39 protein-coding genes and 1 pseudogene (1 of these 40 running past the window's edge) are annotated in these 57,671 nt (G+C 42.1%); 22 read left to right on the top strand and 18 right to left on the bottom strand.

What is annotated here, in order from left to right:
• Positions 1-430, top strand: the final stretch of a protein-coding gene (locus tag ACE1AT_RS17990) for a tetratricopeptide repeat protein (protein WP_374870725.1). Its footprint begins 1,214 nt before the window's first position; only the last 430 of its 1,644 coding nucleotides appear in the window; its start codon lies off the left edge, out of view; the stop codon is at positions 428-430.
• A 39-nt stretch (positions 431-469) separates the two neighbouring features.
• Here the strand turns inward: ACE1AT_RS17990 and ACE1AT_RS17985 are convergent, their stop codons facing one another.
• Entirely contained in the window at positions 470-1,180 is a 711-nt protein-coding gene (locus tag ACE1AT_RS17985; protein ID WP_374870723.1) for a rhomboid family intramembrane serine protease, read from the bottom strand.
• 139 nt (positions 1,181-1,319) lie between these two features.
• On the opposite strand from ACE1AT_RS17985, the gene ACE1AT_RS17980 reads away from it, so the two are divergent.
• Positions 1,320-3,416, top strand: a complete 2,097-nt coding sequence (locus ACE1AT_RS17980) for a tetratricopeptide repeat protein (protein ID WP_374870721.1) — start codon at positions 1,320-1,322, stop codon at positions 3,414-3,416.
• 126 nt (positions 3,417-3,542) lie between these two features.
• Here ACE1AT_RS17980 and ACE1AT_RS17975 read toward each other — a convergent pair whose 3' ends face one another.
• Both ACE1AT_RS17975 and ACE1AT_RS17970 read right to left on the bottom strand, forming a co-directional pair.
• On the bottom strand, positions 3,543-3,866 hold the full coding sequence (locus ACE1AT_RS17975; protein WP_016859488.1) for a hypothetical protein: 324 nt from the start codon (positions 3,864-3,866) through the stop codon (positions 3,543-3,545).
• A gap of 568 nt (positions 3,867-4,434) precedes the next feature.
• On the bottom strand, positions 4,435-4,944 hold the full coding sequence (locus ACE1AT_RS17970; RefSeq protein WP_374870743.1) for a pentapeptide repeat-containing protein: 510 nt from the start codon (positions 4,942-4,944) through the stop codon (positions 4,435-4,437).
• A gap of 15 nt (positions 4,945-4,959) precedes the next feature.
• On the opposite strand from ACE1AT_RS17970, the gene ACE1AT_RS17965 reads away from it, so the two are divergent.
• Complete coding sequence (locus ACE1AT_RS17965; RefSeq protein ID WP_374870719.1) at positions 4,960-5,562, top strand: YraN family protein; 603 nt, start codon at positions 4,960-4,962, stop codon at positions 5,560-5,562.
• 190 nt (positions 5,563-5,752) lie between these two features.
• Here ACE1AT_RS17965 and ACE1AT_RS17960 read toward each other — a convergent pair whose 3' ends face one another.
• Positions 5,753-6,142, bottom strand: coding sequence for a hypothetical protein (locus ACE1AT_RS17960; protein WP_026086718.1), 390 nt, complete (start codon positions 6,140-6,142; stop codon positions 5,753-5,755).
• Positions 6,143-6,384: 242 nt separating this feature from the next.
• Here ACE1AT_RS17960 and queA point away from each other — a divergent pair, with 242 nt between their 5' ends.
• The 3 genes from queA to ACE1AT_RS17945 all read left to right on the top strand — a co-directional run bounded on the left by queA (position 6,385) and on the right by ACE1AT_RS17945 (position 9,061).
• Positions 6,385-7,557 (top strand): tRNA preQ1(34) S-adenosylmethionine ribosyltransferase-isomerase QueA, encoded by a 1,173-nt coding sequence (gene queA / locus ACE1AT_RS17955; RefSeq protein ID WP_374870717.1) that lies wholly within the window; start codon positions 6,385-6,387, stop codon positions 7,555-7,557.
• 16 nt (positions 7,558-7,573) lie between these two features.
• Positions 7,574-7,828, top strand: a complete 255-nt coding sequence (locus ACE1AT_RS17950; RefSeq protein ID WP_374870715.1) for a hypothetical protein — start codon at positions 7,574-7,576, stop codon at positions 7,826-7,828.
• Positions 7,829-8,011: 183 nt separating this feature from the next.
• The gene (locus tag ACE1AT_RS17945; protein ID WP_374870713.1) at positions 8,012-9,061 is read left to right on the top strand and encodes an HlyD family secretion protein; all 1,050 of its coding nucleotides are present in this window, start codon (positions 8,012-8,014) and stop codon (positions 9,059-9,061) included.
• 158 nt (positions 9,062-9,219) lie between these two features.
• On the opposite strand, the gene ACE1AT_RS17940 is transcribed toward ACE1AT_RS17945, so the two are convergent.
• Both ACE1AT_RS17940 and ACE1AT_RS17935 read right to left on the bottom strand, forming a co-directional pair.
• The gene (locus tag ACE1AT_RS17940) at positions 9,220-11,376 is read right to left on the bottom strand and encodes a polyribonucleotide nucleotidyltransferase (RefSeq protein ID WP_374870711.1); all 2,157 of its coding nucleotides are present in this window, start codon (positions 11,374-11,376) and stop codon (positions 9,220-9,222) included.
• A 230-nt stretch (positions 11,377-11,606) separates the two neighbouring features.
• Positions 11,607-11,944, bottom strand: a pseudogene (locus ACE1AT_RS17935) (GNAT family N-acetyltransferase); the annotation flags it as partial.
• A 155-nt stretch (positions 11,945-12,099) separates the two neighbouring features.
• Between ACE1AT_RS17935 and ACE1AT_RS17930 the strand changes: the two are divergent.
• Positions 12,100-15,354 (top strand): DEAD/DEAH box helicase, encoded by a 3,255-nt coding sequence (locus tag ACE1AT_RS17930; protein ID WP_374870709.1) that lies wholly within the window; start codon positions 12,100-12,102, stop codon positions 15,352-15,354.
• A gap of 181 nt (positions 15,355-15,535) precedes the next feature.
• Positions 15,536-16,372, top strand: a complete 837-nt coding sequence (locus tag ACE1AT_RS17925) for an SWIM zinc finger family protein (protein ID WP_374870707.1) — start codon at positions 15,536-15,538, stop codon at positions 16,370-16,372.
• A gap of 216 nt (positions 16,373-16,588) precedes the next feature.
• Here the strand turns inward: ACE1AT_RS17925 and ACE1AT_RS17920 are convergent, their stop codons facing one another.
• Complete coding sequence (locus ACE1AT_RS17920; RefSeq protein WP_374870705.1) at positions 16,589-17,179, bottom strand: glyoxalase-like domain protein; 591 nt, start codon at positions 17,177-17,179, stop codon at positions 16,589-16,591.
• Between the two features lie 202 nt (positions 17,180-17,381).
• Between ACE1AT_RS17920 and ACE1AT_RS17915 the strand changes: the two genes are divergently transcribed.
• Together ACE1AT_RS17915 and ACE1AT_RS17910 are read left to right on the top strand one after the other, a co-directional pair.
• Positions 17,382-18,020, top strand: a complete 639-nt coding sequence (locus ACE1AT_RS17915) for a sigma-70 family RNA polymerase sigma factor (protein WP_374870703.1) — start codon at positions 17,382-17,384, stop codon at positions 18,018-18,020.
• Between the two features lie 87 nt (positions 18,021-18,107).
• Entirely contained in the window at positions 18,108-19,160 is a 1,053-nt protein-coding gene (locus ACE1AT_RS17910) for a tetratricopeptide repeat protein (RefSeq protein ID WP_374870701.1), read from the top strand.
• 157 nt (positions 19,161-19,317) lie between these two features.
• Here ACE1AT_RS17910 and ACE1AT_RS17905 read toward each other — a convergent pair whose 3' ends face one another.
• Positions 19,318-20,337: a diguanylate cyclase domain-containing protein gene (locus ACE1AT_RS17905; protein ID WP_374870699.1), complete on the bottom strand. Its 1,020-nt coding sequence runs from the start codon at positions 20,335-20,337 to the stop codon at positions 19,318-19,320.
• Between the two features lie 655 nt (positions 20,338-20,992).
• Here ACE1AT_RS17905 and ACE1AT_RS17900 point away from each other — a divergent pair.
• Positions 20,993-21,253 carry a chlororespiratory reduction protein 7 gene (locus ACE1AT_RS17900; RefSeq protein WP_374870697.1) on the top strand — a complete coding sequence of 87 codons (261 nt, stop codon included), beginning with the start codon at positions 20,993-20,995 and terminating at the stop codon, positions 21,251-21,253.
• Positions 21,254-21,336: 83 nt separating this feature from the next.
• On the opposite strand, the gene ACE1AT_RS17895 is transcribed toward ACE1AT_RS17900, so the two are convergent.
• Positions 21,337-21,885, bottom strand: a complete 549-nt coding sequence (locus tag ACE1AT_RS17895) for a DUF2854 domain-containing protein (protein ID WP_374870695.1) — start codon at positions 21,883-21,885, stop codon at positions 21,337-21,339.
• A gap of 145 nt (positions 21,886-22,030) precedes the next feature.
• Here ACE1AT_RS17895 and ACE1AT_RS17890 point away from each other — a divergent pair, with 145 nt between their 5' ends.
• Positions 22,031-22,210, top strand: coding sequence for a hypothetical protein (locus ACE1AT_RS17890; protein ID WP_374870693.1), 180 nt, complete (start codon positions 22,031-22,033; stop codon positions 22,208-22,210).
• Positions 22,211-22,458: 248 nt separating this feature from the next.
• Here the strand turns inward: ACE1AT_RS17890 and ACE1AT_RS17885 are convergent, their stop codons facing one another.
• Together ACE1AT_RS17885 and ppk1 are read right to left on the bottom strand one after the other, a co-directional pair.
• Entirely contained in the window at positions 22,459-22,875 is a 417-nt protein-coding gene (locus ACE1AT_RS17885; RefSeq protein WP_374870691.1) for a response regulator transcription factor, read from the bottom strand.
• Positions 22,876-23,034: 159 nt separating this feature from the next.
• Positions 23,035-25,251, bottom strand: coding sequence for a polyphosphate kinase 1 (ppk1, locus tag ACE1AT_RS17880; protein WP_374870689.1), 2,217 nt, complete (start codon positions 25,249-25,251; stop codon positions 23,035-23,037).
• A gap of 980 nt (positions 25,252-26,231) precedes the next feature.
• Here ppk1 and ACE1AT_RS17875 point away from each other — a divergent pair.
• The 3 genes from ACE1AT_RS17875 (at position 26,232) to ACE1AT_RS17865 (ending at position 31,551) form a co-directional block, all read left to right on the top strand.
• Complete coding sequence (locus tag ACE1AT_RS17875) at positions 26,232-28,505, top strand: family 2 encapsulin nanocompartment cargo protein terpene cyclase (RefSeq protein ID WP_374870687.1); 2,274 nt, start codon at positions 26,232-26,234, stop codon at positions 28,503-28,505.
• A 107-nt stretch (positions 28,506-28,612) separates the two neighbouring features.
• Positions 28,613-30,022, top strand: a complete 1,410-nt coding sequence (locus tag ACE1AT_RS17870) for a family 2B encapsulin nanocompartment shell protein (RefSeq protein ID WP_374870685.1) — start codon at positions 28,613-28,615, stop codon at positions 30,020-30,022.
• Positions 30,023-30,144: 122 nt separating this feature from the next.
• Complete coding sequence (locus ACE1AT_RS17865) at positions 30,145-31,551, top strand: family 2B encapsulin nanocompartment shell protein (RefSeq protein ID WP_374870683.1); 1,407 nt, start codon at positions 30,145-30,147, stop codon at positions 31,549-31,551.
• Positions 31,552-31,577: 26 nt separating this feature from the next.
• Here the strand turns inward: ACE1AT_RS17865 and ACE1AT_RS17860 are convergent, their stop codons facing one another.
• From ACE1AT_RS17860 to rpsT, 7 genes are all read right to left on the bottom strand, one after another.
• Positions 31,578-32,003, bottom strand: a complete 426-nt coding sequence (locus tag ACE1AT_RS17860) for a universal stress protein (protein ID WP_374870681.1) — start codon at positions 32,001-32,003, stop codon at positions 31,578-31,580.
• 195 nt (positions 32,004-32,198) lie between these two features.
• Positions 32,199-33,500 carry a histidinol dehydrogenase gene (gene hisD, locus ACE1AT_RS17855; RefSeq protein ID WP_374870679.1) on the bottom strand — a complete coding sequence of 434 codons (1,302 nt, stop codon included), beginning with the start codon at positions 33,498-33,500 and terminating at the stop codon, positions 32,199-32,201.
• A gap of 1,041 nt (positions 33,501-34,541) precedes the next feature.
• Positions 34,542-38,588 (bottom strand): DNA-directed RNA polymerase subunit beta'', encoded by a 4,047-nt coding sequence (locus tag ACE1AT_RS17850; RefSeq protein ID WP_374870677.1) that lies wholly within the window; start codon positions 38,586-38,588, stop codon positions 34,542-34,544.
• A gap of 150 nt (positions 38,589-38,738) precedes the next feature.
• Positions 38,739-40,616, bottom strand: coding sequence for a DNA-directed RNA polymerase subunit gamma (locus ACE1AT_RS17845; RefSeq protein WP_374870675.1), 1,878 nt, complete (start codon positions 40,614-40,616; stop codon positions 38,739-38,741).
• Between the two features lie 199 nt (positions 40,617-40,815).
• Entirely contained in the window at positions 40,816-44,139 is a 3,324-nt protein-coding gene (gene rpoB, locus ACE1AT_RS17840; RefSeq protein ID WP_374870673.1) for a DNA-directed RNA polymerase subunit beta, read from the bottom strand.
• 652 nt (positions 44,140-44,791) lie between these two features.
• The gene (locus ACE1AT_RS17835) at positions 44,792-45,577 is read right to left on the bottom strand and encodes a TatD family hydrolase (RefSeq protein ID WP_374870671.1); all 786 of its coding nucleotides are present in this window, start codon (positions 45,575-45,577) and stop codon (positions 44,792-44,794) included.
• A gap of 86 nt (positions 45,578-45,663) precedes the next feature.
• A complete protein-coding gene (gene rpsT / locus ACE1AT_RS17830) occupies positions 45,664-45,969 on the bottom strand; it encodes a 30S ribosomal protein S20 (protein ID WP_374870669.1) in 306 nt (101 codons plus the stop codon).
• A 286-nt stretch (positions 45,970-46,255) separates the two neighbouring features.
• On the opposite strand from rpsT, the gene ACE1AT_RS17825 reads away from it, so the two are divergent.
• From ACE1AT_RS17825 to ACE1AT_RS17795, 7 genes are all read left to right on the top strand, one after another.
• Positions 46,256-46,588: a hypothetical protein gene (locus tag ACE1AT_RS17825; RefSeq protein WP_374870667.1), complete on the top strand. Its 333-nt coding sequence runs from the start codon at positions 46,256-46,258 to the stop codon at positions 46,586-46,588.
• A 108-nt stretch (positions 46,589-46,696) separates the two neighbouring features.
• Positions 46,697-47,239 carry a GIY-YIG nuclease family protein gene (locus ACE1AT_RS17820; RefSeq protein ID WP_374870665.1) on the top strand — a complete coding sequence of 181 codons (543 nt, stop codon included), beginning with the start codon at positions 46,697-46,699 and terminating at the stop codon, positions 47,237-47,239.
• Between the two features lie 193 nt (positions 47,240-47,432).
• Positions 47,433-47,864, top strand: a complete 432-nt coding sequence (locus tag ACE1AT_RS17815; RefSeq protein WP_374870663.1) for a GFA family protein — start codon at positions 47,433-47,435, stop codon at positions 47,862-47,864.
• Positions 47,865-47,999: 135 nt separating this feature from the next.
• A complete protein-coding gene (locus ACE1AT_RS17810) occupies positions 48,000-50,441 on the top strand; it encodes a GH116 family glycosyl hydrolase (RefSeq protein WP_374870662.1) in 2,442 nt (813 codons plus the stop codon).
• A gap of 952 nt (positions 50,442-51,393) precedes the next feature.
• A complete protein-coding gene (locus ACE1AT_RS17805; protein ID WP_374870660.1) occupies positions 51,394-54,636 on the top strand; it encodes a cysteine peptidase family C39 domain-containing protein in 3,243 nt (1,080 codons plus the stop codon).
• Positions 54,637-55,607: 971 nt separating this feature from the next.
• Complete coding sequence (locus tag ACE1AT_RS17800; RefSeq protein ID WP_374870658.1) at positions 55,608-56,489, top strand: HlyD family secretion protein; 882 nt, start codon at positions 55,608-55,610, stop codon at positions 56,487-56,489.
• A 69-nt stretch (positions 56,490-56,558) separates the two neighbouring features.
• Positions 56,559-57,029, top strand: a complete 471-nt coding sequence (locus tag ACE1AT_RS17795) for a HetP family heterocyst commitment protein (protein WP_374870656.1) — start codon at positions 56,559-56,561, stop codon at positions 57,027-57,029.
• The last annotated feature ends 642 nt before the right edge of the window (positions 57,030-57,671 follow it).

Genomic DNA, 57,671 nt, shown 5'->3' with positions numbered 1-57,671 from the left:
TGAAGATTTTGTCCAAGAAAGTGAGCTTGATAGTGATGATTTTATTGCTTATAAAAAGCGTGGAAACTTTCGCTTAGAATTGGGAGACTATGAAGGAGCAATCACAGATTATACCCAAGCAATCAAAATAAATGCTCATGATGCTGATGCTTATTATAATCGTGGTAATGCTCGTTATGATGTCCAAGATTACGAAGGAGCGATCGCAGACTATACAGAAACGCTCAAAATTAATATTAATGATGCCGATGCCTATTATAATCGTGGCAATGCTCGTTATGATTTAGGAGATAAACAAGGAGCGATCGCAGATTTTCAAAAAGCTACATCTATATATTACAAAGAAGGTAATCTCGCAAAACATAAAAAAGTTCAAGAAAGAATTTTAGATTTAGAAATAGAAGAATCTTTGGATGATTTAAAATTTTAGTTCTTAATAATTAGTGGTTGGTAGTTGTTGATTCATAACTTATTTTAAGTGTAATCTTTTCATGGTAGTTATACCAATGATGAATCCTGCTATCTGCGCCCAATAATTAATACTATTAAGCGGGTTGACTCCGCCAGGAATATTTAAACTACCAATTCCATAAAATAATTGTTGTACAAACCACCAAATTGTATAAAAAACAGCTGGAATTTGCATAGGTATAAAGATAACTAAAAGAGGCATCACAGTATCAATTTTAACTTTGGGAAACTTGAAGATATATGCTCCCAAAACAGATGCGATCGCACCATTTGCACCTATCAATGGTACAGCCAAGTTAGGATTAGCAAGAATTTGGATTATTCCTGTCAGAACGCCACACATCAGATAAAATACCAAAAATCGTCCATGACCGAGAATATTTTCTAAATTTCTGCCAAAAACCCATAAAAATAGTAGATTACCCAAAATTTGGCTAAAACTACCGTGAATAAACATTGCAGTTAGCAAAGAAGCAGAACGTGACAACACAAATATTCCAGCAGCAGAATTACCAGCAAAGAAACTAGCGATCGCACCATGCATTTGTGCTGGAATTAAACCCCAATTACTCACAAAAATACCTAACTGTCCACTAATTTCTAGCTTAAATTCCCATAAAAACAAAGCAAGATTCATACCAATTAACCAATAAATTATTATCGGTTTTTTACGCGAACTAATGAAAAGGTTATCGCTAATAGGAATCATTGAAACTAATGGGTAATGGGTAATTGGTAATGGGTAATGAGTAATTGTTATTAGCCATCAACCACTAACTACTAACCACAGTCAGAAAACTGTGGCAAGATCAAAATCAGGTCGTAGCGTATTCAACTGGGTAAACCAAATGCTGGGAAACATACTTGTTGGAAGATACCAAATTATCAGTCATTTGGGAGGAGGAGGCTTTGGTGAAACTTTCGTCGCTTATGATACTCAATTACCTGGCAATCCTAAATGTGTTGTCAAGAAACTTAAACCCCAAGTTACAGATCCAGCAAGTCTGCAAACTGCTAGACGTCTATTTGATACAGAAGCCCAGGTTTTGCATAAATTAGGTACACACAATCAGATACCCCAACTTTTGGCGTACTTTGAAGAAAACGAAGAATTTTATCTGGTACAAGAATTTATTGAAGGTCATGATCTGAGCCAAGAAATCATACCAGGAAAGCGCCTCAGTCAATCTCAAGTTATTTCTCTCTTGCAAGAGATATTACAAATTTTAGATTTTGTCCATCAACAAAAAGTTATCCATCGTGACGTCAACCCCCATAATTTACTAAGAAGAAAACTAGATGGCAAGTTATTTTTAATTGATTTTGGAGCCGTCAAACAAATTACGACTCAGGTAATTAATCCTAGTAACAAAACTACATTTACTGTTGCGATTGGTACTCCTGGCTATATTCCTGGGGAACAAGCCCAAGGTAGCCCAAAATATAGTAGCGATATATATGCTGTTGGTATTCTTGGGATTCAAGCACTCACTGGTTTATCTCCTGAAGAACTGGAAAAAGACGCAGAAACTAATGAAATTATTTGGCAAAATCATACTGAAGTCAGCCAGGATTTTGCTCAGTTTTTAGATAAAATGGTGCGTTATGATTTTCGTCAACGCTACTCGTCAGCAACTTTAGCTTTACAATCTTTAAAAGATTTGCATAATCCCAACTGGCAAACAGTAGCATTAAATATTCCTGATCACAATCAACCATCAATTACAAATAATAAACCCAAAAAAAAGATTATCAAAAAAGTATTAGCTGGGATGATAATTTTAGGAGTGGGAACAGCAGCATCTCTATATATTCTGAATAGTATTAATTCTGTAAACGCCACCGAATTATATAAAAAAGCTAATACACTTTATGAATTACAACGTTATCAAGATGCTTTGTCAGTATATGAAAAAGCAGTAAAAATCCGACCAGAATATGCTGAAGCTTGGAATGGACAAGCTAGTACGCTGAGTAAGTTAAAAGAATACAAAGCAGCCCTCACAGCCTATGACAAAGCAATTCAAATTGAACCGGATTATTTAGAAGCTTGGATAGGTAGAGGTTTTGTATTAAAAGATTTGCGCCGATATCAAGAAGCGATCGCCTCTTTTGATAAAGCCTTACAACTAGAAAATAACTCTCCCCTAGTTTGGAATGCAAAAGGAGAATCTTTAAGCAGTTTAAAGCGATACGATGAAGCAATATCGGCTTACGAACAAGCAATTAATTTGCAAAAAGATGATTATGAAGCTTGGTACAATAAAGCCCAGACACTACAAAATTTAAAACGCTACGAAGAAGCAATAAGAGCATACGATAAAACTCTTGAAATTAAACCAAGTTATACAGAAGCTTGGTATAATCGCGGCAATTCTCTTGTGAATCTGCAACGTTCTCAAGATGCATTGACAGCCTATGATCAAGCTGTGCAAACTAATCCAAATTATTACCAGGCGTGGTTAGCAAGAGGTAATATTCTGATGAATTTACAACGCTATCCAAAAGCAGTGGAATCATTTAATAGATTTATTGAATTAAATCCTAATAATTTCCAAGCATGGTATAGTAAGGGTTGGTCGCTACATCAAATGCAAAAATATAACGAAGCTGTAGCAGCTTACGAGCAAGCAGCAAAATTGAAACGAAACGATGATCAACTTTGGTATAACCGGGGCAATTCGCTATATCTTTTACAGAAATATGAAGAAGCGATAGCCTCATATGATCGCGCCGCCCGTTACAACCCACAACACTACGAAACTTGGTTTTCTAGAGGAAATGCTTTGTTCAATTTACAACGTTATCAAGAAGCGATCGCTTCTTACAATCAAGCTATAAAAATTAAACCAGACTATCAGCAAGCCATCCAAGCACGAGACAAAGCCCAAAGTCAGTTGTCAGTTATTAAACCAAATATAATTATTAGTAAACCACTGCTGTAATTCCAGAGTCATAACTATAAATGCTATTTATAATAACAAAGGTGCTGCGATCGCAGCACCTCTTCTAACCATAAAATCACAAATAAATCTTTTCTTTTCCCCTTACGCCTTAACTTTTCTCTTGCTTTAATAAGCATCCTCAACCTCAAGTTGAGCCACCGTTACCGCATTAAAAGCGAAAGCAGCAACTAATGGTATCGGACATCTCAACCAATAGGTGACAAAAGCTGCAATCATAGTTGCAATTACTGCTGTGAGCGACCAAAAACGTTCTTCACAGGTTAATCCTTTTTCGGCTTTAATGACTCTGAGAACTTGCATAGGAATTGGTTCTGGCATTACTGCGCCAGGAGGAAAAGCCCAGTAACTATTACAACGCTCAATAAATAAATCTGTCCAGCCATTATCCTTGCACCATTCTTCAATCCATGCATCAGAGTAATGTTTCATATTCCGACTACCAATTCGCTTCAAGAAGTTCAACATAGTAATTAGAAAACCAATAAATATAATTTTTTTAGTTAATCTTAATAATTGATCAATCTCTTTTCAGTTAATTAACTGCGGCAATTGTTAAAACTTGTTAAGATCAAAATCTACCTCTAAGCAATTTCAAACTAGTCTTTTCTTACATAAACAGACTAACAGTACTTTCATTCTTCTTGCATCGTTTGAAAATAAACTTTACCTGGAAATTACTAACTAAATAATTTGCAACAATTCAGTGAGCATATACTTCTTAAGTTAGAGAGGTAAAAGGTAAAGGAGAAATACTAATCTGGATTCATTGGATTGATGATGAAAGCTTAAAATAATCAAGGCTTAGGCAATTGGTATATGATTTTTAGTTCGTAGTGAGGACTTTAGTCCTCAAAAATAAACAAAAAAATATAGCAAATAATACTGCTAACAGTTTAAAGTTAATGCCTGAAGCTGCCTATCTGACAAGAATTCTTTTTGTGTCTTAGTGTCTTGGTGGTTAGACCACTAAGATACTAAGACAGTAAGTTATCAACAATTAAGGACAAGTCAAAGTATCGCGGGTATTCCGCCCTGTAACTGAATTAGTGCCTTTAGCTACTTCACATAATTTCTTAAGCATGTCCTCACGGATGTAAGTATCAGTAAAATCTGCACCATCAATTATTGCTCCATTAAACATAGTGCCAGTTGTAAATGCGCCTTCTAGGACTGCATTCGTCAAATTGGCTTTAGTCATTCGTGCTGATTCTAAATCGGTATAACTGAGGTCAGAGCCAGTGAAATCTACCGAGGTTAAATTTGCCGAAAAGAATCTGACACCACGCAAATTGGAATTACTGAAGTTGCTATTGCGAAGATTGGCATGATCGAAGCTGGAATCTGTTAAATCCTGCTTGGAAAAATCAGCCGCCTCTAAGGTTCGGTTGTTGTAGTTAATTGCTACAGCACTTTCAGGGAAAGCTAGAGCAACTGTGATAGCCATCACAGCCAAAAACAACACACTTAGTATGCTTATTGTAATGCGATCGCTCAACTTAGAACTCATTGTAACTTTTAACCAATGACGAACCATTCTCCTTCCTATTATCTCGATATCGGCAACGCAGGAGAAGACCTAGTAGCACATTGCTTACAATCTCAAGGTTGGGTAATTCTTGATCGTCGCTGGCGTTGTCGTTGGGGAGAAATTGATATTATTGCTCAGTATGTCGAAGAGGACGCGGGGACATCGGGATATGGGGGACACGGGGGATACGGGGACAAGGGAGAAATTGTTAATAATATCTCCGCGTCACCGCGTCCTCCATTCTCCGGGTCTTCTTCCTCCGCGTCTTCTGTAACCTCGTCTCCGACACTGGCGTTTGTCGAAGTAAAAACCCGCAGTCCCAGAAATTGGGATGCGGGGGGAAGAAGTGCGATCGCCTCATCAAAGAAAGTCAAGCTTTGGCGTACAGCACAGATGTTTTTAGTAGCACACCCTGATCAAGAAAATTACCCTTGTCGATTTGACGTTGCCATTGTTAGTTATCGTCAAATATCAACAAAATTTAGTAAAGATAAATTTCAAGAAAAAAACCTAATTAGCTCGTATATAGCAGGGTATAAATTAACATTACAAGAATACATTCCTGCGGCTTTTGATATTGCCGATGATTTTAGATAGTGGGTATTGCGAGTTATTTGTTGTTCTTAACAACAAATAATCAACAATTACTAATTACCAATTACCCCCATACATCTTTGTCTTTTGCTCTAATTATATTTCAAGGCTGACCTATAATTTTTCAAGCTGATAATTGATAACTGATAACTGTAGCCTGCGGCAAGCCGCTTGCGCGTCTACACTGATTTGGTTACGCCAAAGTTTCTGGACAATAACCTAATCCCCTAACAAATTGTTGTCTAAATGCCTCAATTTCCTCTTTTTCTGGGCTACCATGAGAAACAATAGCAACTTGATAACGACGCATAACATCAACAGGACACTGACCTGCCTCTAAACTCCAAAGTGCCATTTGTACTCGCATTGGTGGCTCGTAGCTAATTCCTAATTCATTCAAAAAAGCTCGAATGTCACCGTCTTCTTGGGGCGATACCTGTTTTCTCAGTTTGACTCTAACCACCCAACCATCAATTTGATGAATTACGGTGATGAAGGAAACAGGTATTTGGGGTTTAGCGTGCAAGTATTGAACAACCCTCAGAGTGAGACTGGCATTTGCCAGATAATACAAGTATTCCATCTTGGTGCTTGGGATCAAAGCCAATCCTACATTTCTATTATCGGTAGAGCGACTCACAACCTGCTAGGGTAAAAGCCCCCGTTTTTAGATAGGGAGGTTTACCCAATTTTCATATAGTTGCTTCAGTGGTACTTAACACTATCCATCTTAAAGTCGAAGATTCTATTTTGTCGGCAATACTTTAGAGTTCTTTTAGAACACACTATTTTCAACCAGCTTGTTTAAGAAAGTCTAAAATCTCAATGCAGGAACAACTCGCAAAAACAAATTCTCATTTAATATCTAAACAAACACCAGAAAATTCTGAGCTAGATATCTCATTAGCTGGGTACGATTATGAATTACCAACCGAACTAATTGCTCAAAACCCAGCAGTTCCCAGAGATAGTTCTAGACTCCTAGTGGTAAATTCTCAGAATGTAGGTACAGAAACCGCACCCCAACACTACATCTTTCGAGATTTACCAGAAATCCTACGTCCGGGGGATTTACTAGTGATGAATAATACACGAGTTCTTCCAGCCCGGTTATATGGTCACAAATTAACAGGAGCAGAGGTAGAAGTACTGCTGCTAGAGGAAAGACAGCATAACTGTTGGTTAGCCTTAGTCAAACCGGGAAAACGTTTTAAACGCGGTTCGCAAATTGTTTTCACAGCGAAGGTCAATACTGATGGCGACCACCCCACCACCCCACCTCTCTATCACTCACTAACTGCGACTGTCCTAGCAACCGACACCGCGACTGGAGGGCGTCTGCTACAATTTGAACTGCCAGAAGAAGTTTCTTTGCTGCAATTGCTGGATGCATTTGGTGAAATACCTCTACCGCCATACATCACAACAACCGAAGCCCAAAGCGAACAGTATCAAACTGTATATGCTCAAAATCCAGGGGCGGTTGCTGCTCCCACAGCAGGACTGCACTTTACTCCAGAATTATTACAAAAGTTACGCGAACAAAATATTAATCAAGCTTTTGTAACATTGCATGTAGGTGTAGGAACATTTCGTCCAGTAGAAGTGGAGAACGTCACTACCCATACAATGCATGAAGAATGGATAGAAGTACCTCAAAATACTGTAGAACAAATTCGTGCTACTAAAGCCGCTGGTGGTCGCATTATTGCAGTGGGTACAACGGTAGTCCGTGCTTTGGAAGGAGCTGCAACTAAAGGTGAACTGCAACCATTTTGTGGTAAGACTAATTTGTTTATCTATCCTGGTTATCAATGGCGGGTAGTGGAAGGTATGATTACTAACTTTCATTTACCACGTTCGAGTTTGTTGATGTTGGTGAGTGCTTTAATTGGTAGGCAAAGATTATTAAATATTTATCAAGAAGCCATAGCATCTCGATATCGTTTTTATTCGTTTGGTGATGCGATGTTGATTTTGCCAGAAGCAACAATATAGTAATTTTTCTTGTGGGATGAACTATCTGGATCGTCCCACAAATATATATCATGATGAAAAATTGCGATCGCTCAAGTTTGTAGTCAGGACTTTAGTCCTTGGATTTAAAATTCTTTATCATCCAAAACCCTTAGTGTTAGAGCCAGAAAGATTAAATTGTGTAGGTTGGGGAACCCGTCCACTACACTGGCTCCCCAACCTACAATTATCCTTAACACTAACCGTATTGCTTTATAATCAAGCTGTCTCAAGATATACTCAATACACTTAATTGAAGTTAATATTAAGTGGTTAATTAAGCAAAATATAAATAAATATTCAAAGTAAAAAAATAAGGCTAAAGCATATAATATGATTAATATTACTCCTAGCACTTAGTGTATTAAAACACTTGTATATTTGTTGTCAATTGTTAATAAGAAATCTTGAAGTATTACTGAAAAGAGGGTGCCAGATGGAACGCGTAGATTCTTTACAACAACACGCACAACAAGTTACAGGAGTGGAGGAGCAAAAAACTCCAGTTGTAGAGCAAGAGGTTACAGGTATCACTCCTGGTGCATCAAATAGTAATACCAAAACAAGAGTACCTCTATCTCAAAGTCGTCTGCTGCCGATTGTGGTAGTAGGAGTAATTTTAGGTGCAGGAGCTATAGCATCAGGAATTTACGCTTACCGCCAATGGCAGTATAGCCAAAGTTTTCCCCAAACCGATAACGCCTATATTACCGCAGACATTTATCCTGTGACTGCTCGTGTCTCAGGGATAGTCAACCAAATTCCAGTCAACGAGAATCAAGTAGTAACTCCAGGAACACTGTTAGTAAAACTTGATCCTCAAGATTATCAAGTATCACTTGCCCAGGCGAAAGCATCTTTAGAGTTAGCTAAACAGCAAGCAGCTTTAGCACAGAAAAAAATTAGAAATGTCCCAGTTCCAGCTTCAGCATCGCAGCTATTACCAACAGACAGCAATATTCAAGCCAGACAGAATTTGCTCCAAGCACAAGCGACTCAACAAAGAGATATCAGCGAACAACAGTATAAAACTGCATTAGCTGCGATCGCTCAAAAACAGGCAGAAGTCAAAAAAGCTGAACTACAATTATCCTATACCAATATTAATGCCATTGTTCCTGGAAAAATAGGTAACAAAAATATCCAAATCGGACAACGAGTAGAACCCGGTCAAACTCTTTTCACTGTCGTACAACCAGACCCTTGGATTATTGGTAATTTTCCCGAAAACCAGTTAGAAAAGATACAAGCAGGACAAAGGGTAGACATCAAAATAGCTGCTTTTCCGAGTCGTAACTTTGCAGGTAAAGTAGATAGCATTGCTCTAATTCCACCAAACAATAACACAGGAAATTCTGTTAATACCAATACCAATGATATACGCAGAATTCCTGTCAAGATTATGTTTGAGTCGGCGAGTATTAAAGGTTATGAATCGCGCATTACTCCCGGAATGTCCGCAGTTGTAAAAGTAATTCCTAAGTAAGCTGACCGCAGCTTATTCAATAAGTCTACTTTTAGTAGACTTAGACTATTAGCCCGCTAGTAAACTGCGGGCTTACTTCTTGAGTTTGCGATCGCTTCTGCAATTATTTTTCTAGTCCTTTGATAGAGCGCTCAAGCGCTCACTACCAAACCTCCTATTTATTTGTTCGATGTTGCTTGGTCACGTGCTGCTGCTGCTTGCTCAGGATGAATACCTAAACGGGTAAGATTGATTCTACCCTTATTGTCAATTTCACGTACTTTGACAATTACTTCATCACCAACTGCAACTTCATCTTCAACCTTACCAACACGGTAGTCAGCAAGTTGAGAAATGTGGATCATACCTTCTTTACCTGGTAAGAACTCCACAAACGCGCCAATAGGTATAATGCGAGTCACTCTGCCTACGTAAACATCACCCTCGTTCAGCTTCCGCGTCATGCCTTGAATGATGCTCTTAGCTCTCCTGGCCTTGTTTTCATCCACCGCCGAGATGGTTACGGTACCATCATCTTCAATGTCAATTTTAGCACCAGTTTCTTCGGTGATGCCTTTGATGGTCTTACCTCCAGGCCCAATCACCAGACCAATCATGTCTTGATCAATCTTGATCGTCAACAGACGTGGAGCATAGGGCGACATCTCTGTGCGTGGCTGGTCAATAGTCTGGAGCATTTTCTCCAGAATATGCAAGCGTGCGCCTCTTGCTTGATTGACAGCTTGGGAAATAATATTCAAGGACAAACCGCTAATTTTCATATCCATTTGCAAGGCTGTAATCCCTGCATCTGTACCGGCGACCTTGAAGTCCATGTCACCCAAAAAGTCTTCGATCCCTTGAATGTCTGTCAGGACTCGTACTTCATCACCTTCTTTAATCAAACCCATGGCTGCACCACTCACAGGTTTGATAATTGGTACGCCTGCATCCATTAAAGCCAGAGTGGAACCACACACCGAACCCATTGAGGTAGAACCATTGGAAGAAAGCACTTCCGATACTACGCGAATTACGTAGGGGAATTCCTCTTTAGGTGGTAGCACTGGTAAAATAGACCTTTCCGCTAACGCTCCGTGACCTATTTCTCGACGTCCCGGCGCCCGCATGGGTTTGGTTTCCCCAACGGAGAACGGCGGGAAGTTGTAATGGTGCATGTAACGCTTTGCTTGGTCTTGTTGCAAATCGTCGTTTAAGTTTTGAGCATCTCCTGGTGTACCAAGCGTACAAGCTGATAAGACTTGAGTTAGCCCCCGATTGAATAAACCACAACCGTGGACTCGCTTCGGTAATAAACCAGTTGCACAGGAAACCGGACGAACTTCATCCAGCTTGCGACCATCGACCCGGACATTATCTTCGATGATCTGGCGGCGCATCAGTTTTTTGGTGATGTCCTTGAAAGTATTGTCCAGGGCTTTGGTATTAGTGGTTGCAGCCACTCGAATTGGATCTTCTTCTGGTAGTTCCGCGATCGCAGTTGCGATGGATTCTTTGACCGCATCTAAAGCAGTATCCCGCTCAGTTTTACCGAAATCAAATTGTGAGAGGATTTTTTTAATTTCGTCGGTAGCGCGATCGCTAATAAAGTTACTCAGTGATTGATCAGGTTCTGGTGGTGCTTCATACACTATTTCCAAACCCAATTCTGCAATTAAATCACGCTGCGCTTGAATTAAATCTTGCACAGCTTCGTAACCAAATTCAATCGCTTCGAGAATATCACGTTCGGGTAGCTGATTAGCTCCCGCTTCCACCATGATTACACCATCCGGCGAACCTGCCACTATTAAATCCAAGTCACCAGCTTCGATTTCTGCATAAGTGGGATTAATGATAAAATCATCACCCACCAAACCGACGCGCACGGCTGCCATAGGTCCATTAAAGGGAATTTTTGCCAACAGGGTAGCAATAGAAGCACCAGTAACAGCTAGCACATCTGGTGGTACTAGCTCATCCATAGAAAGAGTCAGCGCAACAACTTGCAGATCATCCCGTAACCAAGAGGGGAACAAAGGACGTAAAGGGCGGTCAATAAGACGGCTGGTGAGAATTGCTCTCTCTGGTGGACGACCTTCACGTCGCAACATTCCTCCAGGGATTCTACCTGCTGCGTATAATCTTTCTTCGTAATCTACGGTGAGGGGCAGGAAATCAACGCCTTCTCTGGCTGCTGATCGCGTAGCTGTAACTAGAACTGCCGTATCCCCAGATTGTATCAACACCGATCCACCAGCCTGGGGTGCTAGTAAACCCACCTTCAGTCGAATATCCCTTCCATCGAAGGATATTGACTTCTCAAATTCTCCCATTCAGTTTTTTTTCCTTACTATGCTCGCTATTCTCTCTCTGTGGCAATCCTAACATTTATGATCTAATACTGGCTTGAGCTGTATATAGAATTCATGATTAACAATTTCGTTACAAAAGGGATCGGGGAAAGGGGATCGGGGATTGGAATCGGAAATTTGTGACAGCGTAGAGACTATATGACAAACTCTTCCATGTCCCCCTTCCTTATATCTATTCCCGATCCCTTATCCCCGATCCCCGATCCCCGCTTGTCAGGTTGTACAATAAAACCAGCGTTGCAAATATGGCTACATCGACCTGGAAAGTTTGGTTTGAGATAAAATGCTCCCCATCTTTCTTTGGGTTGCTGTGTAGCATATTCAGCTGTTCTCCTAATTACAAAAGCATCCTGATTTAACCAATAAGCTGCAAATTCTGATGGTGAGAGGGGTTGTTTTTGGGGATAGGTTTTCCTTCTAAAATCACAACATTAAGTAATTTTCTGAGATTCTCTTGTTCTTCTGGATGCATATAATCTAATTCTACTTTGATGCCATTTTTTAAACTTTTATAAAGAGGTAGCTGCATTTTTCATAAACTTGATTAATATTGTTTTTATTTTCTTAATTATATTTAATAATTGTTCATCCTACGTATTATATTTTAAAAATTTAGGAATTCACAAAAGTAGAAAATAAGCAGATTCAAGGCTTTGATGTTGGGAAAATTTGAGTAGTTGGCAAATGGCAATATTACACGGTAGTTGGTTAATACAAAATCAAGGTAACTGTTTATTTATTTGGGGGGAGACTTGGCGATCGCTAGGAACAAATATTGATCCAAAGACATTAACAGAAGTACCACTATTACCTTATGCGATCGCACCAAGCGAATTCAGCGAGTGGCTAAGTTCTCGTAACATTAAAATTCCGAATTCAACATCGCAATCTGTAGAGAAAGAAGCGACCGCGTCAGATCAAACAGGGCGGCGTCCAGCGAAAACAACTACTACACGAACTTTGCCAACCTCCTCGCAAACAATTATTGCTTTTCCCACTGATTTTGTAGAAAGTAAAACCGAGGGAATAACAGCGATTTATCCAGTACATTCAGCAATATTAAGTTCAGAAAAATCCTCTCACCAATACCTCCAACCTTGGCGAGTAGAGGGTTTTTGTCTCAATCCTACAGAAGCAGTCAAGTTTTTGGCTTCTTTACCTTTGAGTGTTGCCAAAGTTGAGGATGATTTTGTAGGAGGAGATTTACGCTTTTGGTCACAGATAGCCCGTTGGAGTTTGGATTTAATCTCCCGATGTAAATTTTTGCCTACTCTTGAACGCCAAATCGATGGTTCTTTCATTGCCAAGTGGCAAGCACTTTTAGATAGTGCCTTGGATGGAACCCGCCTAGAAAAATTTTCGCAACTCATGCCATTAGCATGTCGGACATATCAAGAGAAAGGAGAAATAGACAATAACTCTCAATCCTCACTAAGTGTAAATTTCCCTGTGGAACCACAAGAATTATTACTGGAATTTCTCAACAGTACGATTGATGCCCAAATCAGAGAAATGTTTGGTTGCCAAACTGTGCTTGAAGCAAGAGTAATGGTATCCATACCATCAGCTATACGCCAGTGGTTGCAGTCTCTAACAGGTACGCTAGGTACTGTCAACGCTGAACCGATGGGTTTGGAACGACTAGAAGCGGCGCTAAAAGCTTGGACGATGCCGCTACAATACCAGCTGGCAGGAAAAAATCTGTTTCGTACTGCTTTTGTTCTGCATTCGCCAGAGTCAGACGAAACAGATTGGACTTTGGCGTATTTTTTGCAAGCACCAGATGATCCAGAATTTTTAGTGGATGCAGAAACAATATGGCAGCATTCAGTTGAAAACTTTGTTTATCGTGGTCGTACTATTAAACAACCACAAGAAACATTTTTACGCGGATTGGGATTAGCATCGCGCTTGTATCCAATTATCACACCCAGTATGGATACCATTTATCCCCAATCTTGCCGCCTTAACCCCATCCAAGCCTACGAATTTATCAAGTCGGTGAAGGCACGGCTTGAGGATAATGGTTTAGGTGTAGTTTTACCTGCAAGTTTGGCAAATCGGGAAGGATGGGCGAACCGTCTGGGTTTGAAAATTTCTGCCCAAACACCAGATCAAAAACAGAGACGCTTGGGTTTACAAAGTTTACTAAATTTCCAGTGGCAATTGGCAATTGGGGGACAAACTCTTTCCAAAAAAGAATTTGACAGATTGGTGGCGTTGAATAGTCCCTTAGTTGAAATTAACGGCGAGTGGGTAGAATTGCGCCCCCAAGATATCAAAATAGCTCAAGCTTTTTTTGCATCTCGCAAAGACCAAATGACCCTTTCCTTGGAAGATGCTTTGCGTCTGAGTACGGGAGATACCCAGACAATTGAAAAATTACCAGTGGTTAGCTTTGAAGCATCAGGTGCATTGCAAGAGTTGGTTACTACCCTGACAAATAACAAAGCAGTCGAACCCTTACCTACACCCGCCGATTTTCAAGGAGAGTTACGCCCCTATCAACAGCGTGGCGTCGCTTGGTTGACATTTCTCGAACGCTGGGGTTTGGGTGCTTGTCTAGCGGATGATATGGGATTGGGTAAGACGATCCAATTTATCGCTTTTTTACTACATTTAAAAGAACAAGATGCATTAGAAAAACCAACACTTTTAATTTGTCCAACTTCAGTCTTAGGAAACTGGGAAAGAGAAGTTAAAAAATTCGCCTCGACGCTGAAAGTTTGGCAATATCACGGTGATAAACGCCCTAAAGGTAAAGCATTTGCAGAAATAGCAAACAAGCATGATTTGGTAATTACCAGTTATGCGCTAATTCACCGAGATATCAAGTCATTACAAGCTGTTTCTTGGCAGGGAATTGTTTTAGATGAAGCCCAAAATATTAAAAATGCAGAGGCAAAACAATCTCAAGCAGTACGCCAATTAGAAGCAACTTATAAGATTGCTTTAACGGGGACACCTGTAGAAAATAGGCTGCAAGAACTCTGGTCGATTTTGGATTTTCTCAATCCAGGATATTTAGGAAATAAGCAGTTCTTCCAACGACGCTTTGCTATGCCAATTGAAAAATATGGAGATACTTCTTCATTGAATCAATTGCGCTCATTAGTGCAACCGTTTATTTTGCGTCGTTTAAAAAGTGACCGTGAAATTATTCAAGACTTGCCAGAAAAGCAGGAAATAAATGTATTTTGTGGTCTGAGTCTGGAACAAGCAGAACTGTATCAAAAAGTAGTAGAAGATTCACTTGCTGAAATTGAAACAGCCGAAGGAATTCAGCGTCGGGGGATGATTTTAGGTTTACTAGTTAAACTCAAACAAGTCTGCAATCATCCCGCCCAGTATTTGAAAAAAACTACTCTCTTAGAACCGCAGTTATCTGGTAAATTACTGCGATTGCAGGAAATGTTAGAAGAGGTTTTATCAGAAGGCGATCGCGCTTTAATTTTTACCCAATTTGCTGAGTGGGGTAAACTACTCAAACCCTATTTAGAACAACAGCTAGGACGAGAAATATTCTTTTTGTATGGTAGTACTAGCAAAAAACAACGCGAGGAAATGATTGACCGTTTCCAACATGATCCTCAAGGGCCACCAATCATGATTTTGTCACTCAAAGCTGGTGGTGTCGGACTCAATTTAACCCGTGCAAATCACGTCTTCCACTTTGATCGTTGGTGGAATCCCGCAGTAGAAAATCAAGCCACAGACCGAGTTTTTCGTATTGGTCAAACCCGCAATGTTCAAGTACATAAATTTGTTTGTACTGGTACTTTAGAAGAGAAAATTCATGACATGATTGAAAGCAAAAAGCAACTAGCTGAACAAGTTGTGGGTGCAGGTGAAGAGTGGTTAACTGAACTCGATACAAACCAACTCCGTAATTTATTACTACTAGATCGTAGTGCAGTGATGGAAGAAGATTCAGAGTGAAGGAGAACGGGGACTTATCAATTAAAAATTAAAAATTAAAAATTAAAAATTGGTAAGAGGGACAAGGGGGACAAGGGGGACAAGGAGGACAAGGAGGACAAGGAGGACAAGGAGGACAAGGGGGACAACCAACAACTAAGCACTCACTAAATTTTGACCATTGACCAATGACTATTGACAAATGACAAGTTACACATTACAAGCAAGTCGAGAATGGTGGTCACAACGGTGGCTAGAATTATTAGATTCCTATCGCTTTAAAAAGCGTTTGGAGCGTGGTAGAAACTATGCACGTCAAGGAAATGTACTTAGTATTGAGTTTGAGAGTGCAAAGGTATTAGCGAAGGTGCAGGGTAGTGAACCTGAACCTTATACAGTTTCTCTTTCTCTTGACTCTTTTAGTGATGAAGAGTGGGGTTATGTAGTAGAAACAATGTCTCAAAAAGCAATTTTTGCAGCTAAACTTTTAGCAGGAGAAATGCCACAAAATATAGAAGAAGTTTTTACTGCTAATGGTATTTCGCTATTTCCTTTTACTCTATCTGACGTTCACAGTAGATGTTCTTGTCCTGATAAAGCAAATCCCTGTAAACATATTGCAGCAGTTTACTATCAGTTAGGCGATCGCTTTAGTGAAGATCCTTTTGTACTCTTTCAGTTGCGGGGACGTACCAAAGAGCAAATTATTAGCAATTTACGTCAGTTACGTAGTACAAAAATTGAAGTCACAACAGACCAAACTTCAGATGATAAAGAGTTGGTTTCACAAACTCAATATTCTTTAAATCTAGAATCTTTTTGGCAATATCATGAGCCATTAGAATCTTCTCTAGTAGTGATTGCGCCATCTACTACTGAAACAGTGTTAGATGTTTTAGGCTCAATTCCTCTTGCGAAAGAAGAGGAAAATCTTGCAAGTTTAACTGCTGCTGATCTAGCTATGAAATATTTAGATACTGTTTACAAAGATGTTAGCCAAAAAGCCTTTTTAGCTGCTATGAATGTAGGTGGAAATTGATATGTTATATCAGATCCGCTTGAACTCTTATAGGCTTTGCTGAATCGCGGGATGAATCTAGATGTACCAGACGCGATATATCGCGTCTGGTACAAGGGTTTTGGAATCACCTAAAATCATTTTCGTACATGAAATCAGCAACATCCTCTTATACTATCCGTTGGGGTTGATAATCGGTAATTAGTAGACTTTTGACAATGGACTCCTTAAAAGATATTAATTCGCGACTTCAGCCATCTCAATAATTCGCCCTTCGTAATCTTTGACCAAAAAGTTTAAGGGTTTTCTGCTGCGAATTTTGAATTTCAACCCCCGCACTTCTACCCGCATTAAAATCATTTCCATACATTCGTGGTCAAAGCAAACGTGGCGTTGTTGATTTTTGGTGCCTAAACTAGCTCCTGTAATTACATGCAACTGAATGTTTTTCTTAAGTTGATACCAAAGTCCTTCACTTGCATTCGACATTTTATTAGCAAAAGAAGGGCTGCTTCCTAAATAAAGCGGATCAACTCCTGTTGCACCTATAGTTTGTTCATAATTGTAGTAGTAGTGTAGCGGTACTTCTGCTGCTGGTAAATCCAGGAGTCCTTCATACAACTGTCGTGCAATTTCCAGATCCGACACCATAACGGTATATACCTTTGGCGCACTGGTAAGGAACATCCACATGGCGCCAGCGTAGGCTGCTAGTAGTATCACCATTATGCCTTGAGTAGAAAAAAGGCTATCTAGTGGTATGGAAGGCAAAAAAGAGCCAAAAATATACGTATTAACCAAGAATGATGTCACACTTGCTATAAACATGAACAGAATCGGGAATTATATATAAGGGAGCCGCTTTTGTTTTGTAAATTATGACTTAAATAAAGTCTTTATTTCTAGTGTACCAAGTGGTAGTTTACCTTGGTGTTAGCTCAAAAACAGGCTTACACCAACAGACTATGCGATGAATTACTAAAGATTGCTATTGCTAAATTAATTCTAACAACATAAGCTGATTCGGACTGTGCAAATACCTCATTTTCCTGAAGCTAATCATCCCCTAGTGAAGTCACTGTTCCATCACACTGATCCAGAACTCGTCAGGTTGTTCCAGCAACATCCAGAGTCGGGAAGATACTTTACAGCTATTTTTTGCCGTTATAGCCCCATAGTTTATACAGTGATTCGTCATTCGGCGCGATCGCCTGTGCAAGCAGATTATTTATTTGCCCTCACTTGGCGACATATCTACTATGAATTGGGTGGATTTAATCTCGGTAGCACTCAACCTGGTAGGGAAAGCCTGACTTTACAAAATTGGCTAATCGATCAGACTGCTTGCTGTATCAACGAGATAGAACTTCCTCCGACGGAAGCAATTCATTATTCCCTCAAAGCAACTTCTGTACCTTTATGGTGTTATTTAGAACAAGCACTCGATCAAATGACACCAATATTACGCTTGATGGTGTTGATGGCTCAAACCTTCCACTGGAGCGAAACCAGAATTGCCGCCTATCTACAAGCTGAAGGAGAAGCGATCGCCCCCAGCAAAGTAGCTAATTTTCTCCAAGAAGGTTATCGTATGCTAGAGGATAAATTACCAACAGATATTCGTGCTATCTACTTGGGTGAAAATTTACTGCCGCCTGCTATTGCGTAGAAACCACTAAAGAATGTGTGTTTGGTAGTATAAAAAATTAAATTAGTTCACATTCTTCTTAAAACCGTAATTTAACGGTCAAATTTTATGAAAAAATTGAATTTGATACCTTTTTATTCCTCCTCCTGGCCGTTTTTAGTTGCTAGTTTTATATTTCAACCCATAGCGGCGAATGGTGCGGATATTACTGAACAACTCCATCGTCAGATAGATAAATCTGTAGTCCAACAATCAACAAATCAAGCAGATACTTTAATGCGAATTGGTCAGCAGCAACAGGCTTCTGGCAAAGCTGACAAAGCAATCGAGTCTTGGTTACAAGCACTCTCAATTTATCATGCGATTGGTGATCTCAATGCCCAGGGTTTAATTTATGATTACCTCGGTAGAGGTTATGTCCAATTGAGTCGTTACAAAGAAGCAGAAGACGCCATACGCCGACGCCTAGCGATCGCTCGTGATACCCATGACTTTCAAAGTCAAATCTTCGCCTTGAATAATATAGGTACACTATTGTTGCAACAAGGCGAACCCACTGCTAGTTTGCAAACTCTCACAGAAGCTCTGGAAATTGCTCGCCATGTAAAAAATCTTGAAGGTCAAGGATTATCTTTGAGTAATTTGGGGCTAGCAAATGCGAGGTTAGGAAATTACAATAAAGCCATCAAACTTTATGAAAATGCTTTAACTTTCCGGCGTCAGGTTCGTGATCCCATCGGTGAGGCTAATACTCTGAATAATCTAGGTGAGACCTATCTAGCAGCAGGAGATTATCAAGGTACAATCGGGACTTACGGATCAGCACTACGGATTGCAAAATATAGTGGCGATCGCGTGAACGAATTACGAGCTATTGATGGTTTAGTGACTGCTCACGGTTCGGTGGGACGCTATGAACGTGCTTTTGATTTGTTACAGCAGCGATTAACACTAGCTCAAGAATTACAAAATCGACAAGAAGAATTAAAATCTTTTGAATCTTATGCTCAGTTATACGAGCAAATAGGTAATTTCCCAACCGCCCGTAATTTTTATGAAAGGGCTATTACTGTAGCAAAAATGCTAGAAGACAGTAAGCAAGAAGTGCGATTAATTGACCGACTCACTCAAATGATACAAAAAGCTAACTTAGGTAATTGATAATTGGGCATGGGGCATGGGGCATGGGGCATGGGGCATTGGGCATGGGGCATGGGGCATGGGGTATTGGGAAAAGACTTGTTAAATAATTCTCCCTTGTCTCACTTGTCTTTCCGATCCCCGATCCCCGATCCCCGATCCCCAATCCCCGATCCTCCTATATCTGCTTAATGATAATGCGGTTGCGTCCTTCTGCTTTTGCTTGGTAAAGTGCATTATCAGCTGCCTCAATCAAAGCTAAAGGTGAAGTTTCAAAATTAGGAATAATAGTAGCGATTCCTAAACTAAGAGTCACAAACTGACTAACAGCAGATCCAGAGTGCAATATTTCTAAATCCCTCACTCCAGCCTGCATTCCTGCTGCAACATGAACTGCACCAGCAGCATGAGTGTAAGGCAAAATCACAACAAATTCTTCACCACCATAACGTGCAACTAAATCCTGATATTTTTGGGCTGTGTCCTTTAAAACATTTGCCACCTTTTGCAAGCATACATCGCCAGCAGGATGACCATATTTATCGTTGTAAAGTTTAAAAAAATCGATATCGCATAAGATTAATGATATGGGCGATCGCTGCTGTGCTAACTCCAACCATTGAGAATTAAGATATTGATCAAAGCGGCGACGATTAGCCAGCCCAGTTAAGCCATCTTCGTGAGCAAGCTGTTGCAAAGCTTGATTGGCTGCTTCCAACTGTTTATATACCTGTCCTTGTTGTAACAGCTTTCTCACCCGTCGGCGCAATACTGCCCAGTGAATGGGCTTAGTTACAAAATCACTAGCTCCAGCCTCAAAAGCACGATCTACTGAGTCAGGATCATCTAATCCTGTAATCATTAATATGGGAGTGCGATCCCATAATGTAGAAATTAAGCTATTGCTAAAACCAGATCCGCTATCAAGGGATGCAAGTGCTAATACTAAATTTTTCTTGGCTATTTGCATCAATTCCTGACAGCAGGTAAAGCCATCCATGATAGGCATGACAGCATCTAGCAAAATTAAATCAGGTTTGACGGCAGTATAAGCATCCAAACACTCTTTACCATTACTAACTTCGACTACTCGGTAGCCTTCTTGCTCCATAGCCTCACGCAACAGAAGTCGCATGATCGTATCGTCATCAGCCACGAGAATCAAAGGAGGTTTATTGGAAATGCCTATCCCTAACATGAGTTGAATTTTATATAAAGTAGAAGCAATAGCGTTTAATAGTCATTTTTTAGGGCTTTAATGACGCAAATTGTAAAAATTTTGCCTTTTTTTTTGTAAAAACAGCACTATTGTTTAATAATGCCTGAATACAGATGATGTAATCAAGCTTATCAATTCTCCCAGCCCCCATTCCCCAAATTGGTGTTAAGGGGAGGGCTTGTACCGATGATTCGAGCATCAAAGGGCTTGGTCAACATAGAAATGAGAGGCAGTTGTTGACGCACCGGATGCGGTAGTCCACTGGTCGTGGTAGGTCAATGATTGACATAGATTAATCCTATGGTATCTAAAGGCTGTTTGTACCTTGCAACTCCTATCACGCACTTGCAAGGTAGGGAAACATTACTATTTATATTTCCCAACTACAAACGAGCAATTACTATTTTTTTTTGAAAACTTCAAACGCATATTCACATAGCATCCCTAAATCATTTGTGAACAACAAGCTCTCCGACTTCTTGTAGACACCCAGAAGTGGCTTACCGTTCCCTCGTTGCGTCAGCTTCCAGCAGGGTAGGGTAGAAGTTGGGGGGCTGCCTCTCTCGATGTTCACAAATCAGATAGAATTGCTATATATTGCTATAGTTATATTTAAGATTTATCGATAAGTTTTATGCCAGATAATTTAATGTATCAACAAGATAATTTTGTTGTTTTAGAAACAAATCAAGAGGAACAGTTTCTGACTGCATCAGAATTATTAGAAAAATTAACAGAAGTTCTTCAACAACTCAATTCTCAAGATTTATCACCTGATCTGCGTTCTTTGGATTCTATTGAAAAAAGAGCTAAATATTTGCTTGATACCAGTTGTGAACTAGATGTTGGTCTTGGAAAATATTTACAATGGTATGCAGTGCGCTTAGAAAAATAAATTTTAATCAATAGTCCATTGTCCGTTGTCAAGCATTTTGACTACTGACTATTGACTATTGACTACTGACTATTGACTATTGACTATTCTTTATCTGCAATCAGCGTTAGTTCAATAGTATCTTCTTTTGGTTGTGTGATTTTTACATCGACTCCAGGGCCAAAATAATTGATCATTTTCTCTTGTTTTTGCTGCCACACATCAATTGGTATGACTGACGAATCAAATTCTAATATTAAGGCATAATTTCCGTTAATTTCTTCTTCTCGTAAACCTGTGATCACTGGTAGTTCCTGATCTGAAGAAGTCAAACCTAAGTAGGATAAAGCACGATCAAAATGAACATCTTGACCGTAGCAATAACGAGTCAAATCTTGGCGAATTTTATTTTGAGTTAGAGTTGCTTGCTGTTGGCGTAATGCCAAAACAGTTGGTGTAGTAGCTTGACTGAAGGGTACAGGTTTGAGTTCATTAGCTTTTAGGGCCAATCCTCCTAGCAGCAGCGGAATCCCGTAAAAAAATCCCACGAGATTGAGAGTAGCGTTATCGTTAGCGTAGGCGATGAAGCCGATGATGGTTAAGATACCACCGATGGTTAAACCCAGCGTTCCCAGAGAAACTTGGCGTAACATGACTTAGTTTTTTATATTTTTTCTTAGCACCAGTTTTATTATCATCTGCGATCGCCAACAGATTAGTGAAGAGAATAGTTAAAAGTGTTTGTTTTTTTGAGTTAACTTTGAATTTGAACATATTCCCAAACAGAAGCAAAAAATTATGGATGCACAAACCATCAGAGAAAGAATTGCCCAAATTCAAAGCAAGCGTGAGTATCTAATGAGTTTACTGGAGCAACCAAACTTAGGAACTTTAAAAATAGACGTGAATCAAGCTTTGGAAGAAATGGATGAATTAATCGATGAATATAGACGCACCTTTCCAGATACAGAATCTTAATTAAGCTATATCCTCCAGCCAATAGCTCACACCAGGGGATGAAAAATCGACCACGATGCACACTGACGGATCATGGGTTTGCTGCTAAGTAAATCTCCGATCCCCGATCCCTGTTCCCCTAACAAAAAAACAACTACGTCGGTAGCAACCAATTATTCCGGTTCTACCGACTTCTTTGCCATCGCTTCCAAGCTTCCCGACTCCCTGATGAGCAACTTTAGTAATTCCAACAGTTTTGGCTGTATCCTTTATCCAGCAATAGTACCATTAATAGTCCCTTGACCTAATTGCCTAACTAAGGAAACTAGTTCGGTGGTAGGTACATCTTTTTTACAAACAGCGTCTAAACAAGCTCTTGCTTTTCCTTCAACAAGTTTATAGTCATCCACTGATGAGTAGGCAATAATCTGAGTATTGGGAGCAATAGCTTTAATTTCACTAGACGCACTCCAGCCATCCATAACTGGCATTTGCAAGTCCAGAATAATTACATCAGGCTTGTGGCGCTTAACCATTTCTATGGCTTCTTGACCGTTACTAGCTAAACCTACAACTTGAATATTCTCTTGTGCAGAAAATATTAATTGTAAAGTTAAGCGAGTCAGTTCATGGTCATCAACCACTAGAACGCGCAAGGTAGAAGACTCACAAGACAACATTAACATCCAAGCAAACTATAAAGTTAATGCACAACAACCTTTATAGTTTATGAGAATAACTACAAAAACTAACTCTATCCAATGGTTGAATAAATTCAATTTTTTCCCAGATTAGTGAGATATTAATATTTAGTAATATTAATTTTTCCGAATAAAATTGTCTAACTACTTGTCAGGATAGACATAACTCTTTCTTGAATTCATCAAGTTTGAGGCGATCGCTGGTGGATTTAAAGCCATAGACATGAGAGTTTTTTGCGAACTAGCTTCCGGACAATCCTCACCAGGACGCCTTTGAATGTAACTGCCATCTGCTTGTAACTCCCAGGCTTGGCGATTATCTGCCAACATGATGCCTAAAATTTCCTGCAAATCTTTAGCAATATCTGGATCTAAGATGGGGGTAATTACTTCTACTCGTCGATCCAAGTTTCGTGGCATCCAATCAGCACTGCCAATATAAATTTCTTCTTGAGCATTATTATAGAAATAAAAAATCCGGGAGTGTTCTAAAAACCGACCCACAATACTAATAACGCGAATGTTTTCGCTGATGTCTTTAATGTCTGGACGTAAACAGCAAATACCCCGCACAATTAAATCGATTTGCACACCGGCGCGGGAAGCTTTGTAAAGTTCAGAGATGATTTGTGGGTCAACAAGGGAATTCATTTTGGCAACGATACGCCCGGAAAATCCTTTTTGAGCATTTTCAATTTCTCTTTGGATCAGTCCAATAAAGCGATCGCGTAAATTTACAGGTGCGACTAATAATTGACGATAAGACTTTTGCCGTGAGTATCCTGTCAAGAAATTGAATACATCTGTCACATCTGCTCCCAATTCTTCTTGACAAGTAAACAATCCTATGTCTGTATACAAGCGTGCTGTTTTGGGATTATAATTACCAGTACCGATATGAACGTAGCGACGGATACGCTCTTGCTCACGCCGCACAACCATGACAATTTTAGAGTGGGTTTTCAAACCGACTAAACCGTAAACTACGTGAACTCCGACGCTTTCTAAACGTTTTGCCCAATAGATATTATTTTCTTCATCAAACCGCGCTTTCAGTTCTACCAATACAGATACTTGCTTGCCATTTTCAGCAGCAGCAATTAAGGCATTAACAATGGGTGAATCACCAGAGGTACGGTAAAGAGTCATCTTAATTGCTAAAACATTCGGATCATGGGCAGCACTGGTAATAAAGCGCACCACAGACGCCGAAAAAGATTGATAGGGATGGTGTACAAGTAAATCCCGTTCTCGAATCACAGCAAAAAAATCTTTGCCTTCTTCTATTTCTAGGGCTTCGGAAGCGAGATTTATTTCCCGAATGCGTTGCAGGCGAGGGGGTACAACAGACTGCCAAGGAGGATCTTTTAGTTCTGCTGGGACGCTCAAAGACATAAAATACATTAAGTCGCTGAGTCCCAAAAGTCCATCTACCTCATAGACATCGCTCTCGCTTAATTCCAAATCTTGCAACAATCGATTGCGTATGAATTCCGGAGTTTGGGATTGAATTTCTAATCGCACAGGATTACCACCCACTCGCCTTTTTCGCAGTTCTTGTTCTATGAAAATTAGCAAATCGTCGGCTTCATCTTCTTCTAGGCCCAAATCAGCATCACGAGTAATGCGAAAAGGATGATATTCTTGAATGTTCATCCCTGGAAATAGGGATTCTAAATTATGAGCGATCGCTTGTTCTAAGGGTACACCAGTCCACAGAGCTGGTTTGCCATGACGTTGAATTCCTAACTCGGACGGTAAAGGCAAAAATCGGGGCAAAACTTTCGGGACTTTAACTCTGGCAAAAAATTCTTCTTCAGTTTCTGGATTTTTAACTACTACTGCTAAATTTAAACTGAGATTAGAAATGTAGGGAAAAGGATGGCTAGGGTCAACAGCTAAGGGAGTAATAACGGGAAAGACTTGTTCTTCAAAATAATTGTCTAAATATTTGCGCTGTTTTTCTGTTAAATCTATATAATCCAAAATATGGATGTCGTGATTTGCCAACACAGGTCGTAGTACTTGCTCAAAATGCTGATGTTGTTGAGCTACCAGAGGACGCAGGAAAAAACTAATATCATCTAACTGTTGTTGTGGTGTGCGACCATCAAAACTTAGTTGGCTAACTTTTGCTTCTACTTGTTGCTTTAAAACTGCAACACGTACCATGAAGAACTCATCTAAGTTGGCACTGAAGATAGCCAAAAACTTGAGGCGTTCTAAAAGAGGCGTACGTGGGTCTAGAGCTTCATGCAATACTCTACTGTTGAACTCTATCCAGCTTAATTCACGGTTTAAGTAATATTGTGTATCGTTAAAATTAATTTGTTGATTGCTGCTCTTTTTAGATTTTGGCATGATCACCTAACCACAGGCAAGTGTAGCCCATACAAGTCAAATTAGAATCGACTCATCCAGTATCACAGGTTGAGAAATTATCCTGACAAGGTTTTACTTTGATGAGCGGATAAGTCAATCTTGACATTTCTTTGGGTTAAAAGCCACAGAGATTCTTGGTTCGGTGAGTTTACTTAGCTAAAGTCAACCTCTAACAGAATTTTGGATTACCCTGCGGGTAGATACGGAGTGGCTACGCGTCTATAGATTTTGGATTGACTTTACAGATACAGCAGATTGCTGTGGAATCTTAGATTTTGGATCGATTCCACAGCCCCTCCCTAAAAAATACTGCTTTTAGGGTGTAAGGGGTTTCAGACTGTGCATGGCGGCAAAATGTGCGAATTCACATCCCTGGTGGTAGAGTTAGGCGATATCAGCAATTAGGTGACGCTTGAGCAGCAATTCAACCAAGCAATAAGCAATAATTTCTCAATCATTTTCCCCTCAGAGTTTGTCTTTGCAGGAGATTTTACTTTGTTTATTTGTACCTATTACTAACTAGTAACCTAGATTAAATAGTATTTACAAAAACATCAAACTATTTGTGCAATACATCTATCATACACAAAATATCGAGATGATTTATTGAATAATTTTTTTTCTTAACTGTCTTAAATGTCTTAACTGTCTGAGAGAATTAGCAATGATTTATGAGATATTTAGTTTTGTAATTTGATGCAAAAAAATTATTTTTAAAAGGCTTGACAAGTGTATTCTGTTTTCAGTAATGTTCAGTTAATTCGCAAAATACACTCTTAAAATTCAAATTAAAAAAATAAAGCTGCACACAAAAAACAAGGTTTTTAATATTATCAATACCCTTTCTTTGTGCTAACTAAATATATAAATTAGCTTGCTAATCAGTCGAGTTACCTCGGCACAAATATCTTTACGAATGAAAACATTAACAAGACCCCAGAGGAGGTTACACGCAGCTCATGCAACCCTTTGAACTGCCTGATTTTTACATGCCTTGGCCAGCGCGGCTGAACCCAAACCTGGAAGCGGCACGGGTACATTCTAAAGCTTGGGCCTACGAAATGGGGATACTTGGCTCAAAAGAAGAAGCCCAAGGCGAACCTATCTGGAACGAGCGCACCTTCGATGCCCACGACTACGCCTTGCTTTGCTCCTATACCCACCCAGACGCGCCAGGGACGGAGCTTGACCTAGTAACTGATTGGTATGTTTGGGTGTTCTTCTTCGATGATCACTTCCTAGAGATATATAAGCGCACCCAAGATATGGCAGGGGCAAAGGAGTATCTTGATCGACTGCCCGCATTCATGCCAATTTTCCCTAACGAAACTCCTCCTGTTCCCAGCAATCCAGTAGAGCGCGGTTTGTTAAACCTCTGGTCTCGTAGCGCTTTTACTAAGTCTGTGGAATGGCGACGGCGGTTCTTTGAGAGTACCAAACACCTCTTAGAAGAATCGATGTGGGAACTTGCCAACATCAACCAAGATCGGATTGCCAACCCCATTGAATACATCGAAATGCGGCGCAAAGTCGGCGGCGCACCCTGGTCAGCGGATTTGGTAGAACACGCCGTATTTGTCGAAGTTCCGGCAAAAATTGCCGCCACTCGACCGATGCGGGTACTCAAAGACACATTTGCTGATGGAGTGCATCTCCGCAACGACCTATTCTCCTACCAGAGAGAAGTAGAAGATGAAGGAGAAAATTCTAACTGTGTATTAGTCCTGGAGCGCTTCTTGAATATCAGTCCCCAGGAAGCAGCCAACCTCACCAATGAACTGTTAACCTCGCGGTTACAGCAATTTGAGAACACTGCTGTCACTGAGTTACCCTTCCTATTTGAGGAGTACGGAGTCGATCTCGCAGAGCGGACAAACGTTCTGCTGTATATCAAAGGACTTCAGGACTGGCAATCTGGGGGTCATGAGTGGCACATGAGGTCTAGCCGCTACATGAACAAAGAAGCGGGGCGTGGTTCAACCCCTACGTTCATTCTGGGCGGGCCAACTGGGCTAGGCATATCAGGGGTGCGGATTGAATCGTTATACGGTACTCTGGGTTTGGGACGGTTCAAGAGCTTCACTCATACGCCATACAAGCCTGTGGGGCCAGTGAAACTGCCAAAGTTTTATATGCCGTTCTCCACTACTTTAAATCCTAATCTGGATGAGGCGCGAAAACATTCTAAGGAATGGGCGCGACAAATGGGGATGCTGGAATCGCTACCGGGAATTCCGGATGCTTTTATCTGGAATGACCACAAATTTGATGTGGCTGACGTGGCTTTATGCGGAGCCTTAATCCATCCGCAGGGAACTGCCCATGAGCTAAATCTCACTGCCTGTTGGCTGGTATGGGGAACCTATGCCGACGATTACTTCCCTGCCATCTACGGAAATAACCGAGACCTAATTGGGGCAAAAGTGTTCAATGCCAGACTAGGGGCGTTCATGCCTATCGATGAGTCTACTCCCCCCGCCGTACCGACTAATCCAGTAGAACGAGGCTTGGCAGAGATTTGGTCTCGTACCGCAGGGCCGATGTCTCCCACCGCCCGGACAGAGTTCCGCCGCGCGATTCAGGACATGACTGACAGTTGGGTGTGGGAACTTGCCAACCAGATCCAAAATCGGATTCCTGACCCAATCGATTATATTGAGATGCGTCGGAAGACATTTGGCTCAGATTTGACCATGAGCCTGTCTCGACTATCTCAGGGCAGCGAGATCCCGATGGAGATTTACTACAGTAGGCCAATGCGATCGCTGGAGAATTCCGCTGCCGATTTTGCCTGTTTCACCAACGATATCTTTTCCTACCAGAAAGAAATCGAATTCGAGGGCGAAATTCATAACTGTGTACTGGTTGTGCAGAATTTCCTCAACTGCGATATTCCCCAGGCTGTCGAAATTGTAAACAATTTGATGACGGCGCGGGCGCAACAGTTTCAACACATTGTTGCCACCGAATTACCTGCTCTATTTGATGATTTCAACCTGGATGAAAGTACCCGCGAGAAATTGCTGAGATATGTTGAAAAATTAGAACAGTGGATGTGCGGTGTAATGAGATGGCATATCACTGTAGACCGCTATAAGGAATTTGAATTGCGTAATAGTGCTTCGCCATTAGTGCGGCTGCTTAACGGTTCTAGAGGTCTGGGTACCTCGGCTACACGTATCAGATCGTTTTTCAGTAGCGGAAGTCCTTTTACCAATATTCAGTCGTTCTGATCAAATCCTTTTGTCGGAGAACAGATTTTGCTGATTTGGGTTTCTTTGTCAGCATTCGCTCGAGTAAAACCGTTTTTTTACTAACAAAAAAGTAGGAGTATTAAGTCATGACATATTCTAGCGATCGCAATATCGATGTAGAAGGTCAGCAGCCCCAGTTAAGCTTGGGTACAGCCGCAGCCAAAAATTTAGCAACGACAACCAAATCTGCACCGCAGATGCAGGAAATTACCTCCCGGTGGTTGTTGAGACTGTTGCCCTGGGTACAAACGAAAGGTGGTGTGTATCGCGTTAACCGTCGGTTGACCTATACCGTCGGTGATGGGCGAGTGAGCTTCACGAACGTTGGAGCAGCAGTACAGGTGATTCCCCAGGAACTTACTGAGCTGCCATTACTGCGGGGGTTTGAGGACACTGATGTGTTAACCTCGTTGGCGAACCAGTTTGTGCAGCAAGAGTACGCTCCAGATGATGTCATTGTCGAACTTGGCCAGCCTGCTGATCGGGTGATCCTGATTGCTCATGGAAAGGTGAACAAGATTGGTCTTGGGAAGTATGGTGAGCAAGTCGTGTTGGATGTGCTAGCCGACGGCGATCATTGTGGTGATGAAACCGTGGTGCAGTCACAGGACACTTGGGAGTATACGCTCAAGGCCGTTACTAGAACCATAGTGTTGTCGCTGCCCCAACAGGCATTTGAGCAGCTGATCGGTCAATCCGAGGCGTTACAATCCCATGTTGAGGCGTTCCGCGCCCGCCTCGGACAGCCACAAACTAGCGACGGTGAAGCTGCCATTGAGGTGGCAACCAATCATCCGCAAGAGACTGCATTGTCGGGAACCTTCGCCGATTACGAACTTGCACCACGGGAATATGAGTTGAGCATCGCCCAAACCGTCTTGCGAGTCAGTACCCGAATAGCCGATCTGTACAACGAACCGTACAACCAGACGGAAGAACAACTGCGGTTGACTATCGAGGCATTACGGGAACGTCAAGAACACGAGTTGATCAACAACCGCGAATTTGGGCTACTGCACAACGCCGATCTCAAACAGCGCATCCAAAGCCGCACCGGCGCACCCACCCCTGACGATATGGATGAATTGCTGGCGACAGTATGGAAGGAGCCGGGATTCTTCCTGGCTCACCCCCGTACAATCGCTGCCTTCGGTCGGGAGGCCAATCGCCAAGGTGTCTATCCAACCAGCGTAGATGTGAATGGCGCTCAGGTTACAGCTTGGCGCGGCGTACCAATTTTCCCCTGCAACAAGATTCCCGTCACCAATACCCGCACCAGTTCCATCCTCTTGCTCCGCACTGGTTTGGAAAAACAAGGAGTAATTGGTTTACATCAAACTGGTATCCCCGATGAATACCAACCCAGTCTGTCTGTCCGCTTCATGGGCATCAGCGAAAAGGCTATCATCTCCTACCTCGTTACCGCCTACTACTCCGCAGCAGTTCTCATACCTGACGCACTCGGCATCCTCGAAGATGTCGAAATCGGTCGCTAAAGATTTCTGAGAGATTAAGTTAACAGGGGTGTAGGGGTGTAGGGCTTTGGGCAAAAATTTCTACCCCCCTACACCCAGTCTATTAGGACGGGTACTTTTGTTAGTAACTAGAGGATGAGGTAATGACCTATTCTAATGATTCGGGTTTAGATGTTGAGAGCGGACAACCTCAACTGAGTTTGAGTACAGGCGCTGCCAGAAATTTAGCGAAGACAACCAAATCTGCACCGCAGATGCAGGAAATTACACCGCGGTGGTTGTTGAAGATGTTGCCCTGGGTACAGACCCAAGGTGGCACCTATCGGGTAAACCGTCGGTTGACCTATACTGTGGCTGATGGGCGGTTGACTTTCACCAACACCGGAGCGGTGGTGGAGGTGATTCCCCAGGAACTTTGTCAGTTGCCGTTGCTGCGAGGGTTTAACGACACTGAGGTGTTGAGCGCATTGGCGAGTAGGTTTGTGCAACAGGAGTTCGCACCTGGTGACATTATAGTGCAGTCAGGTCAGCCAGCAGAGCGGCTGTTCTTGATCGCTCATGGTAAGGTCAACAGGATGGCTGTTGGTAAGTATGGTGATGAGCCTCTGTTGGATATGCTGTCGGACGGCGACCATTTCGGTGATCAGATTTTGGTGGAGTCAGAAAGCAGTTGGAAGTTCACATTTCAGGCTGTCACCCAATGCACGGTATTGGCGCTACCACAACAGGCGTTTCGGGAACTGCTCAACCAATCAGAGGCGTTGCAGGCGCAGGTTGAGCAATTCCGGACTCGTGCCGCACAACCACAGAACAAGTACGGCGAAGCTTTGATCGCGTTGTCTTTGGGTCATGTTGGGGAAACTCAGTTACCAGGGACTTTCGTTGATTACGAACTCTCGCCCCGTGAATATGAGTTGAGTGTTGCTCAGAGTGTGTTGCGGGTCAACACTCGCGTTTCGGATCTGTACAACGAACCGTACAACCAAACCGAGGAACAATTGCGGCTGGCGATCGAGGCATTGCGGGAACGGCAAGAATACGAGTTGATCAATAACCGAGAATTTGGGTTGCTACACAATGCTGATTTGAAACAACGTATCTACACCCGTAGCGGTCCCCCCACCCCCGATGACCTTGATGAATTGATCACCCGCCGGAGGAAGTCAAAGTTTTTCCTCGCTCATCCCCGTGCGATCGCCGCCTTCGGTCGGGAGTGCAATCGGCGGGGTATCTACCCACAAAGCATCGACATGGATGGTAGCAAGGTAATCACTTGGCGCAATGTACCCATTCTTCCCTGTAACAAAATCCCGATTACCAAAAACCAGACCAGTTCTATCCTTATAATACGTACTGGTGTGGAAGATCAGGGTGTCATCGGTCTACATCAAACTGGTATCCCCGACGAATACCAACCCAGCTTATCCGTTCGATTCATGGGTATCAGCGAAAAGGCGATCATCTCCTACCTTGTTACCGCCTACTACTCGGCAGCTGTGCTTGTCCCCGACGCACTCGGTATCCTCGAAGACGTCGAAATCGGGCGCTAATGTGCTTATTTTCTCCCCTGCTTATGTCACCTTGGCTTAACCACCAACACAGAACAATGGGCTTCTTCTACTACTTGACTACTGACTGAACCTTGAACAATTCGGTTCATACCAGTCAATCCACGACTACCGATCACAATTAAATCAGCTTTGTAAATGTTGGCAAGGCGGATTATTTCTTCTGCTGGATCGCCGGTGACTAATTCTATTTCACTAGCAACAGGCAACTGCGTTTGGTAGGATTGTAATAGTTTTTCAACCTGTAAAGAAGAAAGAACTTGGGAATCTGAGTGAGGGCGATCAGCAGCTAGTTGCATTTCTGAGTCAGGGGGAGGAAAAACATGACAAAGGACAACCTTGCTGTCTTTTGGTAATACTAAATCGTTTAAAGTCTCAATGACCCGCTCTGCAATGCCTGAAGAGTCTAGAGCAACCAAAATAGTCTTTAGCACGGCTTGTATCTCCAAAAGTGCAAACCCCTGCGATTAAAATTGATTATTTTCAAAATTATACTAAGGTTAATGTAGGCTTAAATTTTAAGTTTGATACTACAATTTGATTTTTGTCAAAAGTCTGGAGAAAATTTAATAATTCTTGTTTGTGAGGCTAACAACCAACTATCAACTATTAACAACCAACAATATGATTTATTCCTCTTTTTGAATTCGCCGTTTGACTGAATTAGCATGAGAGGGTAAACCTTCAGCTGCTGCTAATGCATCAATTGCACCCGCTACTTTTTCCAAGGCAGTTTGTGAGTACTGGATAATACTTGAATGTTTTAGGAAGGTTTCGACTCCTAGTGGCGAAGCGTAGCGAGCTGATCCAGAGGTCGGTAAGGTATGGCTGGGACCAGCAATGTAGTCTCCTACGGCTTCCGGTGTGGAGTAACCCAGGAAAATAGCACCAGCATGACGAATCCATGCTAGCACTGCCCAAGGATCTTCAACTTCTAGTTCTAGGTGTTCGGGGGCAAATTCGTTAGAAAGTTCAGCTGCTGCCTGTAGTGATTCTACAATCACAATTAAACCGTAGTGGGCAAGTGCTTTTTCTGTGAGGGTGCGTCTGGGGTGATCTATTAGTTGTCTTTCTACAGCAACTTGCACGTTTTTAGCTAAAGCCGGATCTGTCGTCAACAAGATTGCTGCTGCCATTGGATCATGTTCAGCTTGTGCTAGCATATCTGCTGCAACATGAACGGGATTTGCAGTTTCATCGGCAATAATCAGCACTTCGCTTGGTCCTGCCAAACAATCAATCCCGACTGTGCCATAGACGAGTTTTTTTGCCAAGGTTACATAAATATTACCTGGGCCAGCGATGACATCAACTTTAGGAATTGTTTTTGTGCCATAGGCTAAAGCTGCGATCGCTTGCGCTCCCCCGACACGATAAATTTCTTGTAACCCAACTTCTTGGGCGGCTACTAACACTGATGGGTAAATTGTTTTACTTGCTCCTGGTGGAGTCACCATAATTATACGGGGTACTCCCGCTACCTGGGCTGGAATTGCATTCATTAACACGGTACTTGGGTATGCTGCACGACCGCCAGGTACGTATATTCCTGCTCGGTCTACAGGTGTATACCGTTTACCGAGAACTATTTCGTCATCTTCAAAGTTTACCCAGCTTTTTGGAACTCGTTGGCGGTGAAACGCTTCGATTTGGCGACAAGCCAATCTAATTGCTTCCACCAGTTCTTTCGAGACCTGTTGATAAGCAGCATCTATTTCTGATCCTGTAACCCGTAGTTCTTCTAGTTTGAGAATTTGATGGTCAAATTCTTCTGTGTAATGCAGTACAGCTTTATCACCTTGGCGCTTCACCGCTTGCAACACTTCCCGCACTGTTGCTTCTTTATGAAGTACCTGTTCGTCATTGGTGCGATCGCAGATCCTTTGTAATTCTGATCTGACGTCTGCCTGCTGAGTAATGATTCGCAGCATGGAGTAAGGACAATGCCAACTTTAAAATATTCCCGCTTGAGAATGAGCTTTGCTTCTTGCCCCAAGGGGGAAGGGTAGCTAACACTAACTCTCTTTTCTAGCTTAACCTGGATTTTTTTGATACTTCCAAGGTTTGTAGCATAAAATTCTTTACAAAGGCCACTAAATTATGGTTATTCTGGTTGATTTTCGGCTATTTGAGCATGACTCAGAAAATTTTGGCTATTTGCTCTCAACAGTAAGCAAGCCAATTGTTAACTTGGTTTATTATTCGTCATATCCCTAAATTTGGGATATGGTTGGTTTTCACATTTAATCGGCTTTTGATTGCATAGGTAGGCTCTGAGTATACTTTTTGCCTATGTTTTTAATTTAGTAGCTAAAATTACTGTATAGACACAAATACCAGGATGTCTATATTTTGAGCTTTAGAGTTTACCTGTTCACACTTGATTACCTCTATCAATACATATCATTTGAGGACACACTAAATTTCAGGCTATTGCAACCACTTGATAACGGGTGGTGAATGAGATAACTAAATTTATCGAGTACCTAATTTTAACGTATTTCTAGCGGTGAAAACAAAATATAAAGAGGCTTTCATAAATACTCTCTAGTCAAATCAAAATTTATATCTTCATAAGAACCAGATCAATTTTCAGCAAGTGTTTGCAAATTACCTAAACTAAAAACTCACAGAGTAGATATACTTAATTTATCTTCCTACAAATAATCATGGGATTTCTGTCACTAATTTAACAACATAGATTTTTCTCAGAATGTAAGTAGAAGATAGTTAAACCACGTCTACTTTGAGAACTGTAGTTTTGTAGGTTGGGTGGAACGGAGTGTAACCCAACCTACATAATGTCCTTTTTGAAAAACTCCTCTTTTCAAGATGGACGTTTATGCGAATTCTTGCTCAGGTTTCATAAATTGGTATTGTTAGTTTTTTCTCAATATTACAGACAGGCTAATAAAAAGTGGGGATATAGTGAATTCGGCTACATCCCCACCTATATTTATGACTACGCTAGTTTATTCGTCGTCTTCGTCCTCGAAATCATCTTCGTCGTAGCCGTCTTCGTCATCTTCTGTCAGATCGTTGATTTCATCAGGAATCAAATCATCATCATCCAAAATTGACTTTGGTCTACCGCCATAAGTAGCTTCTCCCATTCCTAGAGTTGGAGAGTCTAAGTTGTAGGTACGGGCTGTGCGATCGTCCAGCACCATATCTAATGGATCTTCAACTTCATCCAAGACACTATTGCTGAAAGAATCAGTATAGTCTTCGACTATACCAGATTCTTCATAAGTATTAAAGCCTGTACCAGCAGGAATCAACCGCCCGATAATCACGTTCTCTTTCAAACCACGTAACCAGTCAGATTTACCTTCGATCGCAGCTTCGGTTAAGACCCGTGTCGTTTCTTGGAAGGACGCAGCAGAAATAAAGCTATCAGTATTCAAAGATGCTTTGGTAATACCCAGTAGTACAGGAGTATATTGCGCCCTTGCACCACCAGTAATTGCCATAGCTTCGTTTACCTGCTCGATTTGACGCAGTTCTACCAATTCACCAGGTAGCATCGTGGTGTCACCACCATCATCGACCCGGACTTTTGCCGTCATTTGTCGGACAATTACTTCAATATGTTTGTCGGCAATATCAATCCCTTGAGATTGATAAACTAGTTGCACTTCATTCACAAGGAAAGTTTGTACTTTCTGCAAAGCATGGCTGGCGCAAGCATAAACTCCATCTTCCGAACCAAGGTTAAAGAAGACTTCTAAGATTTCATGGGGATTTGCAGGCCCATCTGTGAGTGTTTGTCCCGCAGTGATTGTTTGGCCATCGGTGACTACTAGATTTTGTCCTGGCCCGATTGGGTAATCTGTAACCACACCGTTGGGTTCGATGACCTTGACAGCGATCGCTTCATCACCATCACCATAGATGACCTTGACTTCTCCTGATCTCTTCGCCAAAATACATGCTTCTTTGGGCTTACGGGCTTCGAGGAGTTCTTCAATTCTCGGTAAACCTTGGATGATGTCTCCTGTCTTGGCGCGTTCAAACACCAGCAATACCAAGTTATCACCGCGCTGTACTAAATCCCCATCTTCTACTTGTAAGATCGCACCAGCACTGACGCGGTAAGGACGACCAACACGAATGGTAACAGAGTAGTTTTGAGTTGTAAGCGCTGATTCGTCAGACCCAGTTTCCCCTGCACTTTCTGCTTTTTTCACTGCTACAACTTGCCCAGATTCTTCAGCAAAGACTCCTGGAACTATTTCTGTACCTTCTACTATCAAGTCACCCGGCTTAAATTTGGGCTGGACAGCAGTACTCATCCTCAGCATATCGTGTTGTTTACGCAACACTAAGCAACGACGAACAGCTTCCGTACCTTTTTTGACGCCCCGCACGATACCGCCTTCTTTACACAAAATTTGGGTACGTGCTACCACTGCACCAGGAGCAATGGTTTGTCCGTCTTCGACCTCAAGGGTTGTATTCGTACTACCTTGAGTAGCATCAGCAGTAATATCTCGACGAACTGTTAAAGATTCCAAAATCACCAGCTGTAAACGCTGTATTTCTGGATCATCGGCATCAGCAACCAATTCAATATCTGCTGCTAAGGGGGAAGCCGTATGGTCTTGTTCGTCTTCTTGCTCAATTTCCAAAACTAGTTGGGTTCGCAGCAATTCTACGCCTTCAACACATTTAACACGCTCAGAATCTTTGTAGGGTAAACGTTGTACCGCCCGCAACTCAATCGAACGAGCTGTTTGCTGACTCACGGATGTGGTAGATGGCACATCAGGGTAGTTTGGTACGGCATACTCAACTACTGAACGAATCAATAAAGCTGGGCCTTCTGGTGTTTCCACGTACTGAATGTAGCGTAGTTCATTAAAGGTTTGCCCCAGTAATTCTTCACCAGGTTGGATAAAAGTATTATCCTTGCTCATGACTGCTTCTGGATCATCGACCATCAGCAGTTCTCCGGGCTTAATCACCACTTCCCGCAGAATGTCATTTTTCTGGGTGACTTCGATGACACCATTATTTTGGCAGAAGATATCTTTAACTACCTCAGTACCAGCTTCAACATACTGACCATCTTCAACCAATAACAAGGAGATGTCTTTGTTAACTTCGTGGGTTTCTTCGGGAATCCATAATAAGCTTCCTCCCTGCACCACTTCGTAACCTTGTTTGGCTTTGCCTTTTTTCTGGACTTCTACACCGGCGTATCTGAGCATTCCACCAGTGGTCGTACGATAGCGATCGTCAATTAACTCAGCAACTACCTGACCGTTTTGAACTTTGGTGCCTGGGGTTGCTCTGAGGTTGAATACTTGGTTGTTCCCAGTACTAACTAAGTAGTTATTTTTACCTTGAGAGCTTTGGACAGTAACTGTAGCTTGATCTAAAACTACAGAAGCTGTAATAATTTCAATTTCCCGCGTTGATTTGCCTGGGGTTGCTTCTGGTAAACGCACCACACCACCATGCTGAGTGGTAAGTTTGGTTTCTGCCAAAACACCATTGGTAGCAATAGTATCGTTTTCTTTGACCACCAATTCGGCACCAGGTGGTAAGTTGTAAACTTCCCCTGACAAAATCCAAATCAAACCACCTCGTGCGGCTGTAGTGGTAGTGTTACCTTGACGGTCTGTTTTTTGTTCTGCGACAACATCAGCAAACTTAACCTCTCCTGCTAAATCAGAAGCTACGTCTTTCACAGCTTTTTCTGTATTAGCACGGGTTGTGCGTCCGCCAAGCGCCACTTCTGCAATCAACTGACCTTGCTTGACTTTTTGTCCATCTACAACGTACAGTGTTGAACCTTGAGTAAGAGCAATTTCCTTTGTGGTTGAGTTACCAGCATCCAAAGTTAACGTACCGTTGGCTTCTACATATAAAGCATCTTCACCGTGACGGGTACGATAGGGTCTTGTCCGCAGGCGGCGGGGGAAACGAACTGTACCATCAATTACAGCACGTTCTTGTTTAGCAACTTCCCCAGTGAACACACCACCTGTGTGGAAAGTACGCATCGTTAACTGCGTACCTGGTTCACCGATACTTTGGGCAGCAATAATACCGACAGCTTCACCCAAATCCACCATTTTGGCATGGGCTAAACTCCAGCCATAGCAATGTTGACAAACCGATCGCGCGGCTTCGCAAGTCAAGGGCGATCGCACAACTACTTCAGTCACACCTGATTTTTCAATTATTCTTGCCAGATCATCAGAAATGGGCGTATTTCGGGGTGCAATGACTTCACCTGTAGTTGGATGTACTACATCTTCCCCTACTACTCGTCCCATGAGGCGGGTTTCTAGCCTAATCAGGACTTTACTACCTTCAGTCATGTCCCGGATGGGGATTCCTCTGGTAGTACCGCAGTCAAATTCGCGGATAATTACATCCTGGGAAACGTCTACCAGACGACGAGTGAGATAACCGGAGTCTGCTGTGCGGAGGGCGGTATCTACCAAGCCCTTGCGCGCACCATAGGAAGAAATAATGTACTCGGTTACGGTGAGTCCTTCTCGGAAGTTGGTTTTGATCGGCAAGTCGATAATTTCTCCTTGTGGATCTGCCATCAGTCCCCGCATACCTACCAATTGCCGTACCTGAGAGATATTACCCCTAGCTCCAGAGAATGCCATCATGTACACGGAGTTGAGGGGGTTTGTCTTTTTGAAGTGGGTGACAACTTCATCTTTCAGGGCTTCAGAAGTTCCGTTCCAGGTATCAATTACTTTTTGGAAACGCTCTACTTCCGTAATTTCCCCACGTTGGTAACGTTCTTCAGTGGCGCGAATTTCTGCTTCTGCGGCTTCGAGGAGCGATCGCTTGGAAGGAGGCACCATCAAGTCTTCTACGCTGATCGAAACCCCAGCTTTGGTAGCATAGCGGAAGCCTAATTCTTTTAATTTGTCCGCCATCACAGCCGTCCGGGCTGTACCATAGTGTGTAAACGACCAAGAAATCAAGTTTCGCAGTTGACCTTTGTCAACAACGCGATTGCGGAAAACCATTTTGTCGTTAGTCATTTGTCAATAGTTGTTGGTGGTTGACGGTTGATGGTTGGTTGTTAGTTGGTTGTTACATAGACGCGTAAGCGGTGAGCCAGTGCGGTGGACGGGTTCCCCGGCATCAAGCACCTGGCGAACCCGGAGGGTATAACCAACTAACAACACTTCCTAACTTGCGATCGCTTCTTGAATTGCTTTGTTGTAAATTACGCGACCTGGAGTTGTGTAAATATACTGCGAAATAACTTGACCTTGAGCATCTTCTCTAACTCGACGGTATTTATACAACTTAGTCACGCTACCATCATCATTTTTGGTCACTTCCTGTGGCTCATGATCCGGTTGACCTGACTCAACTTCACCGTCGTAACGGACATAGACGTAGGCGTGCAGTTCTACTTGATCCTGCTCGAAAGCCATGATCACATCTTCTAAAGAAGCAAAATATCGTCCTGCACCTTTAGTAGCGTGGGGATTTTCTGCGGTTAAGTAATAGGAACCTAACACCATGTCTTGGCTAGGTGTAATGATCGGCTTACCTGTAGCAGGAGACAAAATGTTGTTAGAAGCCAACATCAATAATCGTGCTTCTGCTTGTGATTCCAGGGATAACGGTACATGTACTGCCATTTGGTCTCCGTCAAAGTCAGCGTTAAAAGCTGGACATACTAACGGGTGTAGCTGGATCGCCCTTCCTTCTACCAAAATTGGTTCAAAAGCCTGAATACCCAAGCGGTGCAGTGTCGGAGCGCGGTTGAGTAAAACGGGGTGTCCTTCAATTACTTCTTCCAACACATCCCAAACACTGGGGTCGGAGCGGGAAATAAGTTTTTTCGCAGCTTTAATATTGTTTACCATGCCACTACGAATCAGGCGGTGGATCACAAACGGCTGGAATAGCTCAATAGCCATTTCCCGTGGTAAACCACATTGGTGGATATGCAACTTTGGCCCGACCACAATTACGGAACGTCCGGAGTAGTCTACCCGTTTACCCAACAAGTTTTGCCGGAAACGCCCTTGTTTACCCTCAATAATGTCTGACAAAGATTTTAAGGGACGATTATTTGCTCCAACTACTGTCCGTCCCCGCCGACCATTATCAATTAATGCGTCTACCGCTTCTTGCAGCATCCGCTTCTCGTTGCGAACGATAATCTCCGGAGCTAATATTTCTTGTAAGCGCGCCAGACGGTTATTGCGGTTAATTACCCGACGATACAAATCATTCAAGTCGCTGGTTGCAAAGCGTCCACCATCAAGCTGCACCATCGGGCGTAAATCTGGCGGAATTACGGGAATTACAGCCATCACCATCCACTCTGGCTTCGAGCCGGTGGCAATAAAGTTATCAATTACCCGCAAACGCTTAATTAGCTTTGCTCGTTTTTGACCTTTGGCGGTGGTAATTTCTTCGCGCAAATTTTCAGCTTCTTGTTCGAGGTTAATATCAGCAAGTAAACGCAGTAATGCCTCTGCACCAATGCCGACCTCTACACCTTGTAAAGTAGAATCTTCGCTGTAAATCTGATCTTCAATTTCTAGCCATTGGTCTTCACTAAGTAATTGTTTATAACTTAGGGTTTCAGCATTACCAGGGCTAAGAACTACATAGGAATTGAAATAAACTATTTGCTCTACATCCCGCAGGGGCATATCCAAGAGGATGGAGATATAACTAGGAATACCTTTGAGATACCAAACGTGAGCTACAGGCGCAGCGAGTTTAATGTAACCCATGCGGTGACGACGTACTCGCGATTCGGTAACTTCCACACCACAACGTTCGCAAACAATTCCACGATGACGTACTCTTTTATACTTACCGCAATGACATTCCCAATCTTTTGCGGGGCCAAAGATGCGCTCGCAAAACAAGCCATCCATCTCTGGTTTCAGAGTCCGGTAGTTAATCGTCTCTGGTTTAGTGACTTCACCAACGACTTGACCATTTGGTAGTGTTCTTTCACCCCACTGACGAATACGTTCGGGCGATGCCAAGCCAATTTTAACGTAGTCAAACTGATTAGTTTGGGCGTTTCTCATTTGTTTAATGCTGCGTTTAAGTTATGACTTCACAAACAACACGGGCATAATTAACCGTGCTAGTGGGAGGAGTATTTAGTTTTAGCCAGTAGTCAAGGGTCAATAGTAGAGACGCGATTAATCGCGTCTGTAGAATGGTCTAGAGACGCGATTAATCGCGTCTGTACAATGGTCATTTGCTTTGACAATGGACTATTGACTATTCCTCTTCTTCCATCGACTCGCGGCTTAGGGATTCGTAGGTCGGACGTGGAGGTGTACGACGGGCGTTATTGTCTGCCATCAAATCAACTTCTACGTCTACGGTACTACCATCTGTTTGAGTTTCCACCTTATGGACGGCAATATCCAAACCTAGAGATTGCAATTCTCGCATTAACACTTTGAAAGACTCTGGTGTTCCTGGTCGAGGAATGGCTTTACCTTTGACAATTGCATTGAGTGCTTCATTGCGCCCTTGCATATCGTCGGATTTAACTGTCAGCAATTCCTGCAAAGTGTAAGCTGCACCAAAGGCTTCCAATGCCCACACTTCCATTTCTCCAAATCGCTGACCACCTTGTTGAGCTTTACCACCCAAGGGCTGTTGAGTCACCAAGGAGTATGGGCCAGTGGAACGAGCATGGATCTTATCGTCTACTAGGTGTACCAGTTTCAGCATATAAGCCACACCCACAGTCACAGGTCGGTCAAAGGGTTCCCCTGTACGACCGTCATAGACCAGAATTTTGCCTGGATCATCTGGGTTAAATACCCAGTTTTTGCCAGTTTCATCTCGTGCTTCTTGCAATTTGCCATGCACAATCGTCCGGGATGCTTCCTGACCGTACATTTCATCAAAGGGCGTAATCTTAAATCGCATTCCCATGATGTGGCCAGCCCAACCCAACAGACACTCAAATACTTGTCCGACGTTCATCCGGCTGGGTACACCCAAGGGGTTGAGGACGATATCGACTGGTGAGCCATCAGGCAAATAGGGCATGTCTTCGATTGGCAATATCTTGGAAATAATCCCCTTATTGCCGTGGCGTCCTGCCATTTTGTCGCCGACTTGGATTTTCCGCTTCTGGGCTACGTACACCCGCACTACCATGTTGGCTCCGGGTGGTAGTTCGTCGCCTTGTTCGCGGGTGAATATCCGTACGTCTACAACACGTCCCTTTTCACCATTGGGTACACGCAAGGAGTTATCGCGGACATCTCGTGCTTTTTCACCGAAGATTGCTCGCAATAATTTTTCTTCGGGTGGTTGATCAGATTCACCTTTAGGAGTAACTTTACCAACCAGAATATCTCCGGCTTCTACCCATGCACCAATGCGGATAATTCCCTGTTCATCTAAATTTCGCAGGGCGTCTTCACCGACGTTAGGAATTTCTCTGGTGATTTCTTCTGGTCCAAGTTTTGTTTGTCTGGCCTCAATTTCATATTTTTCAATGTGAATTGAGGTGTAAATATCATCTTGTACCAATCTTTCGGAAATCAAAATCGCGTCTTCGTAGTTATAGCCTTCCCAAGGCATATAAGCGACGACGATATTTTGTCCCAGAGCCAATTCTCCGCCTTCGGTTGAGGAACCATCTGCTAGCACTTGACCAGCAACAACCCGTTCACCCATACGGACGAGGGGTTTTTGGTTGAGGCAAGTATCTTGGTTGGAGCGTTGGTACTTAGATATGATGTATTCAATTTCCGCAGGAGGTTTAGCACTTTCTTCTCCTGGGCGTAGTCGTGGGCGTACACGAATTTTGGTCGCATCTGCATATGTGACGTCGCCGTCGGTGCGGGAGACAATCACCATCCCAGAGTCTCTAGCTCCCTGAGCTTCTAAGCCCGTGCCTACCAAGGGACGCTCTGGTTTGAGTAGGGGTACCGCCTGCCGTTGCATGTTCGATCCCATCAAAGCGCGGTTGGCGTCGTCATGCTCCAAGAAGGGAATCATGCTCGTAGCTACCGACACAATTTGTACGGGAGAGACTGCGATATAGTCTACTTGTTCTGCTGTTGTGGTGGAGAATTCCTGACGGTAGCGTACAGGTACTTCGGGACCAATGAGATGACCATTTTCATCAATTGGCGCATCTCCCGCCGCCACCCGGAAGTCGTCTTCTTCATCGGCGGTCATGTAAGTTGGTTGGATATCGTACCTGACGCGTCCATTTTCTACAGGACGGAAGGGCGTTTCTAAAAAGCCGTATAGGTTTACCCGTGCATGGGTCGCTAAGGAACCAATCAAACCAGCGTTGGGACCTTCTGGTGTTTCAATTGGGCAAATACGTCCGTAGTGCGATGGGTGAATATCTCGGACGGCGAAACCGGCACGTTCGCGAGTCAAACCACCAGGACCAAGGGCAGACAGACGGCGTTTGTGGGTCAACTCTGCTAAGGGGTTGGTTTGATCCATGAACTGCGACAATTGGCTGGAGCCAAAAAATTCTTTAATTGCTGCTACCAAAGGTTTAGGGTTAACTAAGGAAGCAGGGGTAAGAACTTCGGCATCGGATACAGTCATCCGCTCGCGAATAATCCGCTCCAAACGGTTTAATCCAACTCTGACTTGGTTTTGCAGCAACTCGCCGACGCTTCTAACCCGGCGATTTCCGAGGTGGTCAATGTCGTCTATGCTACCAATATCGTATTCCAGGTTAATTAGGTAATCCACCGCTGCCAAGATATCTTGGGGGGTTAGTACCCGCATTGTTTCTGGTACTTGTAGACGTAGTTTTTTGTTGAGTTTATAGCGTCCGACCCGCCCTAAGTCATAGCGCTTAGGATCAAAGAAGCGAGAGTCTAGGAGTTGTTGTCCACCCAAGACTGTCGGTGGTTCACCCGGACGCAGTTTGCGATACAGTTCCATTAGGGCTTCTTCTTCAGAGAATTGCCCTTCTTTTTCAATGGTTTTTTGGAAATATTCGGGGTGGCGCAGGGCGTCAAAGATTTCGTTATCTGACAATCCCAATGCTTTTAATAGCACTTGGGCCGACAATTTGCGGGTTTTGTCGATGCGTACCCACACTAAGTCGTTACGGTCTGTTTCAAATTTCAGCCAAGCCCCTCGGTTAGGAATTAAACTAGCTGAATAAGTACGCCGTCCGTTTTTGTCAATTTCTGATTTGTAGTAAACTCCTGGCGATCGCACGATCTGGTTGACAATCACTCGCTCTGCACCGTTAATAATAAACGTGCCGCGATCTGTCATCAGAGGCAGGTCTCCAATAAATACTTCTTGTTCTTTGATTTCCCCCGTTTCTTTATTGATCAAACGTGTGGGAACATACATTTGGACAGCGTAAGTGCTATCCCGCCGCTTTGCTTCGTCAACGTCGTACTTTGGTTCCTTCAGCTTGTAATTCTGACCTAAAAAGTGCAGTTCAAGTTTGCCAGTGTAGTCAGTAATGGGACTAAAGGAGTTAAGTTCTTCGATTAGCCCTTCTTCTAAAAACCAACGAAAACTAGAACGCTGGATTTCAATTAAGTCGGGCAACAAAAAGGCGGGTTCCATTATTGTGTCGTTAGTCATGCCTCTACCTTTGTCAACCTGGTTAAACTTGTTGGTGTGTGGGAACTTCTCCTTACACCACCTGCTATGTGCAGGTGTAGGCAAATGGAGCAATTAAACCTGGAAATAGCAATTTTGGCAAGAGGGTATTTGCTCCCTTTGCTGGATTTCCAAAAACAGAAGATACTTCAGTTTTGCCCTAGTGTGTTTTGCTCTGTTCACTTCTCCTCCGAAAACCGCGTTCTGCATTGACGCAGTTCGTTTGACAGTTACCTTTCACAAGACTGTGGTGTCTTTAACCCAAAGCGATGATATCCTAGTACTGAGCAAATAATTTTCTCAGCTTGCGACTTATTTATCTAGCTTGGGATTGGCGGATAATACTCACAAAAAACTTCGTTTATAAATTTGTATAACTTTAATGATGGAGCCAAAATCTAGCTCTACCTGAGTGGGAAGTGGGTAGTTATAGATTTTTAGCATCATGTGTGGAGCTTAGGAGGATGATCAAGTGAATAGTAGTACAACAAAAGCAGGGAAATCAGTAATTTGCCTCCTTAAACATTATGGCGCAAGTCAATATTTTTTGGAGGGTACAATAATATCATATTTTTGTCACCTAAAATTTTCTTTTACAGAGATAGTCATAAAAAATACACGTAATACATTATTTTTATAGCGTCAAACCGAATAATTTGCAGGCATTTTGGGTAGTCAGAGCTGCGATCGCATCAGTGGTTTCTCCTCGTAGGCGGGCTACTTGTTCAGCCACGTAGCGAACATAGGCGGGTTCGTTACGTTTTTCACCCCGTTTTGGCACTGGTGCGAGAAAAGGACAGTCTGTTTCAATCAACAGGCGATCGCTTCTCACCATCGCAGCAGATTCTTGAATTTGTTTAGCGTTTTTAAAGGTGACAGTACCGCTAAAGCTGATATAAAAACCTAAATCTAGAAACCATTGAGTTTCTTCTGGCGTTCCCCCCCAGCAGTGCATTACACCTCGTACAGTCTCACCTTTGAGATTTTTCCATTTTTGCAGTACCTCCCTGACTTCTGCTGTAGCATTACGGCAGTGGATGATCACTGGTAAATTGAGTTCAGCCGCTAACCTCAGCTGTGCTTCAAACACCAGGTATTGCTGTTCGTAATTGTCAGCTTTGTAAAAATCTAGCCCCATTTCCCCAATTGCTACTACTTTCGGATCAGATAGAGCCAGAGATTTGATCTCATCTGCTGTTTGATTGTTCCATTTGTCTGCATCTAAAGGATGTAAACCTACTGCAAAGCTAAGTTCGGGAAACTGATGAGCTAAAGCCACAATACTAGAAAATTCATCTGGCTCGACACAGGAGTGGACTAAATGCACTACACCCGCTTCTTGCCATCGCGATCGTACTGTTTCTAAATCTGACTGGAAAACATCAAAGTTGATGTGAACGTGGGTATCTATTAGCTGCATTGTTTATTTATTTAGTCAACAGTCCATAGTCAAGAGTCTATAGTCAAAAGTTTAGTGACAATTGACTATTGACAATTGACTATTGACTATGATGCAGTTACTGCTGGTTGGGTGTGGGCTTTTAATCTTTGAGCTAGTCTAGATTTTTTTCTAGCTCCATTGTTGGGGTGGAGGACACCTCGCTTCACAGCTTTATCAATTTTGCTGTAAGCTTCCGACATCCGAGTTTGGACTTCTTCATTTGATTCAGGGGTTGGGTTTGCTGCATAGGTTTCTACCGCAGCAAAGTATTTCTTCATCAGCGTCTTGACAGCTGATTTATAAGATTTATTCCTTAAACGATTGCGCTCTGCGATTTTAGCGCGCTTGAGAGCAGACTTTGTATTCGCCACAGTCAGTTCCAGAAAGACTATAAATATGTACACACACTACTAGATTTACTAATATAGCATCCAAAATGCCAATGTTAAGATTTCTGAGAAAAAAGTCAGGTTTTTGTATTTGAGTCTACATATCTGGGGATTGGGGATCGGGGATTGGGGATCAGGCGTGAGTTATTTTTCCCTTGTCTCCCTTGTCTCCGATCACCTATCCCCATCTTCATAATTTGTCATCATCAAAAGCTATCTTTCTCTGCTAACAGTAATCACTCAGTAGGTCAAAATTATTTCTAAGAATATGGCTTTGAAAATAATCAAAAATTTTGATGGCAGTTTTACTCTTGAACCACACGCAAAAGAGAACCTGTATAAATTATTGACTAGTGAAGCATTTTTAAATCAAATTTGCCAAAACTTACAGTGTGAACAAGTAGAATTCACAGAATTGCTTTTTCAGCCAGTCCCTTACAGTACAACCACTCCTAAAGGAATGCCACCAGAGTTTGAACAATATCATGAGTCGGACGAGTACGTCATTATTAACGTTCCACCTAACTTCATGTTCACAGCCAAAATATTTCAACCTAGTCGCCTTTGTGCTGTTTATAAGAAATTAGGAATCAGAAACTAGGAACTGGGCGGGACAAAAATATCACTTACTAACCACAATTGTAATCTAAGGACGCAATCTTTGCATCCCTACTAACTACTACTCGTTACTGAGTACTAACTATTTATTATGACGACAGACACAAACATTCCTTCTTTAGCAAACTTAGAATATATCCCTTATATTGATGAAGCTGGTCAATTACCGGAATATTTACAAGGCAAAATCGGAGTCTACGCGATTTTTGACCAGCAAAAAATTCTGCAATTTGTGGGGTATTCTCGTGATGTTTATCTTAGCCTCAGACAACACATAGTCCGCCAGCCACAAAAATGTTATTGGGTGAAAGTCCAAACGATTGAACGCCCCAGCCGTGCAGTGTTAGAAAATATTGAAAAAGCTTGGATAGAAGAAAATGGCTCTGTACCTGCTGGTAATGCGGATGATAGAGAAAAATGGACACAGCCAATAGATGCTAAAGCAGTAATGACGGCTGAAGAACAGGCGAATTATGAAAATTCTATTGATGAAATCACGAAAATCAAAATTATTAAAAATATAGCGCGACGAGTCGAGGCGGAGATTTTGAAAGTTTTAGAAGGACGAGGTTTGCAAACCCAAGTGCGATTTAATCCCAAGTTGAAGGAAGAGGGGTTATTGGATTTGAAATAAATCTACTTTAATCTAAAGATAAATCTGCTTCTCAACTTGGTGTTTATTCTTCACTATGTAGGAACAGGTTGCGGTTCTGTATAATGTCCAAATATGGATGTTCTAAAAAAATGTTGGGTTGGAATAAGATATAAGGCTGTGTAAGGTCTGTGAGCTTACCGAGCTTTTGACAACGAAAGGTGGGATATTCTCAATGACAACACGTTTTACTGGCGGTTGTATGTGCGGAGCTATCCGCTACGAATGTTCAGCAGAACCCATTGGAATGGGAATTTGCCACTGTCGTGATTGCCAGCGAGCAACAGGCAGTGCATTTGCCGCCGCGCTGATTGTACCTCGCAGTGCTGTGACCATTCTCGGAGAAGTGAAATATTACGGTGTGACAGGTGATAGCGGCAACTTGGTCAGTCGTGGTTTCTGTCCCCACTGTGGCTCCCGCTTGTTTGGCACACCTGCAAATCCTGACATTATCAGTATTCAGGCAGGGAGTCTAGATGATCCAAGCTGGTTCAAGCCCCAGGCAGAAATTTACGTTGCCAGTGCTCAACCGTGGGATTATTTGAATCCAGATTTGCCCAAGTTTGCCAAGTTGCCGCCACCTAACAACTCTGTTGCAGCGGATTGAATCAAGCTGCTGCTGGGTTCAAAGTTATTTGCAGTTGATGAGAAGATTAGCTTACCTATTTGCCAGACAACTTGAGAAAATTTACACATCGCGTTAGTCTTCTTTAATCGTGACTGCACACTGTCAACTCAGGCGATGACAAATCAAACCTCCCCGCAAATCCCCTCTTGTACTTGGAATCGTCCCATTGGTTTAGGCTGGGATCAACCTTACACTGTTCGCTACGCTAGCAATATTGATGACGGGCCTTGGCACGGAATGCCTTTAGGTGGCTTTGGTGCAGGTTGTATCGGTCGTTCTTCGCGAGGAGATTTTAATTTCTGGCACATCGACGGTGGCGAACATGTGTTTCAAGTGATCGCCCCTTGTCAATTTAGTATATTTGAATCTGATGGTGCTGACTCCCAAGCCTACGCTTTATGTACACAGCCACCAGAGGATGGTAGTTTGGCTACGTGGGAGTGGTATCCAACAATTAAAAATGAAAAATCAAAAATTACTGGAACCTATCATGCCCTTTATCCGCGCAGTTGGTTCGTTTATGAAGGAGTATATAAAGCTCAGTTAACCTGTGAACAATTTTCTCCGATCTGGGCAAATAATTATCAAGAAACTAGCTACCCTGTAGCAGTGTTTGTCTGGACTGCACACAATCCAACTAACGCACCTATTACTTTAAGTATTATGCTCACTTGGCAAAATATGGTGGGCTGGTTTACTAATGCTTTGAAATCCCCAGAAGTACGGTTGCGGGATGATGGTAGTCCAGTTTACGAGTATCAGCCGCGTTTGGGCGAAAGTAAAGATAATTTTAATCAAGTAGTTGAAAATACTGAATATATTGGTTGTGTTCTAGGTCGTGTTGATATTAATGAACCTGTCCAAGAGGGAGAAGGACAGTGGTGCATCGCTACCCGCAAACATCCCAAACTAGAAATTTTTTACCATAACCGTTGGCAGCCTACAGGCAGTGGTGAGGATGTATGGCAAAGCTTTGCTCAAGATGGATCGTTACCAAATTATCTAGACCATTCCTCAGCAGTTGAAAATGAACAGATTGCAGCAGCCCTTGCTATACGTTTCACTTTGCTACCAGGGGAAACACTAGAGATTCCTTTTGTTCTCAGTTGGGATTTTCCAGTAACAGAATTTGCTGCTGGCATAAATTATCACCGCAGATATACAGATTTTTTTGGTACTCATGGTAGTAATGCCTGGGCGATCGCATCAATTGCACTACAACAATACCAAGCTTGGCAAGCGCAGATTCAAGCATGGCAACAACCCATTCTTGACCGTGCAGATTTGCCAGACTGGTTTAAGATGGCTTTATTTAATGAGCTTTACGATCTGACTGCTGGTGGTACTCTCTGGAGTGCGGCAAGTGAACGCGATCCTATCGGACAGTTTGCGGTGTTGGAGTGCCTAGACTACCGTTGGTATGAAAGTTTAGATGTGCGGCTTTATGGTTCTTTTGCTCTGTTGATGCTGTTTCCAGAATTGGAGAAGGCGGTAATACGTGCTTTTGCACGGGCGATTCCCATGAGCGATGCTAATACTCGTGTAATTGGTTACTATTATACTATTGGTGCAGAAAGTCCTTTTGCTGTCCGTAAAGTCGCAGGAGCAACACCTCATGATTTGGGCGCACCGAATGAACACGTTTGGGAGAAGACAAATTATACTAGCTACCAAGATTGCAACTTGTGGAAGGATTTAGGTTGCGACTTTGTTTTGCAGGTATACCGCGATTTTCTGTTTACTGGTGCTGTTGATATCAAATTTTTGGCAGATTGCTGGAATGCCATTGTAGAAACCCTCAACTATCTAAAAACTTTTGACATAGATAAAGACGGAATTCCGGAAAATTCTGGTGCGCCTGATCAAACTTTTGATGACTGGCGGCTACAGGGAGTCAGTGCCTATTGTGGTGGATTATGGTTAGCAGCGTTAGAAGCTGCGATCGCAATTTGTGATGTTTTGATAACAAATTGCAGAGATAGAGAAAGTACAGAAGAGATCAAAGAACAAAAATCTATTTACGAAACTTGGTTAACACAATCTCGCCCGATTTATGAAGAAAAACTCTGGAATGGGCAATATTATCGACTAGATAGCGAAAGTGGTTCGGATGTAGTGATGGCAGATCAATTGTGTGGACAATTCTACGCTAGACTGCTGGGATTACCTGATATTGTACAACGCGATCGCGCTTTATCTGCATTGCAAACTGTCTACAACGCTTGTTTCCTGAAGTTTCATCATGGTCAGTTTGGTGCTGCTAATGGTCTTCGTCCTGATGGTTCACCAGAAAACCCGAAAGCTACCCATCCCTTAGAAGTCTGGACGGGGATCAACTTTGGTTTAGCAGCTTTTATGGTGCAGATGGATATGAAAGACGAAGCTATGAAGTTGACAGAAGCTGTAGTTCGGCAAGTTTATGAAAATGGATTACAATTCCGCACCCCAGAAGCGATCACTGCTGTCGGTACTTTCCGTGCTAGTACCTATCTACGCGCAATGGCAATTTGGGGAATTTATTTAGTAGAGACGCGATTAATCGCGTCTGTACAATAGTCATTGGTCATTTGTCATTGGTCATTTGTCATTAGTGTTTATTTTCTCCCTTGTCCTCCTTGTCCCCCTTGTCCCTGATCCCTGATCTCCCGATCCCCATCTTTAATTTGATCATTAAGATAAAAAATCCGGTTTTTATCTTAATTGCTTGTAATGGACTAATATGAATTCTCAAAATAAATGCAACAAACCTATGGATGCATGACTACTTGCTCAGAAAACTATTTATTGCATTCTCCTGAAGAAATGGTAATACGATAGTTTTTCTGTCTTTTGTCACAGATCCAAGACATTAAGCTCTCAAGAAAAGTCAAGGGGGCAATTCATGGTAATAGTTCAGATCGTTCTGAATTTTGTTAACTCAGAACTAGAGTTGGTTGTTTACAACGTTGAATTTTGAGTTGTAGCCTTTGGAACAATGAAGACCGCGATGAGCAAATTTCTGTTGGTTACTCAAAAAATTCAAGAATAAAAAGATTTTTGTCTAAATCTTTTCTGGTAATTACACCCTTATCTTGAGACATTACTTGAGCAGATACTCGTTTATCTAAGTAGAAAACTAAAATTTCAAAGAATTCCGGACTTGTATCAAAGTGCTGGAAGACCCAAATCAAAAAGAAACAAAATGGTAAACACGGATTCAAAGCTTGGTAAAATTCTGGTAAATTGCCAAAAAATCTTGACTAAAATTATCAAAATTCTATAACAATGCCTCAAAACAGGTGGTTAATAACTAACAAAAAATTAAATAATGTTTTGTTAGTGAGAATTTTTTGACAAACTATCGTTCTTAAAAACAGACTGCAAAAACAAAGGAAAGTGATTAAGTGATCAAAAATACAAAAAATCGAGATTGGCGAAGGCTCAAACTGTCCTTATGAAGCCAAAGCTATTGAGTTTGACTTTATCAACGGGAATTCTATCAGCTTGCCCAAGCATCAGAGATTAAATCATGAACTCGTATTCGTCGTTACGGGGTCAGGGAGAGTATATTCATACCCATAATCGGTGCTTTTCCAATCCAAAGGAGACTATCCTCAAGCTTTTCAGGATAGCTACAGAAGATACAACCCTCGCATCCGACTTTACTCAAGTTTGGGTTTTGCGTGAGTTTCAATTAGGGGATAATTTGGCTAGTTGTGCGATCGCTAGACAAACAGAAAATCATGATGATTTTCTTTTCTTAGTTTGCCAAGGTCGAGTCCGGCTACTAGGATTTGATCCAAAGTTGGAACGAGAGGTATCTACTCAGTTGCTATTAGCACAGCAAACCTTTGGAGTAGATTACTTATTCCACTGTCAATCTCTACCTTATCGAGCAGTTGCAGCTAGTGATGGGTTGTTGGCATCTATACATGTAGATGAACTCAAACAATGGTTACAACAACTACCTAATTTAAAAAGCTACTTGCGAAAAATAACCTGCGATCGCCAAACTTTGATTTTTTTCAAACTTGCCACAGAATTAAGTTCGCATACTAGCCATTCTTTGCAACAGCTTTTACCATACCTGGAACAAACCAAAGTCAGTGCTGGCTCAACCCTTGTGCAAGCAACTCCCCCCTCAAAGGGACGCTTTTGGCTGATGTGTGGAAAAATTGTTAGTCCCACGCCAGAAGTTCAGCCACCACAAGTAGGAGAAGGCTGGGGATATCCCGATCTCACAATCCCAGGCTGGATTGCAAAAACAGATTTAATATTATACCACCTACCTCAAGAAATTGCACAAGAGGATCGGGGATTGGGGATTGGGGATAAGGGATCGGAGATCGGGGATCGGGGATCGGGGATTGGGGATAAGGGATCGGGGATTGGGGACAGGGGACAAGGGGGACAAGGGGGACAAGGGGACGCGGGGATACATAGACGCGGGGATACACGGAGACGGGAATACACGGACGCGGCAAGAGAACGGGAACAGGAGGAAGATCCAGATGGTGTTTCTGTTGCTGTGTCTTCTGAAAATACCCATGCAGAGATGAATTTTTGGCAACCGAGAAGCCAGCGTTGGTCAGTAAGTAAGCTGTGGCGTCGCTATCCTTTTATCCAACAGCAGAGTTCGTCTGATTGTGGTGCTGCGTGTTTGGCGATGATTAGCCTCTACTGGGGTAAGCGTTTTAGCCTGAACACGTTACGAAATCTCGCGCAGACAGACCGCATGGGTGCTTCTCTTTCGGCTTTGGCAGATGCAGCAGAAACCCTGGGTTATGATGCTTTACCAGTTAGGGCTTCTTTGAGTAAATTAGAGTTGCAGGCTAACCCTTGGATTGCTCATTGGCAAGGGATTCACTACGTAGTTGTTTGGCGAGTTAAAGGCGATCGCGTCTTGATTTGTGATCCAGCAATTGGTAAGCGATCGCTTCTGCGCGAAGAATTTGAAACTAACTGGACAGGATACGCCCTCATTTTATTTCCAACTAAACACTTAAACGCTCAAAAGCACAAAAAAGTTTCCTTGGGAGAATTTTGGCACGCTTTTTGGCATCACCGGGAATTACTTGGTCAAATCGTTCTAGCTTCAGTTCTGTTAACAGTGTTTGGTCTAGCTGCACCCCTGATTACTCAGGTTGTACTTGACCAAGTTCTGCCATATAAAAGTTCTCTGACCCTGAATATATTCACCTTTGGGTTTCTATTTTTTGGCATCTGGCGGATTATCGTCCAAGCAGTGCGTCAATATCTGCTGGACTATTTTTCCAACCGCATGGATTTGACGTTACTGGGTGGTTTTATCAGCTATACCCTGCGCTTACCATTGCAGTTTTTTGCTTCCCGTCAGCCAGGAGACATTATTACTCGGATTCAAGAAAACCGCAAAATTCAAGTATTTTTCACCAAACAAGCGGTTAGCACTACCCTAGATGCGCTGATGGTGGTTGTTTTCTTAGGATTAATGGCGTATTACAACTTACGCCTGACTCTGATTGTCTTGATTGTGATTCTACCGATTGTGATTGTGACTGCTGCAACTAGTCCACTTCTCAAAAATGCCTCACGAGAACTTTATCAAAAATCAGCAGTTCAATATTCCACAATCAGAGAAATTATTACTGGTGTCACCACTGTAAAAACAACTGCTGCTGAACGTCCTATGCGTTGGCGTTGGGAGGAAAGTTTTACCGACACCGTCCAAACAAGATTTCGGGGTCAAAAACTAGCTAATAATTTACAGCTAGCAACTAGTTTGATTAATCATCTGGGGATCACGTTTTTACTATGGTATGGGGCAACCTTGGTCATAGGCAACCAGATGTCAATTGGTCAATTTGTTGCTTTTAATATGCTCATTGGCAGTACGATCAATCCTGTTTTAGCACTGGTGAAGTTGTGGGATGAGTTGCAAGAAGTATTGATTTGTGCTGAACGTTTAGATGATGTTCTAACTACCCAACCAGAAGAACATACCCAAAAACCGCAAATGGTGTTACCTCAAGTTCAGGGTGATACCCAGTTTGAACGAGTTTGTTTTCGTTACAATGCCAATGCAGAACAGGATACCTTGCACAATATTTCCTTTGAGGTCAAAGCAGGGCAAACTGTAGGGATTGTTGGTACTCATGGTGCTGGTAAAAGTACCTTAGTTAATTTACTGGCTGGTTTATATCGTCCCAATAGCGGACGTATTTTAATTGATGGTCACAATATTGCTAATGTTTCTCCCCAGTCGTTGCGTAATCAATTAGGGGTAATACCGCAAGATATTTTTCTGTTTGCTGGCAGCATTTTAGAAAATATCACAATGTTTGATTCAGAGATTTCACCGGAGGAAGCGATCGCCACCGCGAAAGTTGCAGAAGCACACAGCTTTATCCAAGCACTACCTTTGGGTTACAACACCCGTGTCGGTGAGGGAGGAATGATTCTGAGTGGTGAACAACGCCAAAAGATTGCGATCGCCCGCGCCTTAGTCAAAAATCCACGTATTCTAATTCTAGATGAAGCTAATAGTTGCCTAGATAACGCCTTTAAACACCAATTTCCACAAAATCTCGCTCGCTTCCATCACTCCAGCAAGACTTCCATTCATCAAGCACGTACCATTTTCTTTGTTTCCAATCATCTTTCTACTATTCGCCATGCTGACCATATTTTGGTTTTAGACCGAGGTATCCTTATTGAACAGGGAAATCATCAAGAATTAATGACAACTCAGGGTCTTTATTACCATTTAGCTCAACAGCAATTGCATCTGTAATCGCACTTATATCAATTAGTTGTGGTGCAGAAAGGATGCAAATCATTTTTGAAGATACTTAGGAATATGAATTTCGACTCATTTTATTTGCAGTCGCGGCATTTCATAACTTCGTACAAGCGTTAACCGCTGCTTTTGCTATGTCAAAAAACTTTTTGTGATGATTTTACTTTCTAACACATATATTGTTTTAAGTTCCTTAAAAATCATACCATAAAAGTGTAAAATCCACAACTATTTATCAGAGTATTGTGCTTATTTTCAAGCAAAATTAACAAGATTTTCACCGGAAATTTGCAATAAAATGCTAATCTGGAAGTCTCACCAGATAAGCTTTTGGCTGGAAATGCGAACAATATTATCTAGCAACAAAAGTAAAAAACATTATCAATTTTCCGGTCACGTAAATCTGGATGACATCACACATGCGTATTTATATTTATCGAGAACTCATCAATAAACTACATAATGAATTTCCCGATAATTGAAAAAAAATACAAGCAACAAATTAATAGTAGGTGAGGGGCGAAACCCCTACTGTATTTAACACTAGTGGACAAAATCTGAGTTGTATAATAATTATTTAAATAGGAAAGCATATTAACTACATTGAACAAAAAAAATGAAAAATTGGCAGATGACATTCATGGGAAAAAATAGTATAAATACGAATGTTGCCCTTGAACATCAAGAATGAATATTGTTTCATTGCTCTTGTAGAAGAATAGCAGTGTCACTTAATAAACTTCTAATTTTTGGTGTAAATCACTACATAAAAAAGCCAGGGGAAAGTAATTAAATTAGGAGTAAGCCAAATATTTAAAAGGGCAAAACTGCATCTACTAAGAGCCGAACGGAGACTTATTTCATACCAATCAACAAAGATGACCCAAGGTAAATTTTGGCCTCAGTCATTGCCTTATCAAACCTAAAACTCATACATAGTCAGGTTTCCGATTTTAGGTCAGCTCATGAACAGAATCATCAGGTTAAATGCAGTCGAAGCCTCAAGCCAATCAGGATGTTTAGAAATTAATTTACAGGACGTGCATCCCTGTTACGCTTTAACTCCTGAAATGGCATCAATCTACGGGGGTAGTGTCGCTTCAGTAGAAGCGGTTTTATCAAAACTACCTACAAATATCCAAACCGCAAAAACCAAAACTTTCCAGACAGGAATTACAAGTACAAGTAATTACTCTAGAACTTTGCAAAAAGTATTAGAGCAGCAGCCTTCTATTGTTCCTCACCTAATTTTGTTAGGCGGTCTAGCTTTTTTTGCAACTGTATTCACTTGGGCTTGTACTGGAAAAATACAACAAGTCACTCAAGTTCAAGGAAAGTTTGCACTATCACAACAGCTTGCTCAACCTCAACCACCGCGAAAAGCTCTTTATGAACCTGTAGATGGGGTTGTGTCCTCTTTAAATAACCGTAGTACTGGTGAGGAAGTTAAACCCAAGCAAATCATCGCTGAAATTACTCGAACCGATGCATCTTCAGTTTTCTTGACTATACAACCCTCCCAAAAAACAGCCTTTGTTGATCAAGGAGACCTAGTAGAAATAAAACTCAAAGTTGACTCCCAGCGCCCAGAACTTGACAAGGCTGGTCAAAGCAATGGAAATCACAACATCCTCTCAGGAAGGGTTGTATCAGTCTCCAGCGATGCTCAAACAGATAAGAAATTAGATTGGGTTCATCGCTTAGAAATAGCCTTAGATGGCGATAATCCAACCATCAAACTCACGGATGGACAAGTAGTTACAGCCAAAATCATTCACAATCGCCGTGTTGCGGATCTGTTCCTTAGACCAATGAAGGAATTGCACAACAGCGAAAGCGATTTCTAAATTTTGATTGGGTCACTCTTCACTACAGCAACTAACAAACTTATTTACTTTATCTAGGACAACAGCACCATGAACCAAAACATATCTAGCGCTACTAGCAACTTTGAGAAAACTCTTAACCCAGAACAATTTGATCAGTTAGTTGAAGCGATTCTTGCAGGTAAGTATTCTTGGGCTTGTGTTTTAATACTGCGGTTTGCTGGCTACAATCCTTTGCATTACATTCCTTACCGTACCTACAACCGATTGATCAAAGAAAACTCACAACTCAAAAGAGTTAACCAACAGCGCAACGACAATCTCAAAATCGCTAAACTACCCTCTGAGAAAAAATCTGATAGCAATCCCTCACAAAGCTGCTTAAGCAAAATTAAGGATCTTGCCTATCTGGAGGTAGTTGGTAAGCAAAAAAGAGAAATTCGTGGTGGTCATCAAGATCAGTGGTTAGCAACTCAAGTTGAGGAATATCAATCAATGCAAGCGGAACTCAGACCAGAGAAGACTCAAGATTTATCATTCAAATACTGTGAAGCTAACTAAATTATCTCTTGAGTCGAGAAATTCAGAAATACACCTGGTTGAGTTTCATATCAGCTGCCATGCTAGTACCTTCACTACACAAAGTATACGGAGTTTGTAGTAAGTGGCTCTAGCCCTTAAAGTAGCGATCAAAGAGGACTAAAGTCCTCACTACCAACCTCCCATTACTAAGCAAAATTGATGTGACAGACCACTAGTTAGCAATCTATGCTATGGCAGGCTGATCAGTTATCAGATTTAAAATTATCTGGTGCTATTAAATTTATTTAGGTAGGAAAATACAAATTTGTAGTTGTTTTAATTCCCCAGTTTTACTTATGGGAATTCACTGATAACTGATAATTCATAACTCTTGAAAAGATTTAATATCTTTTCGTTGGAATCAGGCCACAGATGCAGATAGTAGGGGCGTATGACTATGTACCTCTACAAAATATAAAAGATCCCCGACTTATTCAAAAAGTCGGGGATCTTAACCACGTCTACTTTGAGAACTGTAGTTTTGTAGGTTGGGTGTAGCGACAGCGAAACCCAACATTATAGTCCAATACGGTTCAGTTAAGAAGAAATGTAGGTTGGGTTGAGTGCAAGCGAAACCCAACAAAGCCTTGATAATGTTGGGTTACTCTGCGATCAGCCGCG

It is taken from the genome of Pelatocladus sp. BLCC-F211 (assembly GCF_041928655.1).
In the GTDB taxonomy this organism is placed as follows: domain Bacteria; phylum Cyanobacteriota; class Cyanobacteriia; order Cyanobacteriales; family Nostocaceae; genus Pelatocladus.
The sequence above is the reverse complement of the archived record's forward strand: the minus strand, read 5'-3'. Positions and strand labels throughout refer to the sequence as shown.

Excerpts from the sequence above, each read along its gene's own strand:
- ACE1AT_RS17985 (WP_374870723.1), bottom strand. The coding sequence starts at position 1,180 with ATGATTCCTATTAGCGATAACCTTTTCATTAGTTCGCGTAAAAAACCG.
- ACE1AT_RS17980 (WP_374870721.1), top strand. The coding sequence starts at position 1,320 with ATGCTGGGAAACATACTTGTTGGAAGATACCAAATTATCAGTCATTTG.
- ACE1AT_RS17975 (WP_016859488.1), bottom strand. The coding sequence starts at position 3,866 with ATGAAACATTACTCTGATGCATGGATTGAAGAATGGTGCAAGGATAAT.
- ACE1AT_RS17970 (WP_374870743.1), bottom strand. The coding sequence starts at position 4,944 with ATGAGTTCTAAGTTGAGCGATCGCATTACAATAAGCATACTAAGTGTG.
- ACE1AT_RS17965 (WP_374870719.1), top strand. The coding sequence starts at position 4,960 with ATGACGAACCATTCTCCTTCCTATTATCTCGATATCGGCAACGCAGGA.
- ACE1AT_RS17960 (WP_026086718.1), bottom strand. The coding sequence starts at position 6,142 with ATGGAATACTTGTATTATCTGGCAAATGCCAGTCTCACTCTGAGGGTT.
- queA (WP_374870717.1), top strand. The coding sequence starts at position 6,385 with ATGCAGGAACAACTCGCAAAAACAAATTCTCATTTAATATCTAAACAA.
- ACE1AT_RS17950 (WP_374870715.1), top strand. The coding sequence starts at position 7,574 with ATGAACTATCTGGATCGTCCCACAAATATATATCATGATGAAAAATTG.
- ACE1AT_RS17945 (WP_374870713.1), top strand. The coding sequence starts at position 8,012 with ATGGAACGCGTAGATTCTTTACAACAACACGCACAACAAGTTACAGGA.
- ACE1AT_RS17940 (WP_374870711.1), bottom strand. The coding sequence starts at position 11,376 with ATGGGAGAATTTGAGAAGTCAATATCCTTCGATGGAAGGGATATTCGA.
- ACE1AT_RS17930 (WP_374870709.1), top strand. The coding sequence starts at position 12,100 with ATGGCAATATTACACGGTAGTTGGTTAATACAAAATCAAGGTAACTGT.
- ACE1AT_RS17925 (WP_374870707.1), top strand. The coding sequence starts at position 15,536 with ATGACAAGTTACACATTACAAGCAAGTCGAGAATGGTGGTCACAACGG.
- ACE1AT_RS17920 (WP_374870705.1), bottom strand. The coding sequence starts at position 17,179 with ATGTTTATAGCAAGTGTGACATCATTCTTGGTTAATACGTATATTTTT.
- ACE1AT_RS17910 (WP_374870701.1), top strand. The coding sequence starts at position 18,108 with ATGAAAAAATTGAATTTGATACCTTTTTATTCCTCCTCCTGGCCGTTT.
- ACE1AT_RS17905 (WP_374870699.1), bottom strand. The coding sequence starts at position 20,337 with ATGTTAGGGATAGGCATTTCCAATAAACCTCCTTTGATTCTCGTGGCT.
- ACE1AT_RS17900 (WP_374870697.1), top strand. The coding sequence starts at position 20,993 with ATGCCAGATAATTTAATGTATCAACAAGATAATTTTGTTGTTTTAGAA.
- ACE1AT_RS17895 (WP_374870695.1), bottom strand. The coding sequence starts at position 21,885 with ATGTTACGCCAAGTTTCTCTGGGAACGCTGGGTTTAACCATCGGTGGT.
- ACE1AT_RS17890 (WP_374870693.1), top strand. The coding sequence starts at position 22,031 with ATGGATGCACAAACCATCAGAGAAAGAATTGCCCAAATTCAAAGCAAG.
- ACE1AT_RS17885 (WP_374870691.1), bottom strand. The coding sequence starts at position 22,875 with ATGTTAATGTTGTCTTGTGAGTCTTCTACCTTGCGCGTTCTAGTGGTT.
- ppk1 (WP_374870689.1), bottom strand. The coding sequence starts at position 25,251 with ATGCCAAAATCTAAAAAGAGCAGCAATCAACAAATTAATTTTAACGAT.
- ACE1AT_RS17875 (WP_374870687.1), top strand. The coding sequence starts at position 26,232 with ATGCAACCCTTTGAACTGCCTGATTTTTACATGCCTTGGCCAGCGCGG.
- ACE1AT_RS17870 (WP_374870685.1), top strand. The coding sequence starts at position 28,613 with ATGACATATTCTAGCGATCGCAATATCGATGTAGAAGGTCAGCAGCCC.
- ACE1AT_RS17865 (WP_374870683.1), top strand. The coding sequence starts at position 30,145 with ATGACCTATTCTAATGATTCGGGTTTAGATGTTGAGAGCGGACAACCT.
- hisD (WP_374870679.1), bottom strand. The coding sequence starts at position 33,500 with ATGCTGCGAATCATTACTCAGCAGGCAGACGTCAGATCAGAATTACAA.
- ACE1AT_RS17850 (WP_374870677.1), bottom strand. The coding sequence starts at position 38,588 with ATGACTAACGACAAAATGGTTTTCCGCAATCGCGTTGTTGACAAAGGT.
- ACE1AT_RS17845 (WP_374870675.1), bottom strand. The coding sequence starts at position 40,616 with ATGAGAAACGCCCAAACTAATCAGTTTGACTACGTTAAAATTGGCTTG.
- rpoB (WP_374870673.1), bottom strand. The coding sequence starts at position 44,139 with ATGACTAACGACACAATAATGGAACCCGCCTTTTTGTTGCCCGACTTA.
- ACE1AT_RS17835 (WP_374870671.1), bottom strand. The coding sequence starts at position 45,577 with ATGCAGCTAATAGATACCCACGTTCACATCAACTTTGATGTTTTCCAG.
- ACE1AT_RS17825 (WP_374870667.1), top strand. The coding sequence starts at position 46,256 with ATGGCTTTGAAAATAATCAAAAATTTTGATGGCAGTTTTACTCTTGAA.
- ACE1AT_RS17820 (WP_374870665.1), top strand. The coding sequence starts at position 46,697 with ATGACGACAGACACAAACATTCCTTCTTTAGCAAACTTAGAATATATC.
- ACE1AT_RS17815 (WP_374870663.1), top strand. The coding sequence starts at position 47,433 with ATGACAACACGTTTTACTGGCGGTTGTATGTGCGGAGCTATCCGCTAC.
- ACE1AT_RS17810 (WP_374870662.1), top strand. The coding sequence starts at position 48,000 with ATGACAAATCAAACCTCCCCGCAAATCCCCTCTTGTACTTGGAATCGT.
- ACE1AT_RS17805 (WP_374870660.1), top strand. The coding sequence starts at position 51,394 with ATGAACTCGTATTCGTCGTTACGGGGTCAGGGAGAGTATATTCATACC.
- ACE1AT_RS17800 (WP_374870658.1), top strand. The coding sequence starts at position 55,608 with ATGAACAGAATCATCAGGTTAAATGCAGTCGAAGCCTCAAGCCAATCA.
- ACE1AT_RS17795 (WP_374870656.1), top strand. The coding sequence starts at position 56,559 with ATGAACCAAAACATATCTAGCGCTACTAGCAACTTTGAGAAAACTCTT.